This window comes from Paenibacillus tepidiphilus (genome assembly GCF_008635795.1).
In the GTDB taxonomy this organism is placed as follows: Bacteria; Bacillota; Bacilli; order Paenibacillales; family Paenibacillaceae; genus Paenibacillus_AQ; species Paenibacillus_AQ tepidiphilus.
On record NZ_VWRQ01000005.1, the window covers coordinates 115,344 to 173,014 of the forward strand.

A 57,671-nucleotide genomic window follows, 5' to 3' on the forward strand; every position below is an offset into this window, starting at 1 on the left:
TAAATTATTAACCCTATTATAGAGAATCTAAACGCTTACTTGATGATATTCTTCATTGCAAGAAATAATCGGTGACTATTATTGCTGTGTAGCTTTGTTCTAATTCGAATCGTTTCGATGTGTCCATTATATGACGCATTGTTAGCGATTTCAAGGGGGTCACGCAAAAAAATTGTCGAACCTTCGATTTCTCTTTCGTTCGCGGTTCACCGGATGCAGCGGCTTCCGTTGTGCTTCAGACGACTATATGCATACGAAATGGCCCCGCCTGCTGGCGGGGCTGCTATAGGTGGTCGGTTTTTCGTACACATTCGGCCCGTTCGCCCTCGCAGCAGAGCCGTTTACGCTGGCAACAGCACATTGTGGTCGGTTTTTCGTACACATTTGGACTGTTTACCCCTGCAGCAGCACTTTGTGGTCGGTTTTTCATACACATTTGGTCCGTTTGCCCCCACAACAGCACTTTGTGGTCGGTTTTTCGTACACATTTGGACTGTTTGCCCTCACAACAGCACATTGTGGTCGGTTTTTCATACACATTTGGACCGTTTGCCCCCACAACAGCGCATTGTGGTCGGTTTTTCATACACATTTCGGTCGGTTTTTCATACACATTTGGACTGTTTGCCCTCACAACAGCACTTTGTGGTCGGTTTTTCATACACATTTCGGTCGGTTTTTCATACACATTCGGCCCGTTTGCCCTCGCAGCAGCACACTGTGGTCGGTTTTTCATACACATTTGGACCGTTTACCCACCCGGCAGCAATCCGTTCATCCCAGCCGCCTCACCGTATCCCGCACAATGAGCTCCGGCGACAGTAATTCCCGGCCTGCCGGCCCGCCGTTCAGCAGCTCCATCAGCAGCTCGGCGGCGGTCGCTCCGATCACCTCGTAGGGGTGGCGTATGGTGGACAATGGCGGGTTCGTATACGCGGTAAAGAACGCGCCATCGAAGCCGATCACCGAGATGTCCTGCGGTACGCTGACTCCGCTGCGGGTAAGCTCCATAATGGCCCCCATGGCCATTAAGTCGTTGGCGCAGCAGACCGCGCTCAGATCGGGGAACTGCGCCAGCAGCTCCAGCACGGATCTGCCTCCGCTGGCCCCGCTGAAATCGCCGCATACCGCTTGGACGTCCGGAAATTTTATTCCTGTACCGGCAAGATAAGCATCACAGAACCCAAGATACCGTTCTCTGCAAATATGTAAGTGCGGAGGACCGTTAATGTAACCGATTCTCCGGTGTCCCATTTCAAGCAGATGTGCTCCCGCCATCCTTCCGCCCTCCCGGTTATGCGATGCTGCCAGCGCCATGTAGGGACCTTCCGCTGCGCCCATATTGACGGACGGCACTTGGAGCTGAAGCGCTTCTTGGATAAGGGGATGTTCCCTGGCGAAGGGAGCCATGAACACACAACCATCCAGACTGCGCATCCGGACCCATTCACTGAGGCTGCCGGGCTTGTATTCCCCAAGCGGCAAAGAGAAGAGCAGGCTCTCCTTCTGCTGCTCCCGCAGCGCCCGGCTCAGCGTCGGCAGGATATAATCGCTGCCGCGGACTACCTCTGTCGGCAAGTCGGCGATAAAAATGCCGACCAGATTGCTTTTGCGGGTAACCAGCTGCTTGGCTCCCAGATTAGTTACATAGCCCAGCGCATCGGCGGTCTCCCGGACACGGGCGATCGTCTTCGGATGCACGCCGTAGCTGCCGTTCAGCGCCCGCGATACCGTGCTGACGGATAATCCCAATTTGTCCGCGATATGCTGAATCGTTACTTGCAAGCCTGTTCACCCTTTTGCCGGCTCTCGCCTTAAATTAACCCGTCTCACTGTTCTTCAGGCTGAATTAATCATAACGCTTCCAGCGGCGGGGCTCAAGTGAGCAGGCAGTGCTTGCCATGTCGTCCGGCAAAACAACAGGCACCCGGTGCCCCAACTTCTATAGGAGTACCGGATGCCCGCACTAACTCATGTATTTTTATATCATCCGCATTCAGGTGTTTACGCCTCTGTGCTCGATGCCTTGCCATTCTTGACCGTCTTCACATCATACATGTTCACATTCACACCGAGGATAAAGGCAGGCTTCTCCTGACCTCTGCTGTTACGGTGGCCCTGGATATGCGCATCGCTCTTCTCCCAGTTCTTCCAGGCCTCTTCCGATTCCCAGCGGATCAGTACGAGCACTTCTTCATGCTCCTTACTTTTCTTATTGACCGAAACACTGATGTCGATCAGCCCTTCCATCTCTTCCAGCGCGCCGGGAGCACTGAAACGTTCCACTACTTTATCGCTGTTTCCTTTCTCTACAGTGAATGTTCTGGTTTGAATCATCATGACCGTTTCCTCCTATGCTTGCCGAAAGCTTACGACGATCCGCAGACTTTATGTAGGCAGCTTAATAATGGGTTTCTCACTCCATTCTAATTGATAATCATTATCATTTCTAGTTTAAAGTATTGTTTTCTTTGACGGCCGCCGCTAATATTGGAATATATTAACTATACTATATAAAGGGTTGACAATAATGAATGTACATCTGGAGCTTACCGATCCATCGAAATCCTATATCATCAAGAATCTGTACCCTTTGTATCTGCATGATTTGTCCGGACATTATGAGCTGGAGGACGGCCCGCAGCTGAATGCGCATGGCATCTTTGAGGATGATGAAGAGGTCAGAACCTTGGCGGAGCAATATCATGTGCAAAATATTTGGTGGGACAAGCCCGGCTGCCTTTATCCGTTCCTGATCCGGGCCGGTAAATTGCCGGCGGGCTTTGCGCTGGTGGCCACCCCGCCGCACTGTGCAGCGGGAACCGACTACTTCCTGAACGACTTCTTCGTGCTGCAGCCGTTTCGCGGCAAAGGCATTGCCGGACAAGCCGCGCTGCAGGTCTTCCGGCGCTTCCGGGGGAACTGGGAGCTGTTCACCAATCCCGCTGAGAAGAATGTTGCCGGCCGCAAATTCTGGCAGCGGACCATTGCAGCGTATACCGGCGGCAATTACGAAGAAGAGTACCGCGAAACTTTTGACGGGTATAAGCTTGCGTTCCGTTTTAATAATAAGAGCTTTAATTCTGGCCCGCCGCTCGGCGGACAATCCACTCTGAAGGAGCAATACCCGTGATCTATTTATCGGATGAAGCGATAGACCGCATAATTGCCGAAGACGCGCCTTATGGCGATCTGACGACTTGGGCGCTGGATCTCGGCGGAAAGCAAGGCGTCATGCGCTATTACTCCCGGGAAGCGGCTGTGCTGTGCGGAACCGAGGAAGCGTCACGCATCTTGTCCAAGCTGGGAGCGGAGGTACACTTCTCCCTGCCTTCCGGTACATGGACCGGTCCCGGTGAGACCTTCCTGGAAGCCGCAGGACCGGCCGAGGCGCTGCACATGGCCTGGAAAGCGACGCAGAACCTGCTGGAATGCTGCTCAGGCATCGCCAGCAAAACAAAACGCGTCGTCGACCAGGTCAAGGCGGTAAATCCGGCTGTAGCCGTCGTCGCCACACGCAAAAGCTTCCCCGGCACCAAGCAGCTGGCGGTCAAAGCGGTCCTGTGCGGCGGAGCCTTCCCGCACAGGCTTGGACTCTCCGAATCGCTGCTGGTCTTTGCCGAGCATATTCATTTTCTGGGCGGCTTGGAGGAATTGGTCCGGCGGATTCCGGAACTGAAGGCCAAGCTGCCGGAGAAGAAGCTGATCGTGGAGACGGATAACGCAGAGACCGCCCTGGCGCTATGCCGGGCGGGTGTCGATGCTGTGCAGTTCGACAAGCTGACGCCGGAGGCGCTGCGTGCCGCTGCCGCGAGTCTGCGGGCGGTAAACCCCGGCATCGGCCTGCTTGCGGCAGGCGGCATCCGCGAGGAGAATGCGGCAGAATATGCAGCCACCGGCGTCGATGCGCTGGTGACAACCAGCCTCTTTTTTGCCGGACCGGCGGATATGAGTGTTCACATTACTCCCGTATAGAGCAGCGGTGGCGCTGCGGGCAATGCTGAAAGATATCCATCATTGCAGCAGCTCGAATCGCAGTTCCCCGTTCTCTTCACCCGGTTTGGTCCGGATAATCAATTCGAGCGAATCGGGATTATCGAGCATATTGCTGCTATACAGCCGCTCGTAGCCGCCTTCCATACCGTAACCGGTGGAGGCATTCAAATTAACCGGTACGCCGTGGGTTCTGGAAACCATCTCTGTATACATCCCGGCCTCAAAGATTTCCTGGCGCACCGGCCAGGCCTTGTCTCCCTCATTAAGGTATGCCATTCTGACCCGCACCAGCAGCGGTGACAGCTCCACCTGGGCCAGCGATACTTCATGACCCGCCAGAGTGAACTGCTGATCCGGATAAATAATCCTTGTAGCGTACTGCTTGAATTTGGCATCTAGCGTAAAGCTGATTTTGAGACGAGGGGAATAATGCATATCCGCCATAATGGTTCCTGTCTTGGGATCATCCATCTTGCCGGGATTGACCGACGCAACCTGCAAGTCCGCTTCGAGCCGTTCCGGAAAAGGCTTGCTCCGGTCCAGATAGATCACTCTTTTGCCATAATACTTATGATAATTGTCTTCGCCGGACATCAATTCGTGGGCCCCCATCCCATTGCCCGTATCCAGATAAGTGCCCGAACCGGTTTCCTTCAGCCTTGCACCGCTGAAACCGTACACTTCCTGGCTGGCATCGGTGGTGGCTGAGTACAGCATGATAATCATGTTCTCATCGGCCGTGACGGCATCCAGCGTAACCCGGTAGGGTCCGCTTTCCACGCTCTTGCCGATCAGTTGAATATATTCATGACGGATAGCGGAGTTAAGCGACTCATGATTAATGTCCAGCAACGACAAGCGCTTAAAGCCTTCCAGCTCCCCCCAGTTCACCTCCTGTACCTTCGTGGTGTGCGGCGAAGTATTGTGAATCCCCGGCAAAATAAACAGCAGCAATATAACCACTGCCGCGGCCGCCAGCGCAAAGATCATTCCTCTCCGCGGTAAGGTATGGCGCTCTCTGCTCCTGCCCTCGTTCAGTCCCTTCATCACTGCCAGCCGGACATCTCCCGTCTCCCGGATCTCTTCCCTCTCCTTCATCAACACTGCGGACTCCGCCCGCATCCCGTTCTCCAACCGCTCAATACTCATTCCATTCACCCCGATTCTGCATGATAGCCCGCAGCTGCTTCAGCCCTTTATGCTGCCAGGTCTTGACCGTCCCCTCGGGCTTACCGAACATTTCGGCGATCTCACCCAAGGTCATGTCGTGATAATACTTGAGCAACAGTACATGGCGGTATTTCGGCTTGACCTGATCCAGCGCCCACAGCATCTCCAGCCTGTCCGTATTGTCGTATGCACCGGTTTCACCCATATGTTCATCCGCAGTCGGCACACTGCGCTTCCTTCTGCGCTGCTCGTCGATGCAGACATAGATCAGAATCCGGATGAGCCAGGATTTAAAAGCCTGCGGATGCTTCAGCGTCTTGCGCTTGATCCACGCCCGGCAGGTCGCTTCCTGCACCGCCTCCAGCGCGTCATGGCGGCGGCGCAGGTAGCTGTAGGCAATACTGTAAAGCTGGTCGCTGTGCTCCAGCACCAGCTCATAGAAGCGGCCCTCCTCCTGCGGCACAGCGGGGGCCAATTTCTGCATCTCCACCACCTTGGGCATCGTCATGTCACTCCCCTCCTCTCTCTCTATGGTTTAAGACGGAGCATCGGCCCAAACCGTTTTGGGGATAGCTGAATTATTTCCGGAGTCGCTGAAAAAACAAAACCGTTTACCCGCCTAAGCGGATAAACGGTATTGACCCCATTTAATCACAGGGACTTGCTTTTGCTAGTCTTGCTTACAGCACCCAGTTCCCCTTGCGGAACACCGGCTCAATGGTTCCATCAGCCAGCTCACCGTCGATATCCAGCTCGGCAGAGCCGATCATAAAGTCGACATGAGTTAGGCTGACATTGGCACCGCGCTGCACCAGCTCCTCGCTGGAGAGGCCGACGCCGCCCTCAATATTAACCGGATAGGCGCTGCCGAGTGCCAGATGGCAGGAGGCATTCTCGTCGATGCCTGTATTGTAGAATACGCGGTTCAGCCGGGAAATCGGCGAATCATGCGGCACGAGCGCCACTTCACCCAGGTAGGATGCGCCTTCGTCCGTCTCCAGCAGGGAGGTGAGGTGCTCTCGGCCGGATTTGGCGTCATAAGCCGTTACCTTACCATCCGTAAAGGTAACGGTAATGCCGTCAACCAGCCGTCCGTTCAGGTTCAGCGGCATCGTGCTGGTCACCGTACCGTTGACGCCGGTGCGGTGCGGCATCGTGTAAATCTCTTCGGTCGGCATATTCGCCACGAAGTACACACCGCTGGCGTTCTCACCGCCGCCGCCGCGCCATAGATGCCCTTCCGGCAGTGCAATGCGCAGGTCTGTACCCGGCGCCCGGTAATGCAGGCTCTTGTACCGCTTGGCGTTCATCCGGTCCTGGCTCTGCTTCAGGTCAGCGATATGCCCGCGCCAGGCCGCCACGGGATCGCCCGCAGCATCGACCCGGTTCATATGGAACACGGCTTCCCACATGGCATCAATCCGCGCTTCGGCCGGCAGATCGGCGAAGACTTTGTCCGCCCAGGCGCGTGTCGGCGCCTTGACCAGCGACCAGCTGATTTTGCTGCTGCGGGTAAAGTTCTGATAATTCTTCCGGGCGATGGCCGCCGCTTTCACTGCAGTGGATACCTTCTTCGAATCAATGCCGTTAAACAGCTCCGGGTCGGGAACTTTGATATGTAATATGGCTCCGCCTTCCTGGGCAAAGCCTTCCAGCATATCCGCATGCCACTGCGGGTAATACCCGAAGGAATCTTCCGGCGCCTTCTCGTAACGGATACGCGTCACCTGCTCATCGTCCCAGTCGACCATGACATATTTGGCTCCCGCTTCGTATGCCTTCCCCACGATCAGGCGGGTCAGTTCAGCTGTCTCCAGCGGTGCATGTACCATCAGTACTTGTCCGGGCTGCACATTCACCCCGACCTTTACCACCAGTTCCGCGTATTTATCCAGCAAAATTGCAAAGTCATTCATAACCGTTCCTCCATATCCGTAGTGCCAAGGTACAGGCGGTAAGATAAACATCCCCACTATTCTAACGCAAAATCTCCAGGGATGCACCCTTATGGCTGCAAATCCAGCCAAGGTCCGGAATATTATCGTCCGCTTTGATCCGCTTCGAGCCGGAGATACGTTTCGCCGATCATCTGGCCACGCTCTAAGCAGTAAATGTCAACAGACTGGCGGCAACTCTGGCGCCAGTCTAGTCTTCGTCCAGGGGACCAGGATAAGGTTGCGCCCGGCATCTGTTAATCCCGTCCCAAGCTGATAAATCCGGGGGCGGCCAGCGAAGCGCAATTCCCAAACCTCGTCTCACCCGCAGAGCAGCTATTGTTTGTCTACATGGAGCAGGGTTACCGTCTTGAGCTCATAGGTATGCGCAATTGCCGCTTCCGACAGGATATTGAGTTTGATCAATCCGGCCACCTTGGCCGGATCGGTCTTGGACAGCAGCCGCCACACCTGAGGATCGGGCAAGGCATGATACAGCTTCTCATCGTCAAATTCCTTGCGCTGCTGCGTTACCAGCTTCACTCTGTAGCTGCCGATCACCGTCTCCTGCTGTTCCGTCTCCTGGCAATGGGCCACAATCTCCTGGCGTAATATTGCCAGCTCTTGCTCCAGCTCCTTTTGCTTCGCCTTCAGCTTGAAATATTGCTTAACCTTCGTCTCCATCTTCACTTCACGCTCCTCTCCTGATATGTGTATGCAGGAGAAGAACCAAACTGGCTCTCCATAGGACAATTCTCAGTCCATCCACTCAAACATAAGGGACTGAACCAGAAGCCGTGATGACGGCTCCGGGACAGTCCCTTATGGGTCAGAAGCATAAGCTTTATTCTGCTCCGGCTGTATCTTTAAGCTTCAGCACCACGGGGCAATGATCGCTGCCAAGAATATGGCAGTCGATTTCGGCGTCCTCCAGACGGGGCGCCAGACGTTCAGAAGCCAGGAAATAATCGATGCGCCAGCCCACATTCCGTTCCCTGATCTTCGGCATATAGGACCACCAGCTGTACATGTCTTCCCGGTCAGGGTAGAAATGCCGGAACGTATCGATAAATCCGGCTTCCAGCAGCGTCGTCATCTTCCCCCGCTCTTCGTCGGTGAACCCGGAATTACCCCGGTTGGACCTGGCATTCTTGATATCAATCTCCTGATGGGCCACATTGAGATCGCCGCAGACAATCACCGGCTTCAGGCGGTCCAGCTCCAGCAGGTAATTCCGGAAGCGGTCCTCCCATTCCATCCGGTATTCCAGCCGTGACAAGTCGCGCTTGGCGTTCGGCGTGTACACATTCACCAGATAGAACTCGGCGAACTCCAGCGTGATGATCCGGCCTTCGGCCTCACTGTCCTCCTCGATTCCATAGCGGACGGATAGCGGTTCAATCCGGGTAAATACCGCTGTGCCGGAATAGCCTTTCTTAAGCGCATAATTCCAGTATTGCCGGTACTCTTCGCCGTGCTCCAGCACGATCTGCCCCTCCTGGAGCTTCGTCTCCTGCACACAGAAGATATCCGCGCCCGACTGGCGGAAATAATCATTGAATCCCTTGTTGACACAAGCCCGTAAACCGTTGACATTCCATGATACCAGTTTGATCAAAGCACATTCTCCTAACCCAAAACAGAATATACTCTAGTTTATCATAGAATGCGCCGGATGAAATCCGGGAGCAGGCCTGTGGAACAAACTAACAAACCGGGCCAGTGAGCGGGCGGAACCGATGCTGCCTGCGGTAAATCTAGCAAATGTGTCAATCTCCTAAGGCATCTGGCAAAGCCAGCTACAGGGTGTCCGAATAAGATAATCTATCAAATGGCAAAGGAGGTCAACCCCATGGCAGTCTTATTGCAACAGCAACCCTTTACGCTCGACCCGCTGTCCGGAAGCTCGTATTACGAGGATCTGGCCGGCGGCAGTGCCGCAGCGGTTACAGTCATCAACAATTCGGCATTTCCGGTAATCTTATCCCTGCTGATCGCCGACAGAGGAATCGTTGAATACGTGATTCCTGCATTTCAAAGTCTTACACTGAAGGCTAGCCCGTTATTGTATGCCGCGCTCTTTAATCCCAATGCAGCAAACCCTGTAACAGGCTATCTTACAGTCGCCACAGCAATTTACTAAGCATTACCCTTGAGTGCTTGAGTATCCGCCCATACTCGCTCATTCCTCTCCTCTTCAGCCTCCCCGCACGCTTAACGGCGTTTCGGGGAGGTTTTTGGCATGCGCGGAGAAGATTGCTGCCCGCCGTGACTATACCTGCTCAAGCTCCGGCATCGGCCCCGTGTACACCGACTGCGGGCGGAAAATACGGTTGCCTGCCCCCTGCTCCTGGATATGCGCTGTCCATCCGACAATACGGCCCATCGTGAAAGTCGGGGTAAAGATGGCCGGATCGAGGTGCAGTGCGCGCAGTATCGCCGCAGCATAAAATTCAACATTCGTAAATAAGCGGCGTCCCGGCTTGTATTCTTCAAGCAGACGGATGGCCGTATGCTCCACATGGATGGCCAGGTCGAAGGATTCATCCTTGCCGATCATTTCCTGGGTGGCAATTTGCAGCGCTTCGGCGCGGGGGTCCTTGGTCTTATAGATCCGGTGGCCGAAGCCCATGATCTTGCCCTTGTTGTCCAGCACATTGCGGATCCACGGCTCGGCATTCTCCTTGCTGCCGATGCCTTCCAGCATCGAAATGACCTCGTACGGCGCTCCGCCGTGCAGCGGTCCCTTCATGGCGCCGATCGCCCCGGCGACCGCAGCGCACATATCCGATTCGGTAGAGAGCACGACCCGTGCGGCAAACGTCGAAGCATTCATGCCATGCTCCATGCAGAGGATGAGATAAGCGCTTAGCGCCTGGACATGCGCCTCCTCCGGAACCTGCCCGTTCAGCATATACAGATAGTTGGCCGCATGGCCCAGCCCGGAGAGCGGCTCTACCTCAGGCAGTCCGTTCAGCCTGCGGTAACGGTAGGCAATGATGGTCGGCAGCACAGCCGTCAGTCTTACGGCCTGCCGGACCGTAGGCGGCCAGGCGGTATGCTCCGGACTTCCCAGAGCCGCCACTGCGCTCTGGAGCACCAGCATCAGCGGCACTGAGGCCGGAATCAGGTCGATCATCTTTTTCAAATAGTCCGGCATCGCCCGCTGTGCAGCCATCTCCTGCACCAAAGTCTGCAATTCATCCCGTTCAGGCAGTCTGCCATTCCAGAGCAAATAGGCCACTTCTTCATAACTTTTGCTGACGGCCAGCTCTTTGGCCCAATATCCCCGGTACACCAGATACCCCTTCTCGCCGTCCACGAGGCCGATATCCGTTTCGCCGGCTACAACGCCTTCCAATCCGGTTACTTTCACCATATATACGTACATCCTTTCCGTCTCATGTAAGGATTAATCACCTTAATAGGAGTATATACGCGAAATGTAATATTGCATATTTATAGTTTTTTATGAATTCATAAAAAAAATTGATCGACAGCTTTCATGCCTGTTGCTCCATTAACCGGCGTAATTTCCCCTCCGTGTTGGAATCCCCGGCCGGTGTGTATATACTGCATCTTAAATCCGCTCCGCCATGCACCTGCAGCGAAGTGAGATGAAAGAGCATTTTGCCGGCTTTGGCATGGCGGAATTCCAGTACGACATCCGGCGCAGAGCTGACCCTGCTCTCTTCCCACAGCCGGCTAAAATCCGGATGCTCTTCCTTCATCGACGCTATGAACCCGTCATACCAGCTATCATCGACGTATTGCCCGTAATAGGCGCGGAAGATCGCCAGATATCCCCGGACGAACTGCTCCCAGTTGACGGCCAGACGTTTGAATTCCTGCCGTACAAACAAGAGCCGGATCATATTGCGGTCTTCACGGGCCAGCCGGGCAAAATCAAGGAACACATGGGCCGCCGCTTCATTCCAGCCCACGATCGCGCACCGGCGGTCCGAAATAATCGTGGGGCAGGTGGTCAGCTCGCGCAGAATTTTTTGCAGTGCCGGACTCACTTCCGGCTCTTCTTCCAGAATATACGGCTGATGTCCGGTTCCGTTATCCAGGGCAAGGGCAAACAGATAACTGCGCTCGTCCTTGGTCAGCATCAGCGCCCCCGCAATACATTCCAGGACCGATGGCGACACTTTGATATCTCTTCCTTGCTCCAGCCACGTGTACCAGGTGCTGCTGACACCGGCAAGCTGGGCCACCTCTTCTCTTCGCAGGCCGGGCGTCCGTCTGCGGTTACCCTCCGGCAGTCCGGCGGCGGCGGGGGATATGGCCGCCCGGCGCGCTTTCAGAAATTCCGACAATGCTTGCAGTCTGGTCTGATTGGACACTCTGCTCCTCCGTTCCGGTAACAAACTGTATTTAGACATACAAACTTTATTCAAGGATAGTAGTTATTATACTAGGATAAACTCCAACTTGTAATAGGATAACCGAAATGGAACAATACATATATTCCCGGATGGGACGGATGGAGAATGAACAATGTAAGCAGGATTTTCTGCGGAAGTAAATAAAGGAGGAACATAGAATATGGAACGTGTAGTTATTACGGGTATGGGAGTCATTTCACCGCTTGGAAATACCGTGAACGAATTCTGGAGCCGGCTTGCCGCAGGCGAATCCGGCATTGGGCCGATCACTGCATTTGACACGGCAAATTACAAAGCGAAGATCGCCGGACTTGTGCGCGGGTTCGATGCCGAGGCCCGCTTCGGCCGCAAGGAGGCGCGGCGGATGGACCTGTATTGCCAGTACGCGCTCGCCGCCGCAGAAGAAGCCTGGGAGCAGTCCGGGCTTGGGATGCAGCCGCCGGATGGCGAGAGGTTTGGCGTCTACATCGGCTCAGGGGTAGGCGGAATCCACACGCTGCTGGAGCAGGCGGAAGTGCTGCGGACGCGCGGCCCTGAACGGGTCAGCCCTACGCTGATTCCGATGATGATCGGCAATATGGCTTCGGCGATGATCAGCATGCGGTTCGGCGCGCATGGTCCTTCTATGTCGCCCGTGACTGCTTGCTCCATCGGCAATACCGCCATCGGTGAAGCTTACCGGCTGATCCGCTTCGGCATCGCCGATTGCATGATCGCCGGCGGCGCCGAGGCGGCGGTCACCCCGATCTCGCTGGCCAGCTTCGGCAATGCGGGTTCGCTCTCGACCCGGAATGCCGAACCGCATAAGGCCAGCAGGCCCTTCGACGGCGCTCGCGACGGCTTCGTCATCGCCGAAGGCGGTGCCGTGCTGATCCTGGAGTCGCTCTCCCACGCGCTGCGCAGAGACGCGAGAATATACGGCGAGGTGCTGGGCTATGGCGCCAGCTCCGATGCCTATCATATGGTGGCAACCCATCCGGAGGGACTGGGTGCGTATCAGGCGATGTCGGCAGCCTTGAAGGAGGCTGCCATCCAACCGGGCGAAGTGGACCTCATCAGCGCCCATGCCACCTCCACCCTGCTGGGGGATCGTTCGGAGACACTGGCCATCCAGCGGATGTTCGGTGAGGACGCCAGCCGCATACCAGTGACGGCCAATAAATCGATGACCGGCCATACACTGGGCGCCGCCGGCGGTCTGGAAGCTATCGCCTTGCTCAAAAGTCTGCTCGAAGGCCTGATTCCGCCAACCCTTAACCAGGAGTCTCCCGATGAACTCTGTGATCTGGATGTTGTGCCGAATGTCGCCCGCAGGGCGGAGCTCCGCACAGGCATCTCCAACTCCTTCGGCTTCGGCGGGCACAATGCCGTTATTGTACTGCGCAATTATGAGCCGTAAGCCGTAACAGCTGCAACCGAATAACTGACGGCGTATATTCAATCTCCGTCAGGAAGATTAATCCGAAAAACGCATAATTGTGTTCCGTACAACTAAAACATGCGGATGATCCGTCTTCCTCTGTATAGTTGCATTTCGTACATCTATAACGGGCGTTTGCTCTCACTCGTCAACTTTTTTTCAGATTTAGTTGCAGGAAGTGCAGCTATCTCCTGCATTCAGAAGAAATTGCCGGAGATAATTGTACAGAATACAATTATCTCCCGACGCAGGATGAAATGACAAAGAAATCGCCCCCGGCAAAGGTCAGCGGTATACTTCCACTTGACCAAAAGGGGCGATTTCTTTATTTGTTCTTACAGCCGGGCCGGGTTATTCGCCTGTGCTCTTAGGCGACTCATGACTGGCCCATACGGCGATACCCTCCTGTGAAATGGCGCTGAAGGTCATCACCTCACTGCCGGTCGCTTCATTCCATTGCGAGAGAAAGACGCCGCTGTATGCAGTACCGTTGATCATCAATTCCGCCTTATGCTCTCCCTTCAATGTCCAGGTTCCGCTTACCGCCCCGGTAATTTGTCCGTCCGCCGTCAATTCGATCAGCTGGGATTTGACGATATCCGCCGTAATATCTTTACCGTGATTGATATATTTATAAGTTCCGGTGAGCTGTTCCTGCTTGTAGGCGCCAATCTTCTCTCCGCTGTAGCGGTGCGGTGCCACCACCGGCCAGCCTTCCTCGTTCATGAACATCTGGTGCACCCGGACCTCATGCGCTTCTCCCCCGTTCGGGAAACGGGTATGGAACAGCAGATAATATTGTCCGCTCTTCTCGTCGAAATAAGCCGAGTTATGCCCCGGGGACACGTAACCGGAGCCAAGAACCGTCGACTCCTTGTCCGTGCTGTTAAAGACAAAATTACCCATTAGCTTGACCCCGTATGGCGCATAGGCCGGGTCATCGAACAATACGCCCTCCGTGCCCTTGGCGTCCAGCATCGGCTTGCCTTCCGAATCCTCGAAAGGACCGTCAGGATTCTTCGACCGGGCCACCCGGATATTGTAACCGCCGTGAGAGTCCAGACCCCCGTAGGAGAGAAAGAGGTAGTAGTAATCAGTTTCAGGACTGTATAGCATGTAAGGCCCTTCGATCCGGGCGTGATTCGCACCCAGCAGCTTCTTTCCGTAACCCTGATCCGGCAGCGGGAAACCGGTGGCCGGGTCCATCTCCATAATAAAGATGCCGCCCGAGTACGAGCCGTAAACCATCCACAGCTTACCGTCCTCATCAAAGAACACGTCAGGGTCTACCACGTTGGGCTTCTGCGTCGCATCATAAATCTCGCCGTCAGTACCGATACCGGCCATGCCCGATTTCAGGAAGATTCCCTGATCCTTGTACGGGCCTTCGATCTTGTCCGCCACTGCAATGCCCATGGCCGACAGCGGGGAGTCCCCTTTGCAGGCATTGTAGTACATGTAAAACTTGCCGTCCTCCAGCTGGATCACATCGGGCGCCCACAGCGTATTCGTCTGCGCCCAATTAAAGGTTGCACTCAATTCCTCCGTCACATTCGGAATCAGCTTATTCCCGTCGGCGACCTCGCTGGAGATTTGTGTCCAGGACATCAGGTCCTTGGATTTGGCCGAGGCCAGGTGCGAACCGAACACATAATACGTATTCTTCACCTTGATTACGGAAGGATCATGGACCGATACATTGTCATACTGCGGCTCTCCGCCGCTCCCCGCTCCGCTGCAGGCCGTTAATAACACCAGGGATACCAATGTGGTGACTGCGCTCTTCTTCATCGTTCTACCTCCTATGTATACCCTTTCATTTTGCGGCGGACAGGCGGTAAAGTCAATACTTTTATTTAATTATATTAATACTAGTTTAAGTATATGTGAAATAAAACATTCAGCAGCGCTTACATTTACAGTTTGCCGCCTGCTTGTGTATGATTGCAGCTTGCCATTACCTGCGGCTCCTTATACAAGGATTCAAAAAAGCGCCAAGCCGCATGCACGGCCTGACGCTAATAGATACAGTATGATGTTAATCCGTCCGATTAATACGCGCCGCTATTCCCAAGGAGCACTGGCTCCGGATAAGCGTTCGGCAGTACGCGGCGGACCTTCTTCACAACCTCCGGCGGCTCAACCTGCGGAGCCATCGGATGCATCAGCCAGGACTTGACTAAATGCGAATCGGATACCTTGTACATCGGAGGTTCCTTCTCCATGTCGATAGCCATGGCATAAGTGCTGCGCAGTGCGAAGGCATCGCCCTTCGGCGGCTTGATCAGATCCGGAGGCGTTCCCGGAATCGCAGTCAGCTTGCTGCCTTTGCTCTCCAGGCTTGGCATGGATGCCAGAAGGCCCCAAGTGTAAGGATGTCTCGGATCATAGAAAATCTCCTGCGCTGTTCCCATCTCCACAATTTGACCGGCATACATTACCGCTACGCGGTCAGCCATGCGGGCAACTACGCCCAGGTCATGCGTGATGAAGATAATAGCCGTACCGATCTTCTTCTGCAGATCCTTCATCAGATCAAGGATTTGCGCCTGGATCGTTACGTCAAGCGCGGTTGTCGGTTCATCGGCAATCAGCAGCTTCGGATTCGCTGCAAGCGCCATAGCGATGACGACACGTTGGCGCATCCCGCCGCTGAATTCATGCGGATACTGCTGGAAACGCTTCTCCGGCGAAGGAATGCCGACCAGGCCGAGCAATTCGATGGCCCGCTTGTATGCGGCTTCCTTGGAGATCTTCTCATGCTTGAACAATACTTCGGTAATTTGCTTACCGACCTTCATCATCGGATTCAGGGAGGTCATCGGATCCTGGAAGATCATGCCGATTTCCTTGCCGCGGATCTTCTGCATCTGCTTCTCGGACTTGCCGATAAGGTCCTGGCCCTCGAACAGAATCTGTCCGCGCTTGTACATGCCCTGCGGCTGCGGAATCAGCTTCATTACAGCTTGCGAGGTTACGCTCTTACCGGAACCGGATTCGCCTACAATCGCGAGTGTTTCCCCTTTATTGACATGGAAGTTGACGCCGCGGATGGCTTGTACCTCTCCGCCGCGTGTTTTGAATGAGATTGCTAAGTCTTTTACCTCTAAAAGGCGCTCCATTCTGCCACCCTCTCTGTTCCTTTTCAAATTATGACAACGGTTCTCAGTCTATAGATAGAGAGCAATAAGTAATATTTTATCTAGATTACTGCCTGTCCGTCAAGGCTTTTCTGAAAACAAAGCTGACATGGCGGAATCTTTTTCAGACAGGTGACGGCGCTTTCGGCTCCGGAGCAGCAGCAGGACGGCCGGGGGCACCAGTACAAGCAGCAGAAGCAGCGCCAGTCCGATGTCCTTACCGTCCACAATACCGTCAAGCAGCAGGCGGTAAAAAGCATATAACGAATAAGGCAAGGCGATCAGCACCGCTGTAATCACACCGGGTGTATACAACCGCAATAGTATACTTTGTCCCAAATGAGTAAATACATGCAGCAGGAACAGCGCCAGGACACTCAGAAACAGCAGATAGAAGGAAAAGAACACGGCCAGCACAGTAACCGATACGATCAGCATATACACAAATAGAACATCCATAGCAAAATTGCGTGTGGTCATCTGCAGCGTGCCTAGGTATTGGTTCCTCAGCTTCTCCGGCAGCCTGTCGGCCGTTTCCCCGGAATGCTTGTTCCCCCAGCTTTCTATAGTAAGTATCTCTTCGAAGTCGTGAAACATGAAGCATACGGGCAGCAGCCAGAACAGGCTAATCAGGTCAACATGTGCATTCAGCATGCTCAGCACTCGACGTCCCTCCCGCAACCACTTGCCGGGCCGCCGGGCCGCTCAGGGCTGTATTCGCTGCCGGTGCATCTCTTCCAGCCCTCCAGCAGATTACCGCCCGCCCACTTCCGGTGCTCTTCGCCATACTTGCGGGAATAGCCCTCAATGAAGAAGATCAGGTCGAGGTATAGATCATACAGCTTGATCCGCGCCTGTTCGTTCGGGCTGACAAACTCCTCTCCATAGCCGCGCAGAAAATGCTTGTTGTCCTCCACATAGCGAAAATAATACTCCAGCAGCGGATCGCCCCAGAGGGCCCGCTCCCAGTCGATCAAGCCCGTGATAACGCCGTCCTTGACGAACACATTGCCGTTCCAGAGGTCCCAGTGTACCAGCCTCGGCTCCTTCACCGCTTCCAGCGCGGGCAGCAGCTTGTGAATCTCCGTCCTGAGCCGCTCTGCCGGAACCGGCAGCTCCGCCCACAGCCGCTCCCCGTCCTCCAGCAGACGGAAGAGGATGGCGCCAAAGGTCTCGCGCCAGCTGCCGTCCAGCGGATGCCGGGCTGCCCGGAACAAGCCAAACCGTTCTCCGCGGACTTCATTGATGAGCCGGTTATACCGGCCAAGCTCCTCTTCCACTGCCGCGCGGGTTTCTGGCGGAAGCTGTTCTTTGATATCGCTGTAGGGTTCGCCCGCGATTCTCTCCATAAAGAAATAGTCTCCGAAAATCAGGCTCCGGCTGCCATCATATCCATATACACGCGGTACCGGAACGGTTCCGGCTGCCTGCATCAGCTGGAGGGCCTGGACCTCCGCAGCCATAATATCGTGCTCGTAGCTCAAGATTTCCGCCTCAGCCAAAGGCGCCACCTTCAGAATCGTGCAGGTGCCGTCCGACAGCACCAGCTCATAAGCCGAATTGAAATATCCGCCGGTCAGCTCCCTCCTGCCAGCAATGGCGATATCCGGGCCGAATATAGACGCTACCAGCCTATCCTGCTGTTCTGCGCTCAGCTTGTGCTTCGTTGCGCTTTCGATGTTCCCCACCTCTTGTCCGTTGTAGTATACGGTTAAATTATACCTGAACAAGCAATATTAAGATGTTAAAGATTAACAGCAAGAAGACCGGCAGCTCCTGTGGAGCGCCGGCCTTTCGCCGCAGTAACCGGACCTAGCTTAGACCCACCACATCTCGCTCAGCGGCTCTTCGATCAGCACCTGGCGCAGATTGTCGACAGCCTTCGAGAAGCCCTCTTCAACAGACATCAGTCCATCCTCATGCTCAATGCTGACCACATAGTCGTAACCGACCAGACGCAGCGCGCTCATGATATCCGCCCATACCTTGACATCATGTCCGTAGCCCACCGAACGGAACTGCCAGGCCCGGTCGAGCATCTTGGTGTACGGCTGCATGTCGGTCAAGCCGTGCATGTTCACGTTCACGGGATCGATGACGGTATCCTTGGCATGGAAATGGTGAATCGCATTCTGGCGGCCAAGAATATGAATGGCCTGTACCGGATCGATGCCCTGCCACCACATATGGCTCGGGTCGAGATTGGCTCCGATCGCTTCACCCGCTGCTTCACGCAGACGCAGCAGTGTAGCGGGAGTATGCACCGAGAATCCGCCGTGCAGCTCCAGGCCGATCTTCACGCCGTGATCAGCAGCGAATTTGCCCATCTCGGTCCAGTAAGGGATCACCTTGTTCTCCCACTGCCAATCGAGAATTTCCTTGAAGTCGTTCGGCCATGGAGCTACCGGCCAGTTCGGATACTTTGCGCCCTCATGGTCGCCCGGACAGCCGGAGAAGGTGTTGACGACCTGAACTCCCAGCTTCTGAGCCAATTTGACGGAATTCACGAAATCCTCATGATCCTTGCGGGCCAGATCAGCCTGCGGGTGCAGCGGATTGCCGTGGCAGCTCAGTGCGCTGATCATCAGCCCGCGCGATTCTACGGCATGCTTGAACTCGTTCAGTGCCGTTTCATTCTCCAGCAGCAGTGCCGGGTTGCAGTGGGCATTGCCCGGATTTCCGCCGGTGCCGATCTCGACGGCCTTCAGTCCTTTTGAAGCTACATAGTCCAGCGCATCCTCCAGCTTGCGGCCGCCGAACAGCACCATAAATACTCCCAGTTTCATTGTCTGTCGTCTCTCCCCGTCTATTAGATAAAGTTATATTCCGGTGTATAGATATCGAAGTTCTTGAGTGTCTGCTGGCTCTCGGCTGCGGTGAAGATCGCCTCGATCAGGTTCTGCACCCGCAGCACCTGTTCATTGTTGACAATGGGCTCCGCTTTGCCTTCGAGCACATCGACGTAGTTGTCATAGAAGCTTGCAGGCAGTTCAGCAGCCGGCGGCAGCGCTTCGGTGATCGTAGCGCCCTCCGAAGGAGGAGCCATCGTCTTCGTCAGGCCTACGCCTGCACGGATCGGAGTCGGCTCCCGTTTCACGCTGTCATTGTTGCGGGTGACGATCCGGCCGGTGAGCGACCAGTCTTCAATCACCGCAGTTCCCTCAAGCCCCTTGACGTACCAGCGCGGGAGCGTAATGAAGTTGGTCGTACCCACTTCAACAACCGCCTGAACACCATTGCCGAATTGCAGAACGGCTTCGAACCCGTCATCGACCTCATTGCCGAGAATGAAGCTGAGGTTGGCGCTTACGCTGACCACCGGACTGTCAATCATGAACAGCAGCTGATCGAGCAGATGCACGCCCCAATCCAGCAGCATGCCGCCGCCCTGGGCCTTGATATGCCGCCAGTCGCCCGGTATTCCATTGGCCCCGTGCACGCGGGATTCGATGCGGAACAGAGAGCCGATGGTCTCCTTATCGTACATTGCCTTGACGATACGGAAATCTTCATCCCAGCGTCTGTTCTGATGAACCATCAGTACCCGTCCGGCCTTTTCGGCTTCAGCAGTCATCTCCCTGAATTCATCCGCCGACATTGCGACCGGCTTCTCGCAGATGACATGCTTGCCCGCGCGGAACGCCGCAATGGCAATATCCTTATGCACATCGTTGGGCGTTGCGATCAGCACCGTCTCCACCGCCGGATCGGCCAGGACGCCGGCATAGCTGGCATAAGCGGTGTAGCCTGCTTCAACGGCAGCAGCACTGCGCTCTCCAAGCAGATCGTATACACCGGTGACTTCCAGACGGCCGCAGTCTTTGATTAATTGCGTGTGGTAGCTTCCCATCCCACCGTAGCCGACGATGACTACGGAATGCTTCGTTGAACTCATGCTGTCTTCACTCCTGTTATTACGCGTCCGCGCTTCCGTCGAAATAGACGGCGCGGCCTGTGCGTGCGGATTCATAAATAGCCTCAAGGATCTGGGTGACTACAAGCGCCTGCTCCGGCTTCACCAGCGGCTCTTTATCCTCTCTGACCGCCTCCAGCCACATGCGCGCCTCACGGTCAGCGTCGGTCTCGGCTTTGCCGTCATAGAAGGCTACCCCGCCGGCGTCCATATCGACTTTGGTCTCGAACAGCTTGCCGGACTTCTCGCCGTTGATCCGCAGCCCGTCCTTCATATCTGCGCCGCCTTCGGTTCCCGCCAGCAGCGTCTTTGCCTCGCCGAATTCGGATACATTCAGCGCCCAGCTCGATTCCAGGGCAATGGTCGCACCATTCTCCATGGTAATGAACCCGAATGCGGAGTCTTCGACCTTGAACTGCTCAGGGTCCCACGAGCCGAAGGCGTTGGCCGCATTCTTGCGCTGGCCCAGCTTGTGGAAGGTAGAGCCGACGACCATGCGCGGCTTGTAGTTATCCATCAGCCACAGGGTCAGGTCAAGGGCATGGGTGCCAATGTCGATCAGCGGGCCGCCGCCCTGCTTCTCTTCGTCCAGGAATACGCCCCAGGTCGGAACAGCGCGGCGCCGCAGGGCAATGGCCTTGCCGTAATAGATGTCGCCAAGCTCACCGGCTTCGCACATTCCCTTCAAGTACAGGCTGTCGTCACGGAACCGGTTCTGGTAGGCGATGGACAGCTTCTTGCCGGTGCGCTTCGCCGCTTCCAGCATTTCCCGGGCCTGGGCAGTTGTCTTGGCCATCGGCTTCTCGCAGAGCACATGGTTGCCGGCTTCAAGCGCAGCTACCGTAATTTCGGAGTGGCTGTCGTTCGGGGTACACACATGTACGATATCAAACCCGCCAGCGGCAAGCAGCTCCTTATAATCGGTATAAACAGCGGCTCCTTCAGCGCCGTAGGTTTCTGCGGCCTGCTGCGCCCGTTCCTGAACAATATCGCAGAAAGCGACCATTTCAGCATCACTCTGGCGGGAAAGGCTCGGCATATGCTTGCCGTTGGCGATCCCTCCGCAGCCGATAATTGCAATTTTAAGTTTGTTAGACATGAACTTTTCCTCCTTGAGCGGCATAGGTTTGTATCCATTTCATACTGTCAGCGACACTTTCCAGCGGCGGGCGGCTGCAGAAATCCTGCTCGACGACTGCCCATTCCACACCGGCAGCGGCCGCAGCTTCAATGATAGCGTGAAGCGGCACTTCACCTTCACCGAGCACCACGGTTTCCGCAGAGCCATCCTCGCGTTTCTTCATATCCTTCAGATGTATGACCGGCAGGCGTCCCGCATAATTGCGGATGTACTCCACCGGATCATAGCCTCCGTAATAAGCCCAGCAGGTATCCAATTCAACCTCCAGCAGGTCAGCGGGGACGGAAGCAAAGATAGAGTCAAATACGGTCAGCTCCCCGTTCTTCTCCGTAAATTCAAATTCGTGATTATGATACAGCAGCGTCGCGCCTTGTGCCTTGCAGGCTTCACCGATCTTGCGGAAATCAGCGGCGACGTGCTCCCAGTTGCGTTGCTCCTCCGTAAGATAAGGCACGATTACCCTGCTGTTGCCGATCTCCAGATTGTAACGGATTTCCTGCTCCGTTTCGTTCAGGAGGGTATCATAAGGACGGTGCGCTCCCAGAGCCACCAGTCCGGTCTCCTGGAGGAGCGCGGCAATCTCAGCCGGGCTGCGGTCAAAATAATGATAAAACTCGACTCCGGCATAACCCAGCTCTGCCACCTTGCGCAGCGTACCTTCGAAATCCTGCTCCAGCTCTTCCCGCAGCGTATACAGCTGCAAACCAATCTTCAGCATGCTTTCTTCACTCCCGACTATGTAGATTTATCACTTCATTACCTGAACAAAAGGGCTGCATTTGGAAAATACAGCAAGCCCGCGTCCACGGCTCCAATCATCAAGCATCATTCGAAACAAAGTCTCAGGGGGCTCCCAGAAGCTCTCTCCGGCGCTTTATAACTGTTTTTGCTAAGAATTATGGTAATATGAAAGCGTATATATTAAAATGAATAATATGATTAAAACATGAACTATCTGGTCATCATTTATTCCGCCAGCAGGAGGTCCTATGACACAACACGCAGTCTGCCAGGTATTAACAGCCGGCTTCTCTTTCCACCGCAAGCCGTTCCACATGTCGCGCAGCGACGGTGTGCAGAATTACCTGCTGCGCCTGCAGTCGGAGGGCAAAAGCCGGACGATGGTGGACGGCACCCTCTCATCGGTGGAGGCCGGCAATCTTATGCTATTCGCCCCGTACGACCCTTATTATCTGAGTATTGAGAAGGAAGAATATCCTGCCGGGAAGCCGCGGGTGGAGAGCGGGGACTATCATATTTTTTGCGGGGGACCGTGGATTGAGGAGTGGTGGAGCCGCCGGAAGCGTCCGTTCTTGCTGAAGCTGCCGCAGAACGAGCATTTCCTCGGTCTCTTCCGCCAGCTTGTCCTGGAGCACCGCCGGTTGTCCGACTCGTCCCCTGAAATCTCCGCTTGTTATCTGCAGATTATCTGTCTGGAAATTGACCGGCTGATGAACGATCAGCCTTCGGTCTCTCCGAAGGGTTATCTGGCTTACCGCATGAAGCAGTACGTGGAAGAGCATGCCGCTTACCCGGTGCGTCTGGAAGAGGTCGCTGCGCATGTGGATATTTCCGTATCCAGGGCGGTGCATTTGTTCAAGGAATCGTTCGGCATCAGTATTGTGAAATATGTCAATGAGGTCAGACTGGAAATGGCGCGGGAGCGCATTACCTTCAGTCCCATGCCGCTGGAGCATGTGTCGGAGACCTGCGGATTTGCCAATTATACGTATTTTCACCGCATCTTCCGCAGCCGTTTCGGGATGTCGCCCAAGCAGTACCGCATCTACAGCCGGGAACAGCTTTAACGATTGTTCAGGCCGTGTCCGGACAAAGCAAAAGGAGCGTCTTCGTGGAAGAACCGCTCCTTATGTTTCACCTTATTCAGCTGCTGCCGTTTGTTCGGCGTAACCCGGACATGCTGGGAAATCGCTCCGTAATCTTCGTTGACTCTTCGCATCATAATCGGACTCCAGGTCCCGGCGCGTTCTGCTTTGCGCAGCGCCTTCTGGCTGCTCGTTCGTGCCATGATTTTGCCACACTCCTCGTATTGGGTTCATCAGCGCAGGTTGGCTGACTCATATATTGTAGCATGTTCAAACAAACCCGGCATGGGGCAAAAATAGTTAAATAAAGTCCGTACTGCAAACTGTCCGTGCAGGAGCCCTCACGAAACAGACCGGCGTCTGCCGGTCTTTCGTGAAACGGGGGGTCAGTTATGCTCCGCAAGAGATTTCCTGTTTCTTGGGGCTGGCCTTGCAGCCTTTACGGGAACAGGTGTTGAACGTGCCCTTGAAGTCGAGACGGTGGTCGGTCACCTTGAAGCCGTATTCGCGTTCCACCCTTTGCTCCAGCTCCAGCAGCCAGTCGTCCTTGATTTCCATCAGCCGGCCGCAGCTGTTGCAGATCAGATGGTGATGCATATGGTCATGCTCGTCGCCGCGCAAATCGTAGCGGGCCACTCCGTCGCCGAAATTCATTTTCTCCACAATATGCAGCTCACAGAGCAGCTCCAGCGTCCGGTATACGGTCGCCAGACCCAAATGGGGATACCCGCCTTTAATCCGCATATATACTTCTTCCACACTTAAATGTTCGTTCTCATTCGCAAGCAGCAAGTTGACGATGGCCTGCCGCTGGGGCGTCAGCTTATAATTATGGGCCGCAAACTGCTGGCTGATCTTCGCTATGGCGTTCATGCGTTCTCCTGCCTTTCTGAAGCTTAAGTATTTTTAAATTTAATATTAGTTTAGAATTATTATAAATTGAGTATAGCAAATAAGCCGCCTCTTGAAAAGCCTCCCGGCACCGATACTCCGCCCATACCCTTTTGGGCCTTCCCCCATACTCTGTTATCACCAATACCATTATCCCCATAATAAGGGAGAGTTAAAAATGATGACGACAAACCGAATTAAAGCCGCCAAGCGGCTGGTGACAGGACCGGTTCTGCAGAAGGTGGCGGGCTCCATGCTCCCGTTCTACCGCAAAATCGCCGCAAACCGCAGCTTTGCCGCAGAGTGGACAACCGCCGTCGTTTCCGCAGACCTCGCGCTGATGGGCAAGCTGCTCCAGAGCATTCCCGCCTTGTCCCAAGTGAACAATTACGGCACGAACGGCATCGGTTATTTTCTGTCCTTCCCGTTCAAGGCTCCGGTCTATTTCTACACGAACGGGACGACGATTCCTCCAGGGATGGTCCAGTTTACTTTCAGCACAGAAGCCCACCGCAGCATTGCGGCCGCTGTAGCGCCGTTATACCGGAAGCTGGCGGTGAACGCCGGTTTTGCCGCCAAGCTCGCGGATGCGATCCGCCGTAAGGACCAGGCAAGCGTGAATGCATTGATCCGCAGTCAGGTAAAGGGCAGTGGGCTGAAATCCGTCACTGTGGAGGAATCGGGCGTTGCGCTGCTGTTTCGCACCAGGTTCAGCAAGTATCCCTAACGCAACCTGTTATTTCAGGAAACCATGTAGCCGCTGAGGCCTATTTTCCGCAAAAAAGTCTCCGCGATGCAACTTTCCACTTTTTGCTGCGTTTAAGGTGTTGATAACAGCCAAACGGCCAACACTAGTCAAGAGGTGGATTTCAGATGAACATGAAAAAAAGCGCCTTCGCGGCGATCACAACCGTATCGCTGCTCTCCTTCTCTCTGGGCGGACCCGCTTTTGCCGCCGGAAGCACGTTCAAGGATATCGACAAAGTGGAGGGCAAGGACAAAATCATCTCCCTGAAGGAGCAAGGACTGATAAAAGGCATTTCCGATACCCAGTTCCTTCCCGGCTCCATCGTCTCGAATGCTCAAGGCGTGCAATTCATTTCAGGCGGCCTTCAGCTCAGCCTCGCAGCCATTGATTTCAATAAAGCGCCGCTGGCCAGTGAAATCTTCAGCAAGGTGAAAGATACAGCCTGGTATGCCGAAGCCTTCGTGAATGCCCATTACAATGATGTTGAGATTCCCGCCAGCATTGATCCCGCCAAGCCAATGACTAAGGAATTGTTCACCAGCCTGCTGATTCAAGGTGTTGAGAAGGTAGGCAATCTGCCGATGATCAATATTGTCCCGGCCGATATCGCCGATGAGGATACGATTAACCCGTCGTATCAAGGCACGATCCAGCGCTCGCTGAAGTACGGAATCAACACACTCGACAAGAACGGCAAGTTTAACCCGAAGAGCGAGCTGACCCGGGCCGAAGCCGCCGTCATGCTGTATAACGCTCTGGAGTATCTGAACAGCAAGGCAAACACTGCCGCAGGAATCTAAGCGAAATTACAGGCAAGTCTAAAGCAGGCAAACAAGCCGTCCGGGGCGTTCTCCCGGCGGCTTGTTTGCCTTGCCCTATTATTGGTGTTCCTCGCCGCGGAGCCGGCTCAGGAACTGCACCGCCCGCGGATGGGCCGCATGTCCGAGCACCCGGTCCGGCGGCCCCTGCTCCAGGATGATTCCGCCGTCCATGAGCACGAGATGGTCCGCCACATCGGCGGCAAAGGCCATCTCATGGGTGACCACCACCATCGTCATTCCCTCGAAGGCCAGCTGCCGGATAACCTTCAGCACGTCGCCCACAAGTTCGGGATCAAGCGCCGAGGTCGGCTCGTCGAAGAGCAGCACCTCCGGTGCGGTCGCCATGGCGCGGGCAATGGCGACGCGCTGCTGCTGGCCGCCGGAGAGCTGATGCGGGTAGGCATCCGCTTTATCGGCGAGGCCCACTTTGCCGAGCAACTCTCGGGCCTGGGACGCCGCTTCCGCTCTGCTGCGTCTCTGCACCGTCACCGGCCCCTCCATGATATTCTGCAGTACAGTCATGTGGGGAAACAGGTTGAAGGACTGGAACACCATGCCGGTCTTCAGGCGAAGTGCGCGCACCGCTTTGGGCGCAAGCCCGCTGCCCTCCTTGAACTCCAGACGCTGGCCCGCAATCTCCAGGCTGCCCCTGTCCGGAGTCTCCAGCAGATTCAAGCAGCGCAGCAGCGTGGTTTTGCCGGAGCCCGAAGGTCCGATAATTACCAGCACCTTGCCCTGGGCGAGGGAAAGACTGATGCCTTTGAGCACCTCCAGCGGACCAAAGGCTTTATGCAAATCACGGACTTCAATCACAGGTCACCCTCCTAGATGGCCGAATAACGTTCAAACCGCCGCTCCAGCACATGTTGCAGCACCGACAGCACCGAGCAGAACAGCAGGTAGACAGCAGCGGCTTCACTGTAGAGCAGCAAAGGCTCGTAAGTAACAGCGGTAATCTGCTGGGCGGTGCGGAACATTTCCACATAGGTGATTCCGGCCGCGAGTGAGGTATCCTTGATCAGGCTGATGAAGGAATTGCTCAGCGGCGGCACGCTGACTCGTACGGCCTGGGGCAATACGATCCGCCTTAGTACCTGGGACCGGTTCATTCCGATGGAATAGCCGGCCTCCCATTGTCCCTTGTGGATGGAGAGGATGGCCGCCCGTACAATCTCCGACGAATAGGCGCCGACGCTTAGAGTGAAGCCGATAAGCGCGGCGATGAACGGATCAAGCACCACACCGGCGGCAGGCAGCCCATAAAAAATGATGAACAGCTGTACCAGCAGCGGTGTTCCGCGGATGACCCAGACATAGAACCGGGCAATCTGCCGGGGAACCGTCCAGGACGATATCCGGATCAGGGCGGTGGCGACCGCCAGCAGCAGGCCCAGAGCAAAGGAAAGCAGGGCCAGCGGCAAGGTATAACGAAGCCCGGCCTCCAGCAAGGGCGGCAGCGAGTCCTGAAGTATTTGCAGTTTGCGCTCATCCATCACACTGACATCCTTTGCACCGCTTATTTGGAGACATCGGCTCCGAAATATTTCTCGGAGATTTGCAGATAGGTTCCGTCGTCCTTCATCGCCGCCAGCGCTTCATTCACCGCCTGCACCAGATCGTCACTCCCTTTCGGGAATACCCCTGCGCTGCGGGAGCCTCCCTCTTCCTCATCCACCTGCTTGATTTTCACATCCGGCTTTTGCTTTTTCAGATCCAGATAAGACAGCCCGTCGTTCACCGTTGCATCGATTCTGCCCGAGACCAGCAGGTCAATGGCCTGATTGAAGCCTTCTACACTGACGATCTCTGCGCCGTTCTCGCGGGCGATTGCCGACAGGTTGCTGGTCAGCGACTGGCCTGCCTTCTTGCCCTTCAGATCGGCGAAGCTCCTGATGTCCTCATTGTCTTCGGCGACGATCAGCACCGCTTTGGAAACGATATACGGGTCGGAGAAATCGTATTTCGCCTGGCGTTCTTCAGTGACCGACACTTCGTTAAAAATCGTATCAAATCTTCCGGCATCCATACCCGCGAATAATCCGTCCCACTGCGCCTCCACGAATTCCGCTTCCACGCCCAGCCGTTTGGCAACCTCCGCGGCAACCTCCACATCGAAGCCGGTCAGCTTGCCGTCCGCATCATGATAGGTGAACGGGGCGTACGTCCCCTCCGTTCCGATCCGCAGCTTACCGGCTGTCTTGACGGCGGCAAGGCTTCCGGACGCTTCCTGATTGCCTGTATCGGGTGCTGCGGTGCTTCCGGCGTTGCTGCCGTTATTGCTGCCGTTATTGCTGCCGCCGCAGCCGGGAAGTACAAGAAGAACAAGCAGCAGCAGGGTTAGCAAAAATTTGTTGTTCATGCCATTGGGCTCCTTCCATTTCGGATATGGTTATGACAGCCGGCGCAAGGCTTGCCGATCCTGTCCAATGCTTGTCCGTTAGCTTGCCCCAATTTGCCGTTTCTGCCTCAATAATGTTTGCAAAGGCGGTAAGCGCCGGCTCTCCTCTCTCTTTACAAGACTGAAAAATATGGTATATTAATTAGCAATTGCAAACTTGAATAGCCTGTTATTTCACTAGGGGAGTCGGCCGACTGAGACGAAGCTTGAGCTTCGGACCCTTGGAACCTGATCTGGATCATACCAGCGGAGGGAAGTGGAGCAGACGTTTTGGCATCATGCTTATCGCTATGCAGCCCTGAACGTTCAGAACCCATTCGTTTCCTCCGGAAATGGATGGGTTTTTTCGCGTCTTGCAGGTAACAGGCGTGGCCCCGGGAAGCCCGGTTATCCATGAAATACATAAGGAGGTGCAGCCTCATAGCTATGTTGTCTATTGCCGGACTGTCCTATTCGTACGAACCCGGCGCGAGGCCTGTCTTTGCGGACCTCTCCCTGTCTGTCCGCGGCGGAGAATTCATTGCTGTCGTCGGCCCCAGCGGCTGCGGCAAGAGCACGCTGTTCAGGATTATTGCCGGCCTTCTGGAGCAGGCCGGCGGCGAGGTCTCGATATACGGCGAGCCCCCCGGAGGAGCCGGTTCCCGGCTGGGCCGGGTCGGCTACATGCCGCAGCAGGACCTGCTGCTGCCCTGGCGGACGGTGCTGGATAATTGCCTGCTGCCGTGGGAGCTCCGCAAGGATCGCAGCAAAGCCCAGGCTGCGGCGCAAATCCGCGAGCTGCTGGCACGCTTTGGCCTCTCCGGCACGGAGCAGTCCTATCCCCGCCAGCTCTCCGGCGGCATGCGCCAGCGCATTGCCCTGCTGCGCACCTTGGCTGCCGGAAGACCATTGCTGCTGCTGGATGAGCCCTTTGGGGCGCTCGATGCCCTCACCAAGCGGGAGCTGCACCGCTGGCTGCTGGAGCTGTGGGGGGGTCTCGACAAGACGGCCCTGCTCATCACCCATGATCTGGAGGAGGCGCTACTGCTCAGCGACAGAATCTACATCATGTCCGGCGGGACCCTGCGGGAGCATATCGTTCCCTGGCCGCATCCGCGTACGGCCGATCTCAGCTATCAGCCGGAATTCGCGGCGCAGCGCCGGGAATTGGAGAGGCTTCTGCATGAAGATTTCAGCCTGGTTTAAGGCCCGGATGCGCAGCTACGGGCCGTTCGTTCTGCTGCTTCTGCTGCTCCTGGCCGGCTGGGAAACGGCCGCCCGGATCGGAGGCGTTCCGGGGTATATACTGCCGGCTCCCTCTGCGGTCTGGGCAGCTCTCCGGGAGCATGCGCCGCTGCTGCTGGGTACGCATCTGCCCGCGACGCTGACCGAAGCGCTGCTGGGCTTCGCGCTGGCAGCGGTGAGCGGGACCTTGCTCGGCGCCGGGATGCATATGTTCCGGCCGCTGGAAAAGGCCCTCTATCCGCTGCTGATCGTCAGCCAGACGATTCCGATGATCGCGCTCTCGCCGGTCTTCATTCTGTGGTTCGGCTACTCGCTGTGGAGCAAGCTGGCGGTCGTCCTGCTGACCTCCTTCTTTCCGGTTGTGGTGGGGACCTTCGACGGTCTGCGCTCCGGCGGGGATATGTACCGGGAGCTGTTGCTTACGCTCGGCGCCGGCCGCCGCCAGCTTCTGCTCAAGACACAAATCCCCATGGCGCTGCCCGCCTATTTCTCCGGGCTCAAGCTCTGCATTGTCTACTGCGTGGTCGGGGCGACGATCGGGGAATGGCTCGGCGGCGGCAAAGGGCTCGGCTATTACAGCCGGCGGATGGCCGGCAATCTGCAGAGCGCAGAGATGTTCGCTGCCATTCTGCTGCTGGCCTTGCTGGGCATGGGCTTGTTTCTGATCATTGCTTTAACAGAAAGACTCATTCTGAAGAAAAGAGGATTGCTCTCATGAAATCAACGATTATGGATTACCGCAGAAGGACCGGCCGCCGGATTCCGCTGCTGTGTCTGGCGCTGCTGCTGTTAGTGGCGGGCGGCTGCGCGAAAGATACTGATTCGGCTGCGGAGCCTGTTTCCGGCAGCCAGGCGGAGACTGACCGCCGTCCGCTGACCGTGATGCTCGACTGGTATCCCAATGCTGTGCATTCCTTTCTCTATGCTGCCGTCGAAGAGGGATATTTCGCCGACGAGGGGCTCGACGTCACGATCCAGATGCCGGCGGACAGCAATGATGCGCTGAAGCTGGTCGCCGCCGGCAAGGCCGATCTCGCGCTCAGCTACCAGCCGCAGGTGCTGATGGCCCGCGGGGAGGGAATCCCCGTCACCTCCATCGCGGCACTTGTTCGCCATCCGCTCAACCACCTGCTGGTCCCGCAGAGCAGCGGGATCACCCGGCCGGGTGAGCTGGCCGGCCGCTCTGCCGGCTTCTCCTCCATCCCCTTGTATGAGGCCATGCTGAAGGCCATGGTCCAATACGACGGAGGAGATCCCGATTCACTGGACATGATCGATGTCGGCTGGGATCTGATCCCGGCCATCACCACTAAGCGCGTGGACGGCATTATCGGCGGCTTCATCAACCATGAAGCGCTGCTGCTGGCCAAAGAAGGCGTACCCGTGACCTCCTTCGACCCTACGGACTACGGGGTGCCGGATTATTATGAGCTGGTGCTGGTCGCCGGCGAGTCCGGACTTCAGGAGTCGCAGGAGGAGTTCAGCGCCTTCCTGCGCGCGGCGCGCAAAGGCCAGCAATACGTGGCGGAGCACCCGCAGGACGCACTGGAGCTGCTGCTGGCACAGCAGGACGAGACCGCGCCGCTGGAGCGCGACATTGAAGCGCGCAGCCTGGAGCTGCTGCTGCCCCTGATGGACGCGGGCGACCAGCCCTTCGGCTACCAGGATGCAGCGGTATGGCAGGAAGTCGCCGAATGGCTGAAGCAGGGCGGCCTGCTGGAGAACGAAGTGGCCAGCGGGGACGCTTTTGTGAATTTGTAGGATTCGGGATGCGCGGGCGCGGGAGATGTGGGATACGTGCGAGACACACGGTTACATATGCAGACGCGCTGACTAATTTCAACTTTATATAACCGGGAGGAATTGATATGTCATTTATTCAAAAGCTGCGTGAAGAAAAACCGCTTGTACACAATATCACCAACATCGTGGTGGCGAATTTTACAGCCAACGGTCTGCTGGCGCTGGGAGCATCTCCCTTTATGGCTGACGCCCGTGAAGAGATGGAGGATGTCGCAGCCATAGCCGGTGCCGTCGTATTGAATATCGGCACGCTGAATGATGCGGCAATTGAGTCCATGCTGCTGGCCGGGCGAAGCGCGATCCACCATAAGGTGCCGCTGGTGCTCGACCCTGTAGGTGCAGGCGCGACTCCTTATCGCAGCGATGTTACGTATCAGCTGGTGCATGCCCTGCAGCTCACTGCACTGCGCGGCAACGTCGCGGAAGTGGCCAATGTCGCCGGAGAGCGCTGGGCCAGCAAAGGCGTTGACGCCGGTGCCGGCGACGGCGATGTGATCGCCCTCGCCCGGAAGGCGGCGCTTAAGCTTGGCTGCGTCGTTATTGTTACCGGCAAGGAAGATGTCATCACGGACGGAACCACCGTATATGTGGTGAGCGGCGGCCACCCGCTGCTCACTCAGGTCACCGGAACTGGCTGCCTGCTGAGCGCAGTAGTCGGCGCTTTCCTGGCAGTCAGCGGCGGCGCCTGGATGGAAGCCGCCGCCGAAGCACTGGCATTCTACTCCGTGGCCGCCGAACTGGCTGCCGAGAAGACAGCCCGGCTCGGTCCCGGCAGCTTCCAGATAGAGTTCCTTAACCAATTGGCTGCGCTGACTCCGGAAATGTATAGTGCAAGAGCGCAAATCCGTCTTGTCGCAAGTGAGTAACATCGCTTGGAAACATCACCCACGATGACAAAGGAGCATACCGTATGACCAAAATATATAAAGCCTTGACCATCGCCGGCTCTGACAGCGGCGGCGGCGCGGGGATTCAGGCGGATCTGAAAACCTTTCAGGAGCTGGATGTCTATGGAATGTCCGCGCTGACGGCGGTAACCGCCCAGAATACGCTTGGCGTTCAGGGGGTATATCCGCTGTCAGCCGAAGCGCTGACGGCCCAGCTGGACTCGGTTGGAGCCGACTTGTCTCCTGATGCAGTGAAGACCGGCATGCTGTTCAGCGGCGAGCTGGTACGGATAGCGGCTGAAAAAGTCCGCGAATACGCCTGGAACCGGCTGGTGGTCGACCCGGTTATGGTCGCCAAGGGCGGCTCAGCCCTGCTGCGGGAGGAGGCCGTTCAGGCGCTGATTCAAGAGCTGCTGCCGCTCTGCTGTGTGGTCACGCCAAATCTGCCTGAGGCGGAAATACTGACCGGCATGCGCATTTCCAGCATGGCGGAACGGGAAGCAGCCTCACGGCTGATTCACAGCATGGGTCCCCGTTATGTGGTGCTGAAAGGCGGTCATGCTAATGACGGAGACGACGGCGCCGTGCTAGATCTCCTGTTCGACGGTGAGCAATTCATCCCGTTTGAGAGTCAGCGCATCGCTACCCGGCACACGCATGGTACGGGCTGCACCTTCTCCGCGGCCATGACCGCCGAGCTGGCAAAAGGGCGCCCGGTACAAGAGGCCGTCCGGACAGCCAAGGCGTTCATCCAGGCGGCAATCGAAGATACGCTGGGCATCGGTGCCGGGGCCGGCCCGACAAATCATGGCGCCTACCGCAAGCGCAACAGCACTGGAGGTGTAAGCCTGTGAGCCGGATTGATCCTGCTGCTATACGGCACATGCTGCAGCTTTATTTTATTATGGGCAGTGTAAATTGCCCCCGCCTCTCCCCGGCCGATACATTGCGGGAAGCGATAGCCGGCGGCATTACGCTGTTCCAGTTCCGGGAGAAGGGCAGCGGTGCGCTGCAGGGCTCAGCGGCGCTGGAGCTCGGGCGGCAGCTGCAGGCCATCTGCCGGGAACACGCCATTCCCTTTATCGTGAACGATGATATTGGAATGGCGGCAGCCCTGGAAGCCGACGGGGTCCATGTCGGCCAGGAGGATGAGCCGGCCAGCGCCATCCGGGAACGGCTTGGCTCCGGAGCAATCATCGGCGTCTCGGCCCACAACCTGGAGGAAGCGCGGCAGGCTATTGTGGGCGGGGCCGATTATCTGGGCGTCGGGCCCATCTACCCCACCGCCTCCAAAGACGATGCCAGAGCCGTCCAAGGCACGCTGGTGCTGACAGAACTGCGGCGCAGCGGCCTGGATATTCCGCTGGTCGGCATCGGCGGAATTACCGCCGGAACAGCGCTGCCGGTCATGGAGGCCGGAGCGGACGGGATTTCCGTCATATCAGCCATCGCCGGGGCAGAAGATATCCGCAGAGCCGCCGCAGATTTCAGGCAAGCGATGCGGCGATAACGCAAGCTTGAAGACATAGCACGCAGGCAGCTTGTTAAACGGCGCTGCGTGTTTTTTGCATCCATATAAGCCTTCTAAACTTGCAACCATGCTGCAATCAGCTCATTTTTACTTTTCCACTGCATTTTACTTTTCACAGAAACAGGCGTATTATTAGTTTACATTGTTAACGGTTTACAAGCATAATTTTATTGAGAGGCGGTTTACCATGAGTATTCATCAGCAGACTGTGGACATTTATCATACTTATTTCGCCGTCTCGCGGCAGCTGAAGCGTCTTGCCCACCAGAGCGCGGCACAGCTGGGGCTGACTGTTCATCAGATCGGCATCCTGAATGCCGTGCGGGCACGCCCCGGACAGACGCAGAAGGAAGTGACGGAGCAGCTGGTTTTTGCCAAGAGCCGGGTCAGTCTTCATATAGACGCCCTTGTGGAGAAGGGGCTGGTCGAGCGCCGCACCTCTGAACAGGACCGCAGAGAAACCCTGCTGTATATTACCGCTGCCGGTGAGGAATGCTGCCTGCAATATAATGCCGAAGCCGCAGCCTTCAAGGTGCTGGAGGATGCCTTAAGCCAATTTTCGGAAGCGGAAGCTGCCGGCCTGCTGAAGCTGAACCTGCAGCTGCTTGAATTGCTGAAGCAAGCGGCGAACAATGAAATCTGATCAAAGCTGGTGATTGAACATGGCAAGAGATATGGGTGGCGGTGGCTTCGGCATGGGGCCGGGTCACGCCAAGTTTAAATTTGACGATGACAGCCGCAGTACACAGTTATCCAAAGCGCTGCTGCTGCGGATATTCAACTATTTCACCCCTTACTGGAAGCCGGCGCTGCTGGTCGTTGGCGTACTGTGCCTGTCGGCTGTCCTGGGCCTGTTGCCGCCTATCCTGATACAGCAGATTATTGACCGGGCGCTGCCTGAACGCAGCATGCGGCTGCTGGCGATTCTGGTGCTGGCTTCGCTCGCGACTACCGTGATTTCCGGTTTGCTGGGCGTGTGGCAGAACTATTTGAACTCTTTTATTTCCCAGCATATTGTCCACGATATGAAAAACCAGATGTACCGCCATTTGCAGCGGATGCCGCTGCAGTTTTTCTCTTCGGTGCGGCAGGGCGAAGTGATTACGCGGATGACCAGCGATATTTCGGGGATACAGGGCGTATTCAATAGTACCATTGTTAATTTTGCCAGTAATCTGTTCGTTCTGCTGACGACCGGCGCTGCCCTATTCCTGATGAACTGGAAGCTGGCGCTGCTCGGCGTAATCGTCGTCCCCCTCTTCATTCTCCCTACCCGCAAAATGGGCAACATGCGCTGGAAGCTGGCCAAACAGACGCAGGAGAAATTCGCCGAGCAGAACCAGGTGATCCAGGAAACGCTGAGCCTAAGCGGCTATTTGCTGATGAAGCTGTTCACCCGGGAGGAGCAGGAGTACCGGAGCTTCAAGCGGACCAATGCGGAGGCGACACAGCTGCAAATCCGTGAGTCCATGGCCGGACGCTGGTTCATGATGGCACTGACAACCTTCACTTCCATCGGGCCGATGCTGATTTATCTCTACGGCGGGTATTTATTTATTCAAGGGGAGCTTACAGTCGGCACAATTGTCACCTTTGTGGCGCTGCTGGGGCGCCTCTACAGCCCGGTGATGCAAATGACCAATCTTTATGTGGATATCAAGCGTTCGGCGGCGCTGTTTGAGCGGATTTTTGATTATTTTGACATGGAGCCGGTAATTGTTGATCAGGCGGGCTCCGGCCCGGCGTTAGCCGCAGGCAAGGATATCGTCTTCCAGAACGTAGGCTTCGCCTACCAGCCGGATAAGCCGGCGCTGCATGGAGTGTCCTTTACCGCAGCGGCGGGAACACTGACAGCCCTGGTGGGTCCAAGCGGCGCAGGAAAGACGACGATCACCAATCTCATTCCCCGCTTGTACGAAGCAAGCTCAGGACGGATTACCATCGGCGGCACCGACATCCGTGAATTCACGCTGGACTCGCTGCGTTCGCAGATCGGGCTGGTCACGCAGGATACCTACCTGTTCAACGGCACCATCCGTGAGAACCTGCTGTATGCCAGCCCGGACGCCACAGCTGATGACGTCGAAGACGCCTGCCGGGCGGCTTATATCCATGATTTTATTGAGGGACTGCCGGAAGGCTATGACACTGTTGTGGGCAACCGGGGCATCAAGCTGTCCGGCGGGGAGAAGCAGCGGATTTCCATTGCCCGTGTACTGCTGAAGAATCCGCCGGTCATCATTATGGATGAAGCCACTTCCTCGCTCGACACATTGTCGGAGCATTATATCCAGGAAGCGATGCGCGGCCTGCTGCGGAACAAGACCGGCATTGTGATCGCCCACCGGCTCTCCACCATTATCTCGGCAGATCATATCCTGGTTGTGCAGAACGGTTCAATTGCGCAGGAGGGTGTGCATGAACAATTACTGGCGGAAGAGGGCATCTACAGGGACTTATACGAGAAGCAGTTTGGAGTTAAGGACGGGGCGACCACGGGCATAATTACGAGTAAATAACGAGTAGATAACGGATAGATAAGCCCAATCCCGCAAGGGCAAGCATTTATAAATTTCATTATTATGTAAAAAAACAGTAGCCCGCCTCCCGGATAATTTCCGGCAAGGCGGGCTGTTTGGTTCATGCAGGTTGGCCATGCCGCAGGCGGCATTGCGTGTTATTGCTGTTTCGGTACGATATAGCCTTCCGCCTTCAGCAGTTCGGCAATCAGCACGGCTCCGCCGGCTGCACCGCGGACTGTGTTGTGGGAGAGGCTGACAAATTTGTAGTCATGCAGCGTATCTTCGCGGAGTCTGCCGGCAGATACCCCCATGCCGTTCTCGATGTCGCGGTCCAGTCGGGTCTGCGGACGGTTCTCTTCCTCGAAGTAGGTGATGAACTGCTTCGGCGCACTTGGCAGCCCCAGTTCCTGCGGGCGGCCGCGGAAGCTCTGCCAACGCTCCAGGATCTCTTCTTTGGTCGGCTTCTTCTCGAAGGAGACGAACGCCGCCGCCAGATGGCCGTCGGCTACCGGCACGCGAATACATTGCGTGGTAATGACCGGGCCCTCGCTCTTGACGATGCCTTCCTCCGTCACCTGACCCCAGATGCGCAGCGGCTCCTGCTCGCTCTTCTCTTCTTCTCCGCCGATGAACGGAATGACGTTATCCACCATGTCCGGCCAGTCTGTGAAGGTCTTGCCTGCCCCGGAGATCGCCTGATAGGTGGTGACAACCACCTGGGTCGGCTTGAAATCCTTCAGTGCGTTGAGCGCCGGCATATAGCTCTGAATGGAGCAGTTCGGCTTGACGGCGATGAACCCGGTTTCTGTACCCAGGCGTTTGCGCTGCTGGGCGATGACTTCAAGATGCTCCGGATTGATCTCCGGAATTACCATCGGAACATCCGGTGTCCAGCGGTGCGCCGAGTTATTGGAAATGACTGGCGTTCCGGTCTTGGCATAGGCTTCTTCCAGTGCCTTGATTTCTTCCTTCTTCATATCAACAGCGCAGAAGATCAGATCGACATCCTTGGCCACTTCCTCCACCTTGGAGGCATCTTGTACAACAATCTGCTTAACGCCTTCCGGCAGCGGTGTAGACAGCTTCCATCTGCCCTTGACCGACTCTTCATAGGTCTTGTTGGCGGAATTGGCGCTTGCCGCAATAGCCGTTACCTCAAACCATGGATGATTTTCAAGAAGTGCAATGAACCGCTGACCCACCATACCGGTACCGCCGACGATACCCGCTCTCAACTTACTTGACATAAGAACTTCAATTCCTTTCAAGCAGCTCCTAGTGATAGGTGCTTTTTAATTCCCGATTATAAAGGATATGTGCAGCTTACACAATATGTGAACGAAAAGTAAGTCTTCCCTTTTTCGGCGTGAAGGAGCTTTACAGCACATTGAACCATTTTAGTCGATATCGACGATAACCGTCCATTCCTTGCTGCTGCGGAGGGAGAAGTCAATAGAACACAGCTCATTGAACGCGAATAACGAATCCCTAAGTCTTTTGAATGATCAGGTTCAATCCCAGGTATTTCATGATCTTGATCATCGAATGTACCCGCGTCAAATAACCCCCATTGTTACTTTCTCAGCAGTAAAATAAATACAGTGATCATGGGACAAAACCTTCACCAAACTTTTCCTTCACCGCAAGTTGCTGTTGAATTCGCTGGCAGCAGGCTCTGTCCGGCTTTGTTTAGGTATGATGGACGAAGGCATCGCCTATTCAACAAGGATAAATGTATTTCGTACAACTATTTGTTAGGTATGCACCCATTTTTGAAGGATAGATGTATTTCGTGCAACTAAAATCAGCATATTGAGATCAAACCGCCTTAAAGCAAGAAAATAGATGTACGAAATGCAACTATAGCCGGGAAACGGCGTGTTTAGGTGAATATAGTTGTACAAACTGCAATTAGCAGCTTAGCAGCGGTTAGTGAGGTCATTAAGAGCAATAGCTGCTGTCGCCTTTAGTAATAGGTGCTGTTGGCCTTCCTCATCCATCTTATGCAATTGATGGCACTGGAGGAGCCATAGCGTTCGCCTGAAAGCATGCCGAAGGAAAGCTCACATCGGAAGCATGAGCTGTCACCGGATTTCAACCGCTAAGAGCGGTTGAAATTAAGAAATCTGGGGCGGGCAGTCACCGGAAGTCCAAACATTCCCCGCAGTTACGACCTAATCTCTTGTGAATTTCAATAGTTCAATTTATATAGTTATAAATAAACATAGGCCATCAGGATCATGAACACCTGGCTATTCGACGGGGTGCAGCTCACTTTACAGCGCCCCCAGGCGCTTCGCCAGTCCGGCCAGATCCTGGCCCTTTAGAGCCCCTTCCACCAGGGCGGGCAGCAGCGCCGGGGTACAGGCAAAGCAAGGCGTACCGTCGCGGGTGAGCTGCGCCGCCAGCCGCTCGTCATAGGAAGGCTTGCCCTGATCCGAAAGAGCGAGGAGCGTCATGGTGCGCACTCCCGCCTCCCGCAGCTCGCGCATCCGCCGTACGAACCCGGCCTGATTGCCGTTCTCGTAAAGATCGGAGACGAGGATGAACAAGGTTTTGCGCGGCTCTTCGATGAACTGCTCGCAATATTTCACCGACTTGTGGATGTCGGTTCCGCCGCCGAGCTGGATACCGAACAGCATATCGACCGGATCATCGCCGCACTGCTCGGTCAAATCGACGATTTCGGTATCGAAAGCTACCACCCGGGTATTCAGCGCCGGTATGCTCGCAAAGATGGAAGCGACAATCGAAGCCCAGATGACCGAATCGGCCATTGAACCGCTTTGGTCAATATCGACGATGATCGTCCATTCCTTGCTGCGGCGCGAGCGGTCGAAATAGTACAGCCGTTCAGGGATGACAATCCGCCGCTTCGGGTCATAGTTCTTCAGATTTCTGCGGATCGTCAGCTTCCAGTCCAGGCCGCTCAGGGAAGGCAGCGGGGAATGCTGCCGCTTGTTCAGCGCTCCGGTAACGGCCTGCCGGATATCGGTCTCCAGCAGCTTGACGAGCTCATCCACAAGGGACTGCACAAGCATACGTGCCGTATCTTTGGTCTTCTCGGGGATCTTGCCTTTCAGCGACAGCAGCGTGCCTACGAGTGCGATATCCGGCTTCACCGAAGCCAGCAGCTCCGGCTCCAGCAGCAGCTGTTTCCAGCCCTTGCGTTCCATCGCATCATTCTGGATAACGGACACCACATCGTCGGGGAAGAGGCTGCGGACATCGCCGAGCCACTTGGAGAGGTTCACGGCGCCGCGCCCGCTGCCCGCGCCTTTGCTCCCGGCAGGGGCTGCGCCGGATTCCGCCTCTCCGCCATAAATTGCCGCCAGTGCGGCATCCATAATGCGCTCCTCTTCTGTAAGCTCCACCACACCGCCGGGAGCCTGCTGCGACAGCGACGCTTCGGCCTCCTGCCCCAGAATCAGCCGCCAGCGCGCCGCCGGCTGGAATTTCTGCTCTGCATTATTGCTCATAACAAATCATCGAAGTCAAAATCGTCCAGCTCATCCAGCATCTTGGCTTCCTCCTCCTTAAGCTCGCCGGTCAGCAGCTCGGCAGCCGCCTCGGCATTAACTCCCCAGATTTCGCCCAGCAGTTCGGAAACAAGTGTCTTCTCGCGCGGGGTGAAGGTGCTGAACGCCCGGCGCAGGAATACCAGCGCCCGCTTGAACTCTTCATCATCCAGGAGGTTGATGTAATCATTCAGCTGCTCCCACAGGCTCATCCGCGACAATAGAGCATAACGCCCGCGCATGGACAAGCCCTCGAACCAGCCGGCGCCCAGATCAGCCGGACTGCCGGGCGACAGCCGCCGGGAGACCTCGGCGGAGAGGGCTCCAGCGTCCATGCTGCCGCGCTCAAGCAGAATGGCACAGGATAATCCCGAGAGGCGCGGATTGCGGTCATCCCGCTCGGCCAGGGCCAGCAGCTCCCGCAGCCAGAGCGCATCGTCCACTGTCCCGCCGTAATCCAGCGAGACGGCATTGAGCTCATTCATCGCAGCTATCATGCTGCCCGCCGCTTCGTCGTTGCAGCCTGCCGCTTCCGTCAGGAAGAGGCAGGCTCTTGTAAACAGCTCCGTCAGCAGCGGCAGCAGCGGTGCGGTGTCGACTCTGCGGATGCCGCCGAAGCCAATAATGGCGGCCAGGTCACGCGCAGCCGCAGCTATTCCGACCACGTCGCGGCTGTCAACGGCGAGCATCTGAAGCACCCGGATGGACTCCTCCATCTGGGCGGTCATGCCGCAAAGACAGGCTGTTCGGATTAATCCGGAGGCTTCCGCAATGGTCCGGCACTGCTGGAGCTTCTCCCGCAGCGTATAAGCAGCTGCGACTTCCACCGTTTCACCCAGCAGCGTCGCTTCCACGACCTGAATTTCCACTTCTGGTGACCATTGCAGCACCCACTCTTCCGCCCAGGTGGCGGCATCCTGTCTCGTTGGCCGCAGCTGGGCAAAGGCGATCCCAAGGAAGCGGAGCCGGTGCAGCAGGACCGAGCGGTGCAGGTCCAGGTAAGCGGCTTCCTCACCCGCAGCCCGGCGGTTCTCGCGCAGATCGAGCAGCAGCTCGCCGGCGACCGTGCTCTTATACTTCTCCAGCTTGTAGCGCTTCAGCAGCCGGTTCAGGTCATCCTGAATCGGCGTCTGGCTGACGCCCTCGGCCAGATTGCCGATCGCTGTGCCCACATCAACCCGGGCCAGCGCCTCGGAGATTGGGGCCAGCTCACCGTGGCCCAGCAGCGTCTGAGCGGCGTCCCGCAGGTCACGTAGCGTTGGGGCGCTGCCGCCGTGCAGCGCAGCCAGCGACTCCGCCAGCCGCACGGCTTCAATAACTTCGGCTGTGGAGCGGTGCGTTCCTGCGCCGCGTACATAACCTGCCACTGATGACAGGTACAGGTGCGGCAGGGTATCCAGTCTGCCGGCCTCCATCATTTCCCACATCAGCTGGAAATAATGCGGAGCCGCATTGCCCGCGCCGTATCCCGACATTGTCGAGAGCTTGTAATAGGAATAGGGCATGAGCGTCAGCTTCGTGCTGCGGACAGGCAGCGTCTGCAGCTCCTCATCGCTGATGGCTTCTGCAGGCGCGGCCAGCGCGGCGGCATGGTAGGCTCCGCACACCACGACAATTTTGTCGGGATCATGTCCTGCTGCAATCTTGTCGTTGATCTTGCGGCGCATATACGACTCTCTGAGCGCATTGTAAGCATATTCGAGCGGCTGCTCCTGCTGCTCCCGGCTCTCGGATAGCTCACGCATCTCCCCGGAGAACGCGGAAATCGCCTCCCTGTAGGCACCGCTGCTCAGGTTATGCTCGTAATTGCGCTCCCAGTACATATCGTAATCACATTCGCCGGCCAAGGCGGCAATCCGGCTGTACAGCGATTCCTCTCCGGAGGCAGACTCCGGACTCACCGGTTCTGCAGCGGCAGGCTCTTCATTCCGGCCGGCTTCCCCCTTGCGGGCCATCATGTCCTGAAATCCCAGGGTCACCGAGGATGGAAGGTCGATGAACGACGCGTCCGCCCCGTGCTCCGCCGCCCATTTCATGGCCTGATACTCCGGAGAGTATACGGCAAACGGCCACAGGACCGTACGGACGGGCAGCGTCTCCGTAAAAGCGAGAATAGCGACCGGAGGCTTGGTCTGGCGATGCGTCAAATGGCGTATCTCACTGTCCGCATCGGACGGCCCCTCGATCAACACGGCGGTCGGCTGAATCTCATCAAGGGTCTGAAGCAGATGCTTGGCGGCGCCCGGTGACAGATGCCGCACCCCGAATATGTTAACACTCGCTCTGGCATCCGTGATCACTCATTCATCTCCTTACAGGCCTGATACAGGCCGCGCCACTCCGTTCCCCGTTTCTTCATGACATTGTCCAGATATTCCTTCCAGACCAGTTTGTCCTTGTCATCGTCTTTGACAATGGCCCCTTGCAGTCCTGCGGCCAGGTCGCTGTCGGTCAGTTCGCCGCTGCCGAAACTGGCCGCCAGAGCCATACTGTTTGTCAGGAGCGAAATCGCTTCGGCTGTAGAAATCACGCCGGCCGGCGTCTTCACCTTCTCCTTCTTGTCGAGCGTCATTCCGCTGCGCAGCTCGCGGAAGATCGTTACGACCTTGATCAGCGCCTCGTCAGCCGGAACGGCGGCCTGCAGCTCATACGAAGCGGCAATCTCCGCCACCCGCTTCTTGACAATGGCCATTTCCGTCTCCAGATCGGACGGGGCTGGCAGTACAATAATATTGAAGCGGCGCTTCAGTGCCGCAGACATTTCATTGACCCCGCGGTCCCGGGTATTGGCGGTGGCAATAATCGAGAAGCCTTTGCGGGCGCTGGTCTCTCCCCCCAATTCGGGAACGGAGATCGTCTTCTCGGATAAAATAGAGATCAGTGCGTCCTGAACCTCCGAAGCGCAGCGCGAGATTTCCTCGAACCGGGCGATACCGCCGGCCTCCATGGCCCGCATGATCGGGCTGCGGACCAACGCCTCCGGAGTCGGACCGTTCGCCAGCAGCATCGCATAATTCCAGGAGTAGCGGACATGCTCCTCACTGGTTCCCGCCGTCCCTTGCACCACCAGCCCGGAATGGCCGTAAATCGCAGCGGCCAGGTTCTCCGACAGCCAGGACTTCGCCGTTCCCGGCTCGCCGATCAACAGCAGGGCGCGGTCCGTAACGAGGGTGGCAACCGCCATTTCGATCAGCCGGGTATTGCCGATATATTTGGGGGTAATCTCTTTCTTGCCGGCTTTGCCGCCTGTAATGAACGTAAGCACCGCACGGGGCGACATTTGCCAGCCTGCCGGTATCTTGCCGGTATCAGCCTTGCGCAGCGCCTCCAGCTCCTCACGGTACAACACCTCCGCCGGCAGCCGCAAATAGCTCTCTTTCTCCTGCTGCTCCTGTCCTGTTGACATGTACACCTCTCCTTTTTAATGGCTTCTGCTTCTTCTGATCAACAGCTCAGGACTTTGCCTTAAGCTGCTGCAGCACATATTCGAGCTGTTTCCTGGCGTCGTACTGGTAACGCGGCAGCAGCGCTTCTATACGGCCGGCATAGCTTGCCGGAAGTTCCAGCAGCATTCCGAAGAGATAACGGTCGAAGTCATACGGCCGGTAATATTTCTTCTCCTGCTCCAGCAGCAACACCAGCTGCTCCAGCCTCTCGTCCAGCGGCATTCCCGTCCGCTCCAGCCCCTGAAGCAGAATAGGCACCATTTCATTCCGGTCGCGCTGCTCCAGGCTATTCAGATGCTGCAGGAGGAAATGCTGCGCCTTGGGTTGGCCCGGGCGCGCAAAGGCGGACACCAGCTTCAGCGAGCCTCTCGCCAGCAACCAGTCCAGCCAGCGCGGGTCCCATGTGCCGAGCTCTTCTTCACTGGGCATAATATATTCAGCGGAATGCTGGAGGCCGGAGCCCTCCCATATCCGTTCTACCTGCGTCCATTCCCGGCGCAGCACAAGAACCTCTATGGCTCCCAGTAATACTTGCTCGCGATGGACCTTCTTCTTGGAGCCTAGACTTTTCAGGACGTCCAGCTGGGAACCGGTAAACCTCTGGTACAATTCAGCGGGAGCCAGCAGCCGGCGCGCCAGATGGAAATGCTGATGCGCATAGACGACATGCTGAAGCTCCAGCTCCTGCAGAATCGGCAAATCCTCAAAAGTGCCGTTCTCCTCCACATATCCGGCAGCCCGATTAACCAGCGATGAACTGCCCACAGGCGCGAACAGCTGGAAATTGCGCAGCACATACCGGTAAGCCTCCAGCAGCTCCGGGCTGTCTGAAGCACGCAGGGCTATTATGAAAGGCTGCAGCTTGCTCCACAGCTTCTCGCTTTCCTTGGCATCCTTGGGCGTAATTTCAACCTTAAGCAGCTCTTGGTGGAACAGCGTTGTCAGCCGATCCGCCAGGGCTGTACTGACCATGCCGGCTACCGCCTCGGCCGCCGCTTCCCGGTCCTTCCCGCCAAAAGCCTCCATGATCCGGTCTTCGCCCTCCTGTGATCCGCCCGCCGCCAAGGCTGCGTATGCGGCTTTACGAATGGAGCTGCGGGATTCCCTGGACCATTCCAGCAGGTGGGGCAGGGCTTCGGCATCCCCCGCTAGGAACTCCATGGCTGTCGTCCGAATGGCCTCTTTGCCTTCCTTAGCCGCCGTAAAGAGCAGTTCCTTCCACCCGGAACCGCCGGCTGCACCGATGACCTTCAGCTTGCGCACCTCGCTCTTTCCGCCCTGCAGGTCAAGCTGTGCGGCGAGAAGTCCGGCGATGCCCGGGCCGTAAGACGGCAAGAGGGTCGCCGCTGCATAGTCGGCAATTTCCGAATAGGGATCGTCCAGCGCCCGGATCGCCAGCGGCAGCAGCCGCAAATCCTGAAAGGCGCCTTCCTTGAACGCCTCCACTACAATTTCATACCGCCCGCCGCCGGTGGTCGTCAGCGCCTCGCGGATCGGCGCCAGCCTGCGGTAAGACAGTGTAGTCCCGGCGTTCACCGGATTCGCGGCAATCGGCCCTGGCTCTCCGTCCGGTGCGGTAGCCCCCTGGGTGTACAGCACCGATTCCAGGAGCAGTGCCAGCTCCTGCAGCTTAACCGCTGACGGCTCTGCAGCGTCTGCCGGCTCCACCAAAGCGGCTATTCCCTCTCCAAGCCGCTTAAATACCGCCGAGCGCTCGCCGAGCTGGCGGAATTGCGGCAGCAGCCGCTTCAGGCGGAAATCCCCTGCCGCCAGATCGCTGCCGGCGATGTACAGCCTTCTCGTCTCCTGGTGAAGTTCTTGCAGCAATGTTGTACTCACATGTTCTCCTCCTCTTGATCATGGTCCGGCTTCTATAACAATGTCAGTACAACAGCCTGTAAGCCTGCCCATCCTTGAAGACCGTCAGCGGCTGGGCAATAAGCCGATTGTTATCCGGATGATGATGGAACATCACCAGCAGTGCGCATTCCCTGAGCACCCCTTCGGGCAGGAAAGGCAGCAATTCCACCGAGCCTTCGGCCAGCGGATAAATATCCTCAAGCACAATGCTCTGGCCCTCGCTGTCTGTTGCTGCATATTCTCCACTCTCTGTAACGCCGACGGAAGCCGCGTGCAGCAGCAGCACCGGACGCTTGTCGCCGAGCGGAGTCTTCAGCTGCTGCTTGACCTTCTTGACCGCATCGGTATAGGAACGGTGTGCCGCACCGGCAATGGCCAGATAATCTTCTGCCCCGGCGCTACGGATCGCCATCTCTTCGTAACGCACGCGCGTATTCATGTCGCCCGGGTAGACGTATAAAGAAGCAATTTGCGCAACATCGAAGAAGCTGTCTTCTTCCCGCATATGCTTTGCCGCTTTGTAAGGCCGGTAACTCACGGTTTTGTGGATATCTGCTGAACCAAGGTCCAGCCAGTATCCCTCATCTACAAATTCTTCGCGGGCCAGGTCATTATAGCTGTAGAAGGCCAGCTGAATCAGCTCCACATCATTCTTGACCCGGCCGAAGGCCTTCAGCTCGGACAGCTGCCAGGCGTGCCCCAGCCATTCGTCAATCGTTGACTCGGGGTCCAGCGCCAGCTCCGGATCTTCAAGACGTGCGTTCAGATGTGTCCGGCCTTTACGAATCAGGGCGTGGATCACCGTCAGCTGTTCCATAAGATAGGAATAGCCCTCCTCACTGGCTTCCCCTTCTGCAAGCAGAATCAGCAGCCGCCGCAATTCGTTCTGCGCTCCGGGCAAATAATAGTTGCCCAGCTCTTTGACATAACCCTTCAGCTCCTTCATCCTGCCCGCATCCACTGCCGCCAATCCGCCGCGCACAAGCGCCAGCGCCAGCTTCTCGAGCTGGTCCAGGCCCTCCAGCTGGGCCAGCATTTTTTTGCGCAAAGCCGATTTATTGACCTTCTTCGGCTTGCTCTCCGCACCGCTCTCTTCCTGCTTCGCCTTGTTCTCTTCCCGCTTCTCCGCCTTCTCCCGCTTCGCGGAAATGTCCTCGGGAACATCCGCTACCGTAAATTCCCTGCCCTCGGCATAGGCATACAGCAGGCCCAGCGCATGCTTGCAGGGAAATTGGCGGCTCGGGCAGCTGCAGCGGAAGACCGGCTTCTCAGGTGCAATGAAATCCGCCGAACAGCTGTAGGGCTGTTTGCCGCTTCCCGCGCACTGGCCGAACAGCAAGTCGCCGGATTCCGAACGGTGCAGCTCAGCAAAGCTGTTCTTGCGCACCAGATTCTGGCCGTTCTTCGCCGCAGCCGAATTCGGAGCCAGCGAATCCACATAGGTTGTTGTAATGTCTGGCAATGTCTTTCCTCCCGACTGGAATGAAAATGATGAATATAAGAGCACATGTTTGCCTTTCATCTTAGCAAAAATAACCTTCGATTCCAATTCTATTACCCGCATAGAGGCTAAAATGATAACAAAGGCCCAGAAAGTGATGTAAGGTTTGAAAGGGCAGCGGACCTGCAGCATTCAATAACAAAAAAAGAGCAGCTTCCGCCGCTCTTCCCTGACCTTTTATTTAAACCAGCCCTTCTCCTTGAACCGCGTGATCGCTTCGATCCGGTTGCCGACATCCAGCTTATCCAGAATCACCGAGATATAGTTGCGGACCGTACCTGTCGTAATAAACAGCTGGCTCGCAATCTCCTTCGTATTCTTGCCGTCGGCGATGAGTCCCAGCACTTCCTTCTCCCGTTGCGTCAGCGGATTCGGCTCACTGCCGTAGGCTTCCTCCAGCAGCTCCGGCGCGTAGAGCCGTCTGCCGGCCATCACGCTGCGGATCGATTGCGCCAGTTCCTCGCTGGGGCTGTCCTTCAACAGATAAGCGTCCACGCCAGCCTTCATCGCCCGCTCGAAGTAACCGGCCCGGGCGAAGGTGGTGAGGATCATGATTTTGCAGCCGCTGCCCTTCAGTGCTTCCGCCGCCTCCAGACCGCTCATGCCCGGCATCTCAATATCCATAATGCAGATGTCCGGCCCCAGTTCCTGCACCAGCTTCACCGCTTCCGCGCCGCCAGCCGCCTTGCCCACGACCTTCATGTCCTCCTCCAGATCGAGCAGCGAAGCAAGCGCCCCCAGCAGCATACGCTGGTCCTCGGCAATGACGATCTTGATCATGGATGATTCCCTCCCGACTCCGGTCTCATGGCTACAGGCACTTTGAAGGCAATGGAGGTTCCGGAGGTCCCGGCAATCTCCAGTGATCCGTTAACGAACTCCAGCCGCTCCCGCATGCCCTGCAGACCATGGCCCTTATAGTAAATATGACTGCCTTCAATCCCTTTTCCGTTATCCTGCACCCGGATAATCACTTCTGTCTGTGAATCCTCGATAATGATCCTGCAGCAATCAGCTCCGCTGTGCTTGACCACGTTGTTAATCGCTTCTCTCAGACACATCCCCAGCACGTTCTCCGCCACCAGCGATACATTCTTCAGCCGCGGCTCCCCCTCAAGCTCCAGACGGATTTCCGCCGCCGCCAGCAGCTGAGCAACCCGCACCAGCTCATCCTCCAGCCGGATACCGCGCATCTGGGTAATCAGCTCCCGCACTTCCTTAAGCGCGGTGCGCGCCGTCTGCCGGACATCGTTGATTTCAATCCGCGCCTGTGCCGGATTCTTCTCGATCAGTTTCGCGGCCAGATCACTCTTGAGCCCGATCAGCGACAGCTTTTGTCCGAGGGTATCATGCAGATCCCGGGAAATCCGCTGCCGTTCCTCCATAATCACCAGCTCCGATATCCGCTTGTTCGCATCCTCCAGCTGTCCCTGCAGCTTGTCCTGGTTGTTGCGGTTGTAGGTCGTTGCCGGAAGCAGGACCACCGCGATGATGCTGACCAGCACGAACGGGAGCTGCGATATGAACACCGGATTGCGCGTAATCAGCTCATAGTTGATCGCCACGATTGTCGTCAGCAGATGGATCGAATACAGCGTAAAGAAAGCGATGCGGTTCTGCAAATTCCCGATGAAGAAGGCAATGAACAGCGCAAAGTACATGTAACCGAACAGCAGCGTCATCGTTATCGAAATGACCAACTGCACGCTGGTCCAGAAATAGACCACCCATCCCTTCGATTTAAAGGCCAGCACGTAACAGGCAAAGAACATAATAATCATGATGATGCCGTAAATCCAGCGGTCTACCGAGGAGGAGCGGAAGATGGAATAGAAGGGCAGGATATAGAATACGACCCAGACATAAGGGCTGAGCCCTGTGCTTTTATGAAAAATATGATGCCATTTCTGCATGACCGCCATCCTCTTCGCCAGCAAATTTCTACCTCCATCTTAACATAAACCTTCCCGCCCCAGGCAATGCGCCCGCTAAACTATTCTCTTATAAAATAAAAAAGCGGCTCCGGAAGAAGCATTAATTCCGGTCCGCCTTCTAACGGATCACTTGCCCAGGTTACTAACCTCGGCTGTCCGCGGGGCTGCAGACACAGGTCTGGAAGATACCGTCTGCTCCCGCCGTACTCTGCTTCTGTGCTCCCTGAAGCCGATAAACCGCTTCTCTTCCTCATCCCACAGCCGGAAACGGAGCGCGCTCAGACTCGTGCGGAGCGTAATCGTTGTGGCCTTTTGCAGCGGGGTGATATCGTCATGGGCCTGCTCCAGCCGGTAATTGGGAATCTTCGGGCTTAAATGATGCACATGGTGAAAGCCGATATTGCCGGTGATCCACTGCAGGAGTACCGGAAGCTTGTAATACGAGCTGCCCTCGACCGCCGCGTTGACATAGCTCCACTCTTCCTCATGCTCGAAATAAGTGTCCTCGAACTGATGCTGCACATAGAACAGCCATATGCCCAAACAGCCCGAGACAAACACAATCGGCAGCTGCACCAGCAGGAAAGCCTGCCAGCCGATGGCCCAGATGATCACCGAGTACAATGCGACAATGTAAATATTGGTCAGATAGGTGTTGATGCGTTCCTGGCGTTTGGCACTGCGGACATTGAAACGGTATTGAACGACGAATACCGCAATCGGGCCGACGGCGAACAGAACCAATGGATTCCGGTACACTCTGTAGCAGAAGCGTTTCCAGGCACTTGCCCCCGCATATTCGTCCACTGTCATAATCCAGATATCGCCGATGCCTCTCTTGTCCAGGTTACCGCTGCCGGCATGATGAATCGAGTGGCTCCGTTTCCATTGCCGGTAGGGAACCAGTGTGAGCACTCCGGTGAAGGTCCCGAGTATATCGTTGGCCTTGCGGCTCTTGAAGAACGAACCGTGGCAGCAATCATGAAAGATGATAAAGGTGCGGATGACAAACCCGCCCGCCACAATTGCAAGCGGAAGCGTAAGCCAGAAGGATACCTGCAGGCTGAAATAAGCGGCCAACCACAGCACAAAAAGGGGAACCAGCGTATTCATGATTTGCCTGATGCTCGACTTGCGGTCTGTCTGTTCGTAAGGCTTGGCGCTCTTCTTCAGGCTGGTGAGCTTGACGAGATCTTTGGTATGAGTCATGGCTGTACCTCCAGGGCAGCTCCGGTGAAGGAGAGGATTCTTTATTCCAGTATATAGAACGGGTGTCACACCCGACAGGCATAAACATCAAGGTTAGAAGTATGACATTTATCACTATGCAAATTCATCACTTCTATTTAGCAACAAAGACTAATATTAGTAAAAAACAAAAAATCCTTTACAGACCGTCCTGATCAGGCCGGTGTCATAAAGGATTGCGGGTGCGGTTACTGGATCTGCTGGGCATGCTCTTCGCGGTACTCCGACGGCGTCTTCCCCGTCGCCTTCTTGAAGACCTGCGTGAAATAACGCGGGTCCTGGTACCCGACCAGCGGCGCTACCTGATATACCTTTACATTGCTGTTCTGCAGAATGTATTTCGCTTTCTCCATCCGGCAGTAGGTGACATACTCCAGAAACGTATATCCGGAGATTTGCTTGAACAAGCTGCAGAAATGGCTGATCGACAGATCGGCAAATTCCGCCGCCTCCTCGATGCTGAGGTCACGGTGGTAATTGGCCTCAATGAAGCGCTTGGTCTTCTCGACCACGCTGCGACCGTCTTCGCGGGTATCCGATCGGTTGCTACGGTCCATCCATTCCCTGAATTCCGTCTTGACCGCCTCGATCATCTCAGCCAGTGTGCCAAGCTGATGCAGCCGGCTCAGCAGACCTTCCAGCGGCCACTCATCGTGCAGATTGAGCTGTTCAATCTGGCGGAAGAGCACGACGACCATCTCGATGATGATCCGCTCCGCCAATTCCTTCTCCAGCGCCTGGGCTTCGATGAAGCAGGACATTTCGTCGAACAGTACAAGCATCCGTTCCATATTCAGCGTGCGGATGCTCTCGATCAGCGACTGCTCCAGCTCCTTCGGATATTTCACTTCCCGGCCCTGCGCTTCCGGTGTCTCCTCCTCGATGAACACGCCGGCCTGACCGGAATAGAAGCGCTGGTACAGCGCCTTCGAGGCCTGCGGATACACCTTGCTCAGCTGGTCAATGCCGTGCGTACAGCGGCTGATCCCGACCGAGCAGGCCAGCTTGGAATAGCGCCGGATACCGGCGATCAGCTCCTCGCCCAGCTCCCGCTTGCTGGTGCCGAGGCTGCCCGGGAACAGCAGCACCCATTCCCCGTTGTAGAAGGGGAACACCGACAACGCGCCGTTCGTCAGCGACCATTCCTCCAGAATGTTGCGCACGGCGAACAGCCACAAATGCTTCTCCTCCGGACTCCATTTCGCCGATAATGCGGCATAGTCGTCCAGACGGACGACGGCCATGAAATACTCGCCCTCCAGCTCGCTGTTCTCCAGCCACCGCAAATGCTGCAGCGGACGCGGATTGCCGAGCGTGAACTCGGCGAACATCCGCTCTCTGGCCAGCGTGGACAGCATCTGCACGGAATGCAGCAGCTGCTCATTCTCCCGCTGCTTGTCAAGCTTGGTCCGGGCCCGTTCCAGCATCTCGGCCAGCTCGTCATGGTCAATCGGCTTCAGCAGATAATCGAACGCGCCGAGCCGCAGCGCCTCCCGTGCATATTCGAACTCGCCGTACCCGCTGATAAAGATGAAGATCAGCCGGGAGACGCGCGGCAGCACCTCCTTCATCAGCGCAATGCCGTCGATGACCGGCATGCGGATGTCGCTGATGATAATATGCGGCGCATGCTCTTCAATCAGCCTGAGCGCCGCCTCCCCGTTCCTGGCTTCGCCTACGATGCTGAGCCCCAGCTCCTCCCAAGGGATCGCTACCTTTAAGCTGCGGAGAATAATCGGTTCATCATCCACCAGCAGAACCTTGTACTTCTCTTGACGCTCACCCATTTGAGACCCTCCCCGAAATTACTGCACTTCCGTGCTTCGTATCAAATTCCAGTATTGCTGCGACGCCTCCTGCAAATCAGCCAGCGCCTGATCAGGACTGGTGCTGCGCTCAATCAGCTCTTCGACGACCCCAAGGAACGCTTTCTTTACTTCCGGCGACAGCAGGTTGTCATAAGGCACAAAGCTGTGATTGTAGTCTTCCATGAGCTCCACCACCTGGGCGAATACCGGTCCCGTCTTGGCAGAATCGAAATCGAGCCGCATGGAAGGAATCCGCAGCCCTTCATAGACAATCCGGGTCTGGACCTCCTTGGTGTAGAAGGCCTTCATCAGCTCCAGCGCCGCTTCGCGCTTGGCTCCTGCAAGGCCGGAGGACAGCCCGATACCGATTGTATATCCGCCGGCGATGGAGGGCTCCTGTCCTTTGAGCAGAGCCGGGAATGGAATAACGCCCACTTCGTTCTGGAAATCCTCCGGCGCCGTCTCTCCTGTGAACAGGTTGATATCCCAGTTCCCGTTCAGATACATGGCAGCTTGGCCCCCGGTGAACAGCTTCACGGCGTTCTCCGTGGATAAGTCATTGGCGCCCGGGCTGAAAGCCCCTTCATTGATCCACTGGTTCAGCTGATGGAAGGCCTGCACATAGTCGCCGCTCTGAAAGGTCGCCCCGTCCCTGCCGGTTGCCAGCTCCTGGATTAATTCCGGACCGGCATAACGGTCCATCAGGTAATGGGCGAAAATGAGTGCGGGCCAGCGGTCCTCGTTCCCGAGGGCAAATGGAATATATCCCGCCGCCTGCAGCTTCCGGATCGCCGTATCCAGCTCGCTCACGGTAGCGGGCGGTGCAATCCCCAGCTTGTTAAAGATCGTCTTGTTATAATACAGCGGCTCCGCGTTGCCTTCAATCGGCAGTCCGTAGATATGGTTGTTGAACGTCCATAGCTGCAGGTCCTTGAATTGGCCGGTCAAGCCGTTCTCCTCGGCAAAACCGGTCAGATCCATCAGCCGGTCCGAACGGACATACGGCTCGATCTCCGCCCCGCCGAACAGCACGAACATATCCGGCGGCGTCCCGGTCACCATCTCGCTCTTCAGCTTCCGCTCACGGTGAATGGTCTGGTCCAGTCCTTCAAAGTTGACCTTTACATTCGGATGCTCCTGCTGGTACTCCTGCACCACCTCTTCAAAGATCGCCAGCAACGGACGGTCATGCTCCTTGAGCCAGAAGTGACGGAAGGTCAAGGTGATTTTCTCCGGAGAGTTGTCTTCGATCGGCTCACGGTCCCCCAGCGTAATAAACAGCACCGCTGCTGACATGATGACTACATACAGCAGAATCCAGCCCCAGTTCATCAGCCATTTCATTACTTTTCGCTCCTTTGTCATCCCGCGCTCCTCCTTCATGCCATAATCCGCGGAATACGGATACGAATGGTTGATCCGAAGCCCGGAGATGAGCAGACCATAATGCCGTACGGGTTGCCGAAGCGAATATTGAGGCGTTCATGCACATTTTTGAGGCCCACACCGCTGTCGTTGTATTTCTTGCGGTTGCCGCCCTCCGGATCCCACAGGCTCAGCATCGTGGCAGGCTCAAAGCCGGGGCCGTTATCCTGGACAATTATGATCAGGTCAGTTCCCGCTTCCTGTGCCTTGATCGTGATGACCCCGTGCTCCTCCATCTGCTCAATGGCATGGTACAGGGCATTCTCAACGATCGGCTGCACGATCAGCTTCTGGGTCATAAAGGACTTAAGCACTTCCGGAAGCTCGATTTCATAGGTGAATTTATCTTCAAAGCGGAATTTCTGGATATCGAGATAATGGCGGACATGCTCCAGCTCCATTTGCAGCGGAATCAGCTCCTGATTCTGGCTGATGCTGATGCGCAGCAGCTTGCCGAGCGAGACGACCATCTTACTGATATCGCGGTTACCGGCCAGGACGGCCATCGAGTTGATCGATTCCAGCGAGTTATATATGAAGTGCGGATTGATCTGCGCCATCAGCGCCTGCATTTCCGCTTCCTTCTTGCGTCCCTGCTCGGTCTGGACCTGCTCGATCAGCTCACTGATCTGCGCACTCATCCGGTTGAAGCCGTCGATCAGCAGGTCGCTTTCGTCATTGGAATGCATCGTGGTCTTGATCGGCGTGAATATCCCCTGCTTGACCCGCTTCATTCCGTTCACCGCGCTGTTAATGCTGCGGACAAGCCGGCGCACGAAATAGCGGTCGAACAAAAAGGCCGACAACAACGATACCGTACACAAGGCAATGGCGATGTTGCGGATCGAATTCGATTCTGAATTAATCAGGTTCATCGGAGTGATTGCCGCCAGATACCAATCGGAGTTATGTGAAGGCAGGAAAGTGATCTGTGACCGCTCTCCCTGATAATTGTCGATATAATAGTCCTGCTCCTGAACGTAATTCTCCTGCAAAAAAGGGAAATTCGTCTGCTGGCCGATATGTTCACCAGACTTGTTGAAGACAATATTGCCCTGCTTGTTGACCAGCAGGATGTCGCCCTTCTTGAGTGTAGCCGCCTCCCAGAAGATCTGGTCCAGCAAATCCGGCTTCACGTATACCACCAGATAACCGATATCCTCCAGCGAATAATAATCTTTGATCGTTCTGGCCTGGATCAGCACCGGACGGCCGGCGCTCTCGGAGCCGTTCTCGCCGGGACCCGACCAGACCGGGCGGCCTTCGGCCTCTTCCATCGCCCGGAACCACACCTGCTGCTTCAAATCCGCAAAGGCCATCGGGGCGTCGTAATGATACAGCAGCCGGTCCTTGCCATACAGGCTGAAGGAGGTAATCATCGGATGGTCGATCAGCAGGCTGTTGATCTCCTGCTTGCGGTCATAGGTCAGCACGAAATTCGGCTGCTTCAACGATTGTTGAATGGCATCCCGCGTAATGGCTGAATTGGTAATGGAGGATATTTCACTGAGGGCAAACTTCAGCTTGCGGTCGGTCTCCTGCAGGGAAATCCAATAGAAATTGTTCGATTTCTTCTCCATGGCATTGGAGAAATTAACATAGGTGACCAAGCCCATCATGATGACAGGGATAAATACGAGCAGAATAATAGCGAACAAGATTTTGCGCCTGAGCTTCATAGTTCCAAACCTTCCCCCTGCTGTACCCGGACTGCGAGCAGGCGAATGCCGTCCCTGTTCCAAGGACGGCATCATTCCCTCTCATGTTAACTATTCTTCATGCTGGTACCGGATTCCTTGCTGATTAACAATTAAATCCAATCAGCTCTTGATCGCGCCGGAAGTGAGGCCGGCGATGACCCAGCGGCTGAACAGCAGGAAGACAACCAGGAGCGGCAGCGTGGCGGTGAAGGTGGCCGACATAATCATGCCGTAGTCCAGTCCGTCGCGCTGGGTGAACAGCTGCTGCAGCGCAATTTGAATCGTATAGTGCTCTTTATTCTTCAGGACCACGAGCGGCCAGAAGAAATCATTCCATACCGTCATGAAGTTGAGAATGCCGAGCGTAGCCATCGCCGGTGTAATGACCGGAACCGCAATATTCCAGAAGATCCGGAAGTGGCCGCCGCCGTCGATGCGTCCGGCTTCAATCAGCTCAGTCGGAACGGCCGAAGCAATATACTGCCGCATCCAGAATATGCCGAAGGCATTGACCATGGCCGGTACGATCAGCGCTTTGTACGTGTCAATCCAGTGCAGCTTCGCCATAATGACGTATGTCGGCAGTACGCCGAGCTGCTGTGGTACAACCAGCGTAGCGATGACGAAGATGAACAGCCATTTTTTGCCCGGAAACTCATATTTGGCAAAAGCATAGCCAGCGAGTGTGCAGAAGAAGACTACGGAAACGGTAACCATCGACGCGACGAACAAAGAGTTGCCGAGCGCCTGGAAAAAGGCCGATTTATCGAGGGCGTTCTGAAAGTTCTTAAAGAACTGATCCCCAACAGTCAGGATCGGCGGAACATTAAACACGGCGCTTTTATCATTGGTTCCGACAACAAACATCCAATAGAACGGAAAAATGGAAATCAGTGCACCGAAGACCAGCAGGAAGTAAAAGCCCAGTTTGCCGAAGAAGCCGAGGTCATCCGGTTTTTTTCTGAATATGCGCAGAGTGCTCACGCTTTAACCCCTCCTGTATCTCCGGTGCCTCTGGAAAGCAGCATGTTTATGATGGAGAAAATAATAGTGATGATGAACAGCAGAACCGCTGTTGCCGCCGCCGTACCGAAGAAGCTGTTGCGGAAGGCTTCGCTGTACAGATAGGTAACCATGGTGATTCCTTCCTGACGGGTAGAGCCGGTGCCCGATTGGCCAAGGAACACATAAGGCTCCGTGAACAGCTGCAGGGCGCCAATGGTCGACTGCAGGGATACGAAAATAATAAACGGCTTCAGCAGCGGCAGAGTAATGGAGAACAGCTGCTGTCTGCGGTTTGCCCCGTCAATTCTTGCCGCTTCATACAGATCACTCGGAATGCTCTGCAGGCCTGAGAGGAAGATGATGGCATTGTAGCCCGTCCAGCGCCACATCACCATTGATGAAATAGCGATCTTGACGCCCCACCAGCCGGAGTTAAAGGGCACACTGTCCAGACCGATGCTGTTCAGCATCCAGTTGACCATCCCGTTGTTACCGAACAGGGTGCTGAACACCAGCGCTACGGCCACAATTGATGTGATGTTGGGCATGAAGTACAGGATGCGGAAGGCGCTTTTAAACCGCGTCATTCCGGAATGCAGCAGCACTGCCAGCAGCAGCGCCAGCAGCACCTGCGGCACGGTTCCCATAAGCCCCATAATGACCGTATTGCTGAAGGATATCCAGAAGGTCGGATCGCTGGTGATCAGTTCATAATTTTTAAATCCGACAAATTTCATTGGATTCAGGGCGTCCCACTTGAAGAAGGACAAATAAAAGGTGAAGAAGATCGGGTATAGTCCAAATATCGAGAACAGAATAAAGAAGGGAGAAATAAAAGTATACGCAGTGATGCGGCTCCGTCTTTGTTCAGTTAAAAAAGGCCGTTTGCTCTCGGCATGCGGACTCGCAATTACGGGCTCAGCCATGTCACACCTCCAGATATATAAAAAACTGCTTGTTTGCGTGAAATCCGGACTCACAGGGCGTATTGCATTCCCGTGAATCCGGATATACGTTTCCAGTAACTATCTATGGGTTTAGCTGCGTTCAGCCAATGTCTTCGCTTGCTTCACCGCTTCGTCCCATTCTTTGGCCGGATCGGCTTTCTTCTCAAGCACGTTCTTGAGCGCATTCTTGAAGAAGGTATCGGTCTGGTCATGCAGCGGTCCGTAGTATACCGGTTTTACGCGGTTTGCCGCTTTACCGTATTCCACAGCGATTTGCTGGCCGCCGAAGAATTCATCCTTGAAGTTAATAAACTCAGGATCTTCATAAAGTGCCGGGATGGAAGGCATCAGACCTTTGGACTTGAAGGATTTCAGCTGATTCTCCTTGTTAACCAGCCAGGAGATGAACTCATAGGCTTCTTTCGGATGCTTGCCTTCCTTCGGCAGGGTGATGAACGATCCGCCCCAGTTGCCGGCGCCTTCAGGAAGCTGAGCGATTTTCCACTTGCCGGAGGAATCCGGTCCATAGCTCTTGATCTGACCGGCCATCCATGCAGGTCCCATGATTACGGCGAACGAGCCGTCGTTCATGCCTTGGCCCCATTCCGGAGACCAGAGCAGGAAGTTGCTGATCCAGCCTTCTTGGATACCTTTTACTGTAAAGTCATAAGCCTTCTTCACCTGAGGATTGGTATCGCCAATGAATTTGCCGTCCGCTTTGCTGTAATAGATTTCGTCCGGGGACTGGTCACGCAGCGCGTTATAAGTCAGGTCGGTCAAATCCGAGAAGTATTTGCCGGTTTTGTCCTTGAACTGTTTGGCTACCGTCGCGAATTTATCCCAAGTGTCGATAGCCGCGCTGAAGCCCTCTGGATCGGAAGGGAGTCCGGCTGCTTCAGCCAGATCAGTACGGTAGTAGGCGACCGTCGGACCAATGTCCGTAGGCAGACCGAGCTGGAAGGAGCCGTCGATCGAGGTGGCCTGCTTCCATTTCCAGTCAAGATAGTTGGCCTGGATATCCTTCGCGCCGAGATCGTAGAGGTTGTGGAATTTATCCTGGGCGTTGATGAAACGCTCCATGAAACCGATTTCAAGTTGGAAAATATCCGGTGCGCCCGAACCGGCCGACAACGCAGTCGTCAGGTTGTTGTGATGCGCCGTCTGGTCGCCTGTATTTTGAATGGAGAACGTAATGTTCGGATGCTCTTTGGTGTACTCGGCCGCCAGATCTTCATAGTCGACATTACCGAGTGTCCAGAACGACAGCTCGATCTTTTCTGCCGGCTCCTCTGTGGCATCTCCGCCGCTGTTTGCCGGTGCATTTGTCGCAGCACTGTTGTTACCCGTATTCTCGGCTGCATTGTTTCCTTCGTTATTGTTATTGTTGCCTCCGCAGGCAGCCAGTGAACCTACAAGCATAATGGATGCCAGTGTCACTGCCAATTGCTTCGTTTTTCTCATTCCTCTGTATCCCCTCTCGAAAGTTTCTCTTACAGGCTTAAGTGTACAGGAGGATATTCCAT

The 57,671-nt window shown here is 55.9% G+C and carries 52 protein-coding genes and 1 riboswitch; of the genes, 15 read left to right on the forward strand and 37 right to left on the reverse strand.

Translation table 11 applies throughout. The annotated features are described in order from the left end of the window. Positions 1-774: 774 nt before the first annotated feature. Together F1379_RS08225 and F1379_RS08230 are read right to left on the reverse strand one after the other, a co-directional pair. A complete protein-coding gene (locus tag F1379_RS08225; protein WP_150268347.1) occupies positions 775-1,785 on the reverse strand; it encodes a LacI family DNA-binding transcriptional regulator in 1,011 nt (336 codons plus the stop codon). A 219-nt stretch (positions 1,786-2,004) separates the two neighbouring features. Beyond that, positions 2,005-2,340, reverse strand: a complete 336-nt coding sequence (locus tag F1379_RS08230) for an antibiotic biosynthesis monooxygenase (protein ID WP_150268349.1) — start codon at positions 2,338-2,340, stop codon at positions 2,005-2,007. 190 nt (positions 2,341-2,530) lie between these two features. Between F1379_RS08230 and F1379_RS08235 the strand changes: the two genes are divergently transcribed. Further along, complete coding sequence (locus F1379_RS08235; protein ID WP_150268352.1) at positions 2,531-3,133, forward strand: GNAT family N-acetyltransferase; 603 nt, start codon at positions 2,531-2,533, stop codon at positions 3,131-3,133. Beyond that, positions 3,130-3,975 carry a ModD protein gene (modD, locus tag F1379_RS08240; RefSeq protein ID WP_150268355.1) on the forward strand — a complete coding sequence of 282 codons (846 nt, stop codon included), beginning with the start codon at positions 3,130-3,132 and terminating at the stop codon, positions 3,973-3,975. The genes F1379_RS08235 and modD overlap by 4 nt, the downstream gene beginning before the upstream one ends. A gap of 39 nt (positions 3,976-4,014) precedes the next feature. On the opposite strand, the gene F1379_RS08245 is transcribed toward modD, so the two are convergent. The 5 genes from F1379_RS08245 to F1379_RS08265 all read right to left on the reverse strand — a co-directional run bounded on the left by F1379_RS08245 (position 4,015) and on the right by F1379_RS08265 (position 8,715). After that, complete coding sequence (locus F1379_RS08245; RefSeq protein WP_150268357.1) at positions 4,015-5,145, reverse strand: DUF4179 domain-containing protein; 1,131 nt, start codon at positions 5,143-5,145, stop codon at positions 4,015-4,017. Continuing rightward, a complete protein-coding gene (locus F1379_RS08250; protein ID WP_338046110.1) occupies positions 5,135-5,674 on the reverse strand; it encodes a sigma-70 family RNA polymerase sigma factor in 540 nt (179 codons plus the stop codon). Before F1379_RS08250 ends, F1379_RS08245 begins: the two co-directional genes overlap by 11 nt. A gap of 172 nt (positions 5,675-5,846) precedes the next feature. Next, on the reverse strand, positions 5,847-7,082 hold the full coding sequence (locus tag F1379_RS08255; RefSeq protein ID WP_150268359.1) for an aminopeptidase: 1,236 nt from the start codon (positions 7,080-7,082) through the stop codon (positions 5,847-5,849). Between the two features lie 354 nt (positions 7,083-7,436). Continuing rightward, positions 7,437-7,784, reverse strand: coding sequence for a hypothetical protein (locus F1379_RS08260; RefSeq protein WP_203457071.1), 348 nt, complete (start codon positions 7,782-7,784; stop codon positions 7,437-7,439). Positions 7,785-7,944: 160 nt separating this feature from the next. After that, on the reverse strand, positions 7,945-8,715 hold the full coding sequence (locus tag F1379_RS08265) for an exodeoxyribonuclease III (protein ID WP_150268790.1): 771 nt from the start codon (positions 8,713-8,715) through the stop codon (positions 7,945-7,947). Between the two features lie 237 nt (positions 8,716-8,952). Here F1379_RS08265 and F1379_RS08270 point away from each other — a divergent pair, with 237 nt between their 5' ends. Continuing rightward, positions 8,953-9,243 carry a hypothetical protein gene (locus tag F1379_RS08270; protein WP_150268363.1) on the forward strand — a complete coding sequence of 97 codons (291 nt, stop codon included), beginning with the start codon at positions 8,953-8,955 and terminating at the stop codon, positions 9,241-9,243. Positions 9,244-9,372: 129 nt separating this feature from the next. On the opposite strand, the gene F1379_RS08275 is transcribed toward F1379_RS08270, so the two are convergent. Together F1379_RS08275 and F1379_RS08280 are read right to left on the reverse strand one after the other, a co-directional pair. Continuing rightward, positions 9,373-10,479: a citrate synthase/methylcitrate synthase gene (locus tag F1379_RS08275; RefSeq protein WP_150268365.1), complete on the reverse strand. Its 1,107-nt coding sequence runs from the start codon at positions 10,477-10,479 to the stop codon at positions 9,373-9,375. A 124-nt stretch (positions 10,480-10,603) separates the two neighbouring features. Further along, on the reverse strand, positions 10,604-11,449 hold the full coding sequence (locus F1379_RS08280) for a helix-turn-helix transcriptional regulator (RefSeq protein ID WP_150268367.1): 846 nt from the start codon (positions 11,447-11,449) through the stop codon (positions 10,604-10,606). Positions 11,450-11,651: 202 nt separating this feature from the next. Between F1379_RS08280 and fabF the strand changes: the two genes are divergently transcribed. Continuing rightward, positions 11,652-12,890: a beta-ketoacyl-ACP synthase II gene (gene fabF, locus F1379_RS08285; RefSeq protein ID WP_150268369.1), complete on the forward strand. Its 1,239-nt coding sequence runs from the start codon at positions 11,652-11,654 to the stop codon at positions 12,888-12,890. 372 nt (positions 12,891-13,262) lie between these two features. Here the strand turns inward: fabF and F1379_RS08290 are convergent, their stop codons facing one another. From F1379_RS08290 to F1379_RS08325, 8 genes are all read right to left on the reverse strand, one after another. Next, positions 13,263-14,702 (reverse strand): arabinan endo-1,5-alpha-L-arabinosidase AbnB, encoded by a 1,440-nt coding sequence (locus F1379_RS08290; protein WP_150268371.1) that lies wholly within the window; start codon positions 14,700-14,702, stop codon positions 13,263-13,265. 260 nt (positions 14,703-14,962) lie between these two features. Further along, complete coding sequence (locus tag F1379_RS08295; protein WP_150268373.1) at positions 14,963-16,033, reverse strand: ABC transporter ATP-binding protein; 1,071 nt, start codon at positions 16,031-16,033, stop codon at positions 14,963-14,965. Between the two features lie 99 nt (positions 16,034-16,132). Then, positions 16,133-16,705 (reverse strand): HXXEE domain-containing protein, encoded by a 573-nt coding sequence (locus F1379_RS08300; protein ID WP_150268792.1) that lies wholly within the window; start codon positions 16,703-16,705, stop codon positions 16,133-16,135. A gap of 2 nt (positions 16,706-16,707) precedes the next feature. Further along, entirely contained in the window at positions 16,708-17,739 is a 1,032-nt protein-coding gene (locus tag F1379_RS08305) for a phosphotransferase family protein (protein ID WP_239004599.1), read from the reverse strand. A gap of 129 nt (positions 17,740-17,868) precedes the next feature. Next, positions 17,869-18,837 (reverse strand): sugar phosphate isomerase/epimerase family protein, encoded by a 969-nt coding sequence (locus F1379_RS08310; RefSeq protein WP_150268375.1) that lies wholly within the window; start codon positions 18,835-18,837, stop codon positions 17,869-17,871. A 23-nt stretch (positions 18,838-18,860) separates the two neighbouring features. After that, positions 18,861-19,946 (reverse strand): Gfo/Idh/MocA family oxidoreductase, encoded by a 1,086-nt coding sequence (locus F1379_RS08315; protein ID WP_150268377.1) that lies wholly within the window; start codon positions 19,944-19,946, stop codon positions 18,861-18,863. Between the two features lie 19 nt (positions 19,947-19,965). Beyond that, positions 19,966-21,063 (reverse strand): Gfo/Idh/MocA family protein, encoded by a 1,098-nt coding sequence (locus tag F1379_RS08320; RefSeq protein WP_150268379.1) that lies wholly within the window; start codon positions 21,061-21,063, stop codon positions 19,966-19,968. After that, positions 21,056-21,823 (reverse strand): sugar phosphate isomerase/epimerase family protein, encoded by a 768-nt coding sequence (locus F1379_RS08325; RefSeq protein WP_150268381.1) that lies wholly within the window; start codon positions 21,821-21,823, stop codon positions 21,056-21,058. The genes F1379_RS08320 and F1379_RS08325 overlap by 8 nt, the downstream gene beginning before the upstream one ends. 271 nt (positions 21,824-22,094) lie before the next feature. Here F1379_RS08325 and F1379_RS08330 point away from each other — a divergent pair, with 271 nt between their 5' ends. After that, positions 22,095-22,913 carry an AraC family transcriptional regulator gene (locus F1379_RS08330; protein WP_150268383.1) on the forward strand — a complete coding sequence of 273 codons (819 nt, stop codon included), beginning with the start codon at positions 22,095-22,097 and terminating at the stop codon, positions 22,911-22,913. Here the strand turns inward: F1379_RS08330 and F1379_RS08335 are convergent. Both F1379_RS08335 and F1379_RS08340 read right to left on the reverse strand, forming a co-directional pair. Continuing rightward, on the reverse strand, positions 22,910-23,134 hold the full coding sequence (locus F1379_RS08335; protein ID WP_150268385.1) for a hypothetical protein: 225 nt from the start codon (positions 23,132-23,134) through the stop codon (positions 22,910-22,912). The two genes, F1379_RS08330 and F1379_RS08335, sit on opposite strands and share 4 nt — an antisense overlap. A 187-nt stretch (positions 23,135-23,321) precedes the next feature. After that, a complete protein-coding gene (locus tag F1379_RS08340; RefSeq protein WP_150268387.1) occupies positions 23,322-23,804 on the reverse strand; it encodes a Fur family transcriptional regulator in 483 nt (160 codons plus the stop codon). Positions 23,805-24,000: 196 nt separating this feature from the next. Between F1379_RS08340 and F1379_RS08345 the strand changes: the two genes are divergently transcribed. Together F1379_RS08345 and F1379_RS08350 are read left to right on the forward strand one after the other, a co-directional pair. Next, a complete protein-coding gene (locus tag F1379_RS08345) occupies positions 24,001-24,549 on the forward strand; it encodes a hypothetical protein (RefSeq protein ID WP_239004600.1) in 549 nt (182 codons plus the stop codon). A 146-nt stretch (positions 24,550-24,695) separates the two neighbouring features. Further along, on the forward strand, positions 24,696-25,370 hold the full coding sequence (locus F1379_RS08350; protein ID WP_150268392.1) for an S-layer homology domain-containing protein: 675 nt from the start codon (positions 24,696-24,698) through the stop codon (positions 25,368-25,370). Between the two features lie 78 nt (positions 25,371-25,448). Here the strand turns inward: F1379_RS08350 and F1379_RS08355 are convergent, their stop codons facing one another. From F1379_RS08355 to F1379_RS08365, 3 genes are read right to left on the reverse strand one after another with little or no spacing between them, the layout of a single operon-like run. After that, positions 25,449-26,204 carry an amino acid ABC transporter ATP-binding protein gene (locus tag F1379_RS08355; protein ID WP_150268394.1) on the reverse strand — a complete coding sequence of 252 codons (756 nt, stop codon included), beginning with the start codon at positions 26,202-26,204 and terminating at the stop codon, positions 25,449-25,451. Between the two features lie 11 nt (positions 26,205-26,215). Continuing rightward, positions 26,216-26,884 (reverse strand): amino acid ABC transporter permease, encoded by a 669-nt coding sequence (locus F1379_RS08360; protein ID WP_150268396.1) that lies wholly within the window; start codon positions 26,882-26,884, stop codon positions 26,216-26,218. Between the two features lie 23 nt (positions 26,885-26,907). Next, positions 26,908-27,750: an amino acid ABC transporter substrate-binding protein gene (locus F1379_RS08365; RefSeq protein ID WP_150268398.1), complete on the reverse strand. Its 843-nt coding sequence runs from the start codon at positions 27,748-27,750 to the stop codon at positions 26,908-26,910. A gap of 208 nt (positions 27,751-27,958) precedes the next feature. Then, positions 27,959-28,061: riboswitch (TPP riboswitch) on the forward strand. Positions 28,062-28,215: 154 nt separating this feature from the next. Here F1379_RS08365 and F1379_RS08370 point away from each other — a divergent pair. From F1379_RS08370 to F1379_RS08405, 8 genes are all read left to right on the forward strand, one after another. Beyond that, positions 28,216-28,974 (forward strand): ABC transporter ATP-binding protein, encoded by a 759-nt coding sequence (locus tag F1379_RS08370; protein ID WP_150268401.1) that lies wholly within the window; start codon positions 28,216-28,218, stop codon positions 28,972-28,974. Continuing rightward, on the forward strand, positions 28,952-29,731 hold the full coding sequence (locus F1379_RS08375) for an ABC transporter permease (protein ID WP_150268403.1): 780 nt from the start codon (positions 28,952-28,954) through the stop codon (positions 29,729-29,731). Before F1379_RS08370 ends, F1379_RS08375 begins: the two co-directional genes overlap by 23 nt. Continuing rightward, positions 29,728-30,774, forward strand: coding sequence for an ABC transporter substrate-binding protein (locus F1379_RS08380; protein ID WP_150268406.1), 1,047 nt, complete (start codon positions 29,728-29,730; stop codon positions 30,772-30,774). Before F1379_RS08375 ends, F1379_RS08380 begins: the two co-directional genes overlap by 4 nt. A 107-nt stretch (positions 30,775-30,881) precedes the next feature. After that, positions 30,882-31,682: a hydroxyethylthiazole kinase gene (gene thiM, locus F1379_RS08385; protein ID WP_150268408.1), complete on the forward strand. Its 801-nt coding sequence runs from the start codon at positions 30,882-30,884 to the stop codon at positions 31,680-31,682. A 44-nt stretch (positions 31,683-31,726) separates the two neighbouring features. Continuing rightward, entirely contained in the window at positions 31,727-32,557 is an 831-nt protein-coding gene (gene thiD, locus F1379_RS08390) for a bifunctional hydroxymethylpyrimidine kinase/phosphomethylpyrimidine kinase (RefSeq protein WP_150268410.1), read from the forward strand. 29 nt (positions 32,558-32,586) lie between these two features. After that, positions 32,587-33,213, forward strand: a complete 627-nt coding sequence (thiE, locus tag F1379_RS08395; RefSeq protein ID WP_420850486.1) for a thiamine phosphate synthase — start codon at positions 32,587-32,589, stop codon at positions 33,211-33,213. Positions 33,214-33,421: 208 nt separating this feature from the next. Further along, entirely contained in the window at positions 33,422-33,877 is a 456-nt protein-coding gene (locus tag F1379_RS08400; protein ID WP_150268414.1) for a MarR family winged helix-turn-helix transcriptional regulator, read from the forward strand. Between the two features lie 19 nt (positions 33,878-33,896). After that, positions 33,897-35,753: an ABC transporter ATP-binding protein gene (locus F1379_RS08405; RefSeq protein ID WP_239004601.1), complete on the forward strand. Its 1,857-nt coding sequence runs from the start codon at positions 33,897-33,899 to the stop codon at positions 35,751-35,753. 158 nt (positions 35,754-35,911) lie between these two features. On the opposite strand, the gene asd is transcribed toward F1379_RS08405, so the two are convergent. From asd to F1379_RS08480, 15 genes are all read right to left on the reverse strand, one after another. After that, complete coding sequence (gene asd / locus F1379_RS08410) at positions 35,912-37,003, reverse strand: aspartate-semialdehyde dehydrogenase (RefSeq protein ID WP_150268416.1); 1,092 nt, start codon at positions 37,001-37,003, stop codon at positions 35,912-35,914. Between the two features lie 1,029 nt (positions 37,004-38,032). Further along, complete coding sequence (locus F1379_RS08415) at positions 38,033-39,235, reverse strand: VWA domain-containing protein (RefSeq protein ID WP_150268418.1); 1,203 nt, start codon at positions 39,233-39,235, stop codon at positions 38,033-38,035. Next, positions 39,232-41,574, reverse strand: coding sequence for a DUF5682 family protein (locus tag F1379_RS08420; RefSeq protein WP_150268420.1), 2,343 nt, complete (start codon positions 41,572-41,574; stop codon positions 39,232-39,234). The genes F1379_RS08415 and F1379_RS08420 overlap by 4 nt, the downstream gene beginning before the upstream one ends. Beyond that, positions 41,571-42,680 (reverse strand): AAA family ATPase, encoded by a 1,110-nt coding sequence (locus tag F1379_RS08425; RefSeq protein WP_150268422.1) that lies wholly within the window; start codon positions 42,678-42,680, stop codon positions 41,571-41,573. Before F1379_RS08425 ends, F1379_RS08420 begins: the two co-directional genes overlap by 4 nt. A 46-nt stretch (positions 42,681-42,726) precedes the next feature. Further along, positions 42,727-44,559, reverse strand: a complete 1,833-nt coding sequence (locus F1379_RS08430; RefSeq protein ID WP_150268424.1) for a HEAT repeat domain-containing protein — start codon at positions 44,557-44,559, stop codon at positions 42,727-42,729. A 43-nt stretch (positions 44,560-44,602) separates the two neighbouring features. Further along, on the reverse strand, positions 44,603-46,042 hold the full coding sequence (locus F1379_RS08435; RefSeq protein ID WP_150268426.1) for an SWIM zinc finger family protein: 1,440 nt from the start codon (positions 46,040-46,042) through the stop codon (positions 44,603-44,605). 216 nt (positions 46,043-46,258) lie between these two features. Beyond that, positions 46,259-46,861, reverse strand: coding sequence for a response regulator transcription factor (locus F1379_RS08440; protein WP_150268428.1), 603 nt, complete (start codon positions 46,859-46,861; stop codon positions 46,259-46,261). After that, complete coding sequence (locus F1379_RS08445) at positions 46,858-47,994, reverse strand: sensor histidine kinase (RefSeq protein ID WP_150268798.1); 1,137 nt, start codon at positions 47,992-47,994, stop codon at positions 46,858-46,860. The genes F1379_RS08440 and F1379_RS08445 overlap by 4 nt, the downstream gene beginning before the upstream one ends. Before the next feature lie 147 nt (positions 47,995-48,141). Further along, positions 48,142-49,224, reverse strand: coding sequence for a Delta(5) desaturase DesA (desA, locus tag F1379_RS08450; protein ID WP_150268430.1), 1,083 nt, complete (start codon positions 49,222-49,224; stop codon positions 48,142-48,144). Positions 49,225-49,451: 227 nt separating this feature from the next. Then, entirely contained in the window at positions 49,452-51,050 is a 1,599-nt protein-coding gene (locus tag F1379_RS08455; protein ID WP_150268432.1) for a response regulator, read from the reverse strand. A gap of 18 nt (positions 51,051-51,068) precedes the next feature. Beyond that, positions 51,069-52,436: an ABC transporter substrate-binding protein gene (locus F1379_RS08460; protein ID WP_239004602.1), complete on the reverse strand. Its 1,368-nt coding sequence runs from the start codon at positions 52,434-52,436 to the stop codon at positions 51,069-51,071. A gap of 14 nt (positions 52,437-52,450) precedes the next feature. Beyond that, positions 52,451-54,175, reverse strand: a complete 1,725-nt coding sequence (locus F1379_RS08465; protein WP_150268434.1) for a sensor histidine kinase — start codon at positions 54,173-54,175, stop codon at positions 52,451-52,453. Positions 54,176-54,316: 141 nt separating this feature from the next. After that, positions 54,317-55,180, reverse strand: coding sequence for a carbohydrate ABC transporter permease (locus F1379_RS08470; RefSeq protein WP_150268436.1), 864 nt, complete (start codon positions 55,178-55,180; stop codon positions 54,317-54,319). After that, the gene (locus F1379_RS08475; RefSeq protein ID WP_150268438.1) at positions 55,177-56,127 is read right to left on the reverse strand and encodes a carbohydrate ABC transporter permease; all 951 of its coding nucleotides are present in this window, start codon (positions 56,125-56,127) and stop codon (positions 55,177-55,179) included. The genes F1379_RS08470 and F1379_RS08475 overlap by 4 nt, the downstream gene beginning before the upstream one ends. 111 nt (positions 56,128-56,238) lie before the next feature. After that, positions 56,239-57,609 (reverse strand): ABC transporter substrate-binding protein, encoded by a 1,371-nt coding sequence (locus tag F1379_RS08480; protein ID WP_150268440.1) that lies wholly within the window; start codon positions 57,607-57,609, stop codon positions 56,239-56,241. Between the last annotated feature and the right edge of the window lie 62 nt (positions 57,610-57,671).

Bases quoted from the DNA above. Each gene is read 5' to 3' on its own strand.
- F1379_RS08230 (WP_150268349.1), bottom strand. From the start codon at position 2,340: ATGATGATTCAAACCAGAACATTCACTGTAGAGAAAGGAAACAGCGAT.
- F1379_RS08235 (WP_150268352.1), top strand. From the start codon at position 2,531: ATGAATGTACATCTGGAGCTTACCGATCCATCGAAATCCTATATCATC.
- F1379_RS08245 (WP_150268357.1), bottom strand. From the start codon at position 5,145: ATGAGTATTGAGCGGTTGGAGAACGGGATGCGGGCGGAGTCCGCAGTG.
- F1379_RS08250 (WP_338046110.1), bottom strand. From the start codon at position 5,674: ATGACGATGCCCAAGGTGGTGGAGATGCAGAAATTGGCCCCCGCTGTG.
- F1379_RS08255 (WP_150268359.1), bottom strand. From the start codon at position 7,082: ATGAATGACTTTGCAATTTTGCTGGATAAATACGCGGAACTGGTGGTA.
- F1379_RS08260 (WP_203457071.1), bottom strand. From the start codon at position 7,784: ATGGAGACGAAGGTTAAGCAATATTTCAAGCTGAAGGCGAAGCAAAAG.
- F1379_RS08270 (WP_150268363.1), top strand. From the start codon at position 8,953: ATGGCAGTCTTATTGCAACAGCAACCCTTTACGCTCGACCCGCTGTCC.
- F1379_RS08275 (WP_150268365.1), bottom strand. From the start codon at position 10,479: ATGGTGAAAGTAACCGGATTGGAAGGCGTTGTAGCCGGCGAAACGGAT.
- fabF (WP_150268369.1), top strand. From the start codon at position 11,652: ATGGAACGTGTAGTTATTACGGGTATGGGAGTCATTTCACCGCTTGGA.
- F1379_RS08290 (WP_150268371.1), bottom strand. From the start codon at position 14,702: ATGAAGAAGAGCGCAGTCACCACATTGGTATCCCTGGTGTTATTAACG.
- F1379_RS08295 (WP_150268373.1), bottom strand. From the start codon at position 16,033: ATGGAGCGCCTTTTAGAGGTAAAAGACTTAGCAATCTCATTCAAAACA.
- F1379_RS08300 (WP_150268792.1), bottom strand. From the start codon at position 16,705: ATGCTGAATGCACATGTTGACCTGATTAGCCTGTTCTGGCTGCTGCCC.
- F1379_RS08310 (WP_150268375.1), bottom strand. From the start codon at position 18,837: ATGAAACTGGGAGTATTTATGGTGCTGTTCGGCGGCCGCAAGCTGGAG.
- F1379_RS08315 (WP_150268377.1), bottom strand. From the start codon at position 19,946: ATGAGTTCAACGAAGCATTCCGTAGTCATCGTCGGCTACGGTGGGATG.
- F1379_RS08320 (WP_150268379.1), bottom strand. From the start codon at position 21,063: ATGTCTAACAAACTTAAAATTGCAATTATCGGCTGCGGAGGGATCGCC.
- F1379_RS08325 (WP_150268381.1), bottom strand. From the start codon at position 21,823: ATGCTGAAGATTGGTTTGCAGCTGTATACGCTGCGGGAAGAGCTGGAG.
- F1379_RS08330 (WP_150268383.1), top strand. From the start codon at position 22,095: ATGACACAACACGCAGTCTGCCAGGTATTAACAGCCGGCTTCTCTTTC.
- F1379_RS08335 (WP_150268385.1), bottom strand. From the start codon at position 23,134: ATGGCACGAACGAGCAGCCAGAAGGCGCTGCGCAAAGCAGAACGCGCC.
- F1379_RS08340 (WP_150268387.1), bottom strand. From the start codon at position 23,804: ATGAACGCCATAGCGAAGATCAGCCAGCAGTTTGCGGCCCATAATTAT.
- F1379_RS08345 (WP_239004600.1), top strand. From the start codon at position 24,001: ATGATGACGACAAACCGAATTAAAGCCGCCAAGCGGCTGGTGACAGGA.
- F1379_RS08350 (WP_150268392.1), top strand. From the start codon at position 24,696: ATGAACATGAAAAAAAGCGCCTTCGCGGCGATCACAACCGTATCGCTG.
- F1379_RS08360 (WP_150268396.1), bottom strand. From the start codon at position 26,884: ATGGATGAGCGCAAACTGCAAATACTTCAGGACTCGCTGCCGCCCTTG.
- F1379_RS08365 (WP_150268398.1), bottom strand. From the start codon at position 27,750: ATGAACAACAAATTTTTGCTAACCCTGCTGCTGCTTGTTCTTCTTGTA.
- F1379_RS08370 (WP_150268401.1), top strand. From the start codon at position 28,216: ATGTTGTCTATTGCCGGACTGTCCTATTCGTACGAACCCGGCGCGAGG.
- F1379_RS08375 (WP_150268403.1), top strand. From the start codon at position 28,952: ATGAAGATTTCAGCCTGGTTTAAGGCCCGGATGCGCAGCTACGGGCCG.
- F1379_RS08380 (WP_150268406.1), top strand. From the start codon at position 29,728: ATGAAATCAACGATTATGGATTACCGCAGAAGGACCGGCCGCCGGATT.
- thiM (WP_150268408.1), top strand. From the start codon at position 30,882: ATGTCATTTATTCAAAAGCTGCGTGAAGAAAAACCGCTTGTACACAAT.
- thiD (WP_150268410.1), top strand. From the start codon at position 31,727: ATGACCAAAATATATAAAGCCTTGACCATCGCCGGCTCTGACAGCGGC.
- thiE (WP_420850486.1), top strand. From the start codon at position 32,587: ATGCTGCAGCTTTATTTTATTATGGGCAGTGTAAATTGCCCCCGCCTC.
- F1379_RS08400 (WP_150268414.1), top strand. From the start codon at position 33,422: ATGAGTATTCATCAGCAGACTGTGGACATTTATCATACTTATTTCGCC.
- F1379_RS08405 (WP_239004601.1), top strand. From the start codon at position 33,897: ATGGCAAGAGATATGGGTGGCGGTGGCTTCGGCATGGGGCCGGGTCAC.
- asd (WP_150268416.1), bottom strand. From the start codon at position 37,003: ATGTCAAGTAAGTTGAGAGCGGGTATCGTCGGCGGTACCGGTATGGTG.
- F1379_RS08415 (WP_150268418.1), bottom strand. From the start codon at position 39,235: ATGAGCAATAATGCAGAGCAGAAATTCCAGCCGGCGGCGCGCTGGCGG.
- F1379_RS08425 (WP_150268422.1), bottom strand. From the start codon at position 42,680: ATGTCAACAGGACAGGAGCAGCAGGAGAAAGAGAGCTATTTGCGGCTG.
- F1379_RS08440 (WP_150268428.1), bottom strand. From the start codon at position 46,861: ATGATCAAGATCGTCATTGCCGAGGACCAGCGTATGCTGCTGGGGGCG.
- F1379_RS08445 (WP_150268798.1), bottom strand. From the start codon at position 47,994: ATGCAGAAATGGCATCATATTTTTCATAAAAGCACAGGGCTCAGCCCT.
- desA (WP_150268430.1), bottom strand. From the start codon at position 49,224: ATGACTCATACCAAAGATCTCGTCAAGCTCACCAGCCTGAAGAAGAGC.
- F1379_RS08455 (WP_150268432.1), bottom strand. From the start codon at position 51,050: ATGGGTGAGCGTCAAGAGAAGTACAAGGTTCTGCTGGTGGATGATGAA.
- F1379_RS08460 (WP_239004602.1), bottom strand. From the start codon at position 52,436: ATGACAAAGGAGCGAAAAGTAATGAAATGGCTGATGAACTGGGGCTGG.
- F1379_RS08465 (WP_150268434.1), bottom strand. From the start codon at position 54,175: ATGAAGCTCAGGCGCAAAATCTTGTTCGCTATTATTCTGCTCGTATTT.
- F1379_RS08475 (WP_150268438.1), bottom strand. From the start codon at position 56,127: ATGGCTGAGCCCGTAATTGCGAGTCCGCATGCCGAGAGCAAACGGCCT.
- F1379_RS08480 (WP_150268440.1), bottom strand. From the start codon at position 57,609: ATGAGAAAAACGAAGCAATTGGCAGTGACACTGGCATCCATTATGCTT.